Raw genomic sequence first — 56,895 nt, forward strand, 5'->3', positions numbered from 1 at the left:
GGTCCGACGATGATCACGACGATGCCGACCCACGTGGGGGTCACGGGGCCGACCTTCTCGGCGACGAGATCGCTCGCGATCGCCGTGGCCAGCCCCAGGACCAAGAACAGCACCAGTTGGCCGCCGCGATTGAGCCACCGCAACGGCGTCTTCGTTTGTCGCCCGGCCGCATTCACCCGCCAGATGATGGCACAACGACCGGGCCGTCCGCCGGTCGTCCGGTGGCCGTGCTGTCAGGATGACGGGGAGCGCGCTGACCGGTCTCGCACCTTCGCCGGGACCGTGTCACAACGCCAGGGAGCGCGTGACGAACTGCTGGAACTCCTCGGGTGTGGAGAACATCGGCATGTGATCGGCGGCCGGGATCACCGTGAGGTCGGCGTTCGGAGCCTGGGTGGCGAGGCGGCGGGCCCAGAGTTGGGAACCTTGGAAGTCGCGTTCGCCGATGAGGACGGAGATCGGGGTCTCGAGCTCGGCGAAGCGGGTCTTGACGGGCGGGTCGAGCTCGAGACCGTGGTAGACGTCCATGGTGCGGACTCGGGAGTTGGCGATCTGCAGACCGATCAGACGGCGCCGGTCGTTTGCGGGTGCGGCGGGACACCACGCGTCGACGTCGAGTGCGGAGACGGCCGGGATTCCGTCGGTCGCGCGAGGACCTTCTCGCACTCGGCGAAGTGGTTCCGCATCACCTCGCGGGCGGCGGATTCCTCGGGCGTCGGATCGGGGAACTCACCGAAGGACGCGGCGACGGCACCCACGCGCGTCACCCGCTCCGGGTACCGGTGCGCGAAGCCCAGCGCCCGCCGGCCGCCCTCGGACGAGCCGATCAGGACGGCCCGGGAGACGCCGGCGGCATCGAGCACCGCGGCCAGGTCGCCGATCTCGTCGTACGGCCCGTACGCCGGTGCCGAGAGGCCCGTGTCGCGGTAGTCCCACGTCGTCACCCGGGCCCGCTCGGCAAGCCACTCGACGGTCGCGTCCCACATCCGCAGATCGGCCATACCCCCGTTGAGCAGCACGACATCACGACCGTGTCCCCGCTGCTCGTAGTAGAGGTAGCCACCGGGAATGTCGACGAAGTCCTTCGCGTGATGAGACATGCCGGTAGTCTCTTGGCGCCTCGACGGTCAGCGAATCAGGATTTCTCCCTATTCGAGGCCGCGAGCGAGCCGCCGTACGGCGAGTTCGGCCAACAGCGCCGCGGCGTCGGGGAGGATGGAGTCGTCGAAGTCGGCCAGCGGGGAGTGGTTGTCCGCGGCCGCGTCGGGGTCGGCGGATCGGCAGGCGCTCAGGTTGAGGTAGACCCCGGGGACCTCGTTCAGGACGTAGGACATGTCCTCGGCGCCGCAGCGCGGATTGGCGCGTTCGCGGAACCGGTCGGCGCCGAAGAGGTCGACGATCGTGTCCCGCGCGAAGCTGTACTCCGCGGCGTTGTTCACCGTGACGGGGTAGCCGATCTGGTAGTCCACCTCCGCGATCAGCCCGTGAGCGGCCGCCATCGCCTCGACCAGCTGCGTCGACGTCCGCTGGACCTTGGTCCGAGTCGCCTCCGAGAACGTCCGCACGGTCGCGTCGAACACCGCGTCGTCAGGGATGATGTTCTCCTTCGTGCCACCCGCGATCCGCCCGACGGTGAGCACGACCGGGTCGAACACGTCGAACTGCCGGGTGATCATCGTCTGCAACGCGGTCACCATCTCGCAGGCCACCGGGATCGGGTCCTTGCCGCGGTACGGCGTCGAGCCGTGCGTACCGGCGCCGACGACGCGCACGTGCAACTGGTCGGCCGCGGCCATGAAGGAGCCGGGCTTGCTGCTCCACATCCCCAGCGGCTGACCGGCGGACCCGACGTGCAGACCGTAGGCCGCGTCCGCCCGGCGCCCGGCGGCGTCGAGCACGCCCTCGCGGATCATGATCGGCGCACCGCCGCTGGTCTCCTCGCCCGGCTGGAACATGAAGACGACGTCACCGGGCAACTCGGCCTGCAGCGCCGACAGCACCTTCGCCGCGCCGACCAGCCCGGCGACGTGCAGATCGTGGCCGCAGGCATGCATCATCCCGGGGTGCTGGGAGATGAACGGGACGTCGGTCCGCTCGGTTACCGGAAGCGCGTCCATGTCGCCACGCAGCAGTACGACGGGACCCGGGCCGCGACCGCCGCGCAGTACGGCGGTCACCGAGGACAGCTCCTTGCCGAGAGTGATCTCCAGCGGCAGACCCGCCAGCGCCTCGAGGACGAGCTGCTGGGTCTTGGGCAGCTCGAGGTCGAACTCAGGCACCTGGTGCAGCGCATGCCGGAGGGTGATGATCTCGTCGCCGAACTGCTTGGCCAGGTCCAGAGTCGTGCTCATGCCTTCGGTCCCAGCTTCAGCGCGGACATCACGCGCTGGGCGCTGCTGCCGAGCTCGAGCAGCTCGACCAGATCGAGCCAGCGCTCAGGGTCCTTGACCTCGTGTGGGATCTTCGCGTCGAACGAGCCGACGGGCGCGTCCTTGGCGACCGCGACCACCTTCGGGGCGACGTCGAGGTAGTCGCTCGCCTCCAGGATCTTCCGCTTCACCGACGCCGACATCGGCGTACTCGCGTCGGCCGCAGCGGCCCGGATCGCGTCCAGATCGCCGTACGCCGTGACGAGTGAGGCAGCGGTCTTCTCGCCGATGCCCTTCACCCCGGGCAGGCCGTCGGACGCGTCACCACGGAGCGTGGCGAAGTCGGCGTACCGGCTGGCGGGGACGTCGTACTTCGCCAGCAGCGCCTTCTCGTCGTACACCTCGGCTCGGCCGACGCCGCGGGCGGCGGTGTAGACGACCCGGATGCCACGGCTGTCGTCGATCAGCTGGAACAGGTCGCGGTCGCCGGTGACGACATCCACCGGCATCGTCGCCTGGTGCGACAGCGTGCCGATCACGTCGTCGGCCTCGTGGTCGGGCGCGCCGACGATCGCGATGCCGAGCGCCTCGAGGGTGGCGCGGATGTACGGCACCTGGACCTCGAGCCGGTCCGGCACGTCCTCGACCTGCTCACCCTTCGGCGTCACGAACTCGACCCGCTGCGCCTTGTACGACGGGATCAGCGCGATGCGCCAGGACGGACGCCAGTTGTCGTCCCAGCAGGCGACCAGGTGGGTCGGCCGGTGGTTCTCGGCCAGGCGGGCGATGAAGTCGAGCAGCCCGCGGATCGCGTTGGTCGGCGTACCGTCGGGGGCCTTCATCGTGTCCGGCACGCCGAAGAACGCGCGGAAGTAGAGCGACGCGGTGTCGAGCAGCATCAGCCGCTGTCCTGTCTCAGCCATGGGGCGATGCTTTCATGCCGGGGCGTCGCGGCAGTAGGGTCTCCAGGATGGAGGACCTGGACCGCAAGATCGTCGGGCTGCTCGCGTCCGACGGCAGGATGAGTTTCACCGACCTGGGCAAGGCGACCGGCCTGTCCACGTCGGCGGTGCATCAGCGGGTGAAGCGGCTCGAGCAGCGCGGCATCATCCAGGGATACTCGGCAACCATCGACCACACCGCGCTCGACCTGCCGCTGACCGCGCTGATCTCGATCCGCCCGATCGACCCGTCCCAGCCGGACGACTCGCCGGAGCGCCTCCGCGACGTCCGCGAGATCGAGTCCTGCTACTCGGTCGCCGGCGACTCCAGCTACATCCTCGTCGTCCGCGTCGCCTCTCCAGGCGCCCTCGAGAACCTCCTCGCCATCATCCGAGCCCGAGCCAACGTATCCACCACCACCACGATCGTCCTGAGCACGCCATACGAACGCCGCCCCCCGGCCCTCTGAAACGACACCGCCTTCGCGGCGGCAGTTCTTATGGCCGACTTCGCCGGCGGTTCGCGGACCGCTGACACGGGCCGACGTGGTCGGCGAGAGCGCCGGATGTGGTGTGACAGGCGGACATCCCGAAGACGGCGCACGGACACCGGGTGGCGTGCGAAGGACGCTGGGTGGGCGTGCGAAGGACACCGCCTTCGGCGGCGGCAGTCCTTCTGGCCGGCTTCGCCGGCGGTTCGCGGACCGCTGACACGGGCTGCGTGATCGGAGAGAGCGCCGGATGAGGTGTGACAGGTGTCTTAAGCGCACAGTCCGAAGATGGCGCACGGACAACGGGTGGCGCGCGAAGGACGCTGGGTGGGCGTGCGAAGGACACCGCCTTCGGCGGCGGCAGTTCTTCTGGCCGGCTTCGCCGGCGGTTCGCGGACCGCTGACACGGGCTGCGTGATCGGAGAGAGCGCCGCATGAGGTGTGACAGGTGCCTTAAGCGCACAGTCCGAAGACGGCACAGGGACACCTGATGGCGTGCGAAGGACGCTGGGTGGGCGCGCGAAGGAAACTGCCTGCGGCGACGCGTTTCGTCCTGCGCCAGGTCGCACACTGCACGCACGGGACGAGGTCGGTTAGCGAGGAGCGGGTGAACGGGTGGCGCAGCAGCGACCGCGACGCTGACCCGCTGCGGCGCGCGCCAGAAGGCCCGCGCACGCCGATCCCAATCCTGCTGTACGACCTCTGGGCCGAGGCCGGTTTCCGGACAGTAGGTGGCAGTGATGTTTAGGAGAGCGTGAGTACGGCCGGGATAGGGTCGGGGGGTGCGCAGAGCCCTTCTGAGTGATCTCTTCAGCACTCTGGTTCCTGGTGGTGAGGTCGAGCGTGATGTGGTCCACGAGCAGATGGCGCACGTGCTGGGTGTCGACCCGGTCGCCTTTGCTCGCGAGTTCGACGCGACCTCGCGGGAGCGGTTCACCGGCGCGTACGGCGACCTGCCGAACACGATCCGCGTGATCACCCGGCGCGCCGGCGGCGACCCGACGGACGAACAGGTGCACCAGGCAACGACCGTCCGTCAAGGCCTCTCCCGCCGCCTGGTGGACGCGGTACCGGCCGGCACGCTCGCCACCCTGGCCGAGCTGAGATCGGCCGGATGGCGGATCGGCCTGGTCAGCAACATCACCGCCCACACCGAGCTCCAGTGGCCGGCGAGCCCGCTGCCGCCGTACTTCGACGCCACGGCCTTTTCGACCCAGGTCGGCGCGGCCAAGCCGGATCCGGCGATCTACCTCGCTGCCTGCACCGCGCTCGACGTGCCGCCGGCCTCGTGTGTGTACGTCGGTGACGGACGAGACAACGAGCTACAGGCGGCCGCCGCACTCGGCATGTACGCGATCCGTACGACGGAGCACGCGGACAGCGACCCGACCTGGACCGGCCCGGCGATCTCGTCGTTCGCCGAACTCCCCGCGATGATTCACCTGGCCGGTCAGTAGCCGCCGGCGTCGATGAGCTGGGACTCGAAGGAGAGGACGGTGATCTTGCCCGCCCCCTTCGCCGGGACCAGGAGGACGGCGTCGTGCAGGGTGGTCCTGGTGAGGCCGCCTTGGTACTTGACCGTGGCGGGGCTGAAGCCGAGCGGGTCACCGCTGGACCAGTTGAAGCTGTAGCCCGCGCCGTTCTCGAGCTTGAAGTCCTCGGTGACGGTCGCGAAGACGAGCGCCGCTCCGGACTTGGTGACGAACGCGGTCGGTGGGGTGTCGATGCTGAAGTCTTCGGTCACGTTCTGGTAGATCTTCGGCTGCTTCGCCGCCGTCGACCGCCAGTCGGCTGCACTCGCGAGGACCTTCGTGACATTGGCGTTCGGCGCGAACGACGCCGCGCGCGGAGACTTCGCGCCGGCCGTCAGGTACTCGGCCAGCGCGGCCGCGGCCGCTTGTGGGGCGGCCGCCAGCCGCTTGGCGCCGGCGTTCGTGACCGTCCGCAGTCCGGTGATGTCCGGGACCTTGGCCGCGGCCGGGAGAGCGGCGGCGAAGGTCAACATCCACGGACTGCCCGCGGTGGCGCGTTCCCAGACGCCGAGGTAGCGGTAGGCCTTGGTGTCGGAGATGCCCGCGGACACGACGAAGTGCATCGGGTACGTGCCGTACTCCGGCGCCCCGACCACGGGCTTGGTGTAGGTGAACGGCTTGATCAGGTCCTTGCCGGCCTTGTCCAGCGTCCGGCTGATCGCGTAGCCGGCCTGGCTCTCCCGGACCACGGTCCCGCCCTCGATGGTCGCGATGAGCTTGTCGTCGCGGCCATGGTTGGCGGTGTTGTTGACCTCTTTGTAGTGCTTGACGACGGCCGCGGCGGTCTCGTTGCTGATCGCCGGACGAGTGAGACTCGCGACGGTGTCGCGCTCCGGGATCGCCGAGCAGCTACTCACCAGCGCGACCACCACGCCGACCGCCGCGACGCGGCGCATCGGCTGCTGCTGTTGCGCTGGCACGCCGGGTGCCGTGAAGACTTGCTGGGGAGCACTGGGACGCCGGCGGCGGACCAGGATCAGGAGGATGCCGACGGCAAGCAAGACCAGTCCGGCCAGCAGCACACCGAGGGCGGCGAGGAACGCGTGCGGGATCTCGATGCCGAGATTGACCTGGACGTCGGGCGCGGTCTTCCCGTCCGCGGTCATCACCACCACGTCGTACGGACCGTCGGTGATCGGCCAGGCGATCGACTGGGTGCCGGCGCCGTTCGCCTTGGCGACCCACCAGTCGAGGGTGTCCGGTGCCGCGAGCGGGCCTGCGGCACCCTTCTGCTCCTGGGTGGTGAGGGCGATCGGGTACTGCACCTGGACCAGTGAGGTGTGCGCGAAGCCCTTGAGGTAGCTCGCGACGTCGAAGTCCCGGGCCACGCCGACGAACACCGGCTTGCCGTTGGTGGAGTGCGCTTCGACGTGCAGCACCGGGCCGTGGCGATCCAGCAGTTCCGGTGAGCTGGCGATCGCGAGCCCCTTGCTGGTCAGGTGCTGATCACCCGACTTCACCGTGTCATCCGGGCCGATCAGCCAGAACGCCGCGGCGGCGCCGGCCAGGCCGACGAGTAGACCGATGAGGGCAAGCAGGACACCAACAACAGAGCGGACGACCCGCACACGGACTCCCGAGCTCGCGGCATGCCCCAGACATGCCGCACGATGGACGACGCCAGATGCTAGCGGTTGCCCAGGGCACCGTCAGGGGTGCGGGTCACGGAATGCCGAACGCCTTCGGTGCCACCCCCTGCATTGGTGGCACCGAAGGCTGATTGTGGTTAGTTGATCTCGAGGAGCTTCTGGGCCTCGGCGGCGTTGCGGGAGGCGGCGGCGCGCTTCTCGGCTTCGGCCAGCGAGGTGCCGGCGTGCTGGCGCCACCAGTCCTGGCCCTCGGCCGGGAGGGTGTCGATCGGGTCGTAGTACTCGTAGGTGCGGTTCAGCGCTTCCGGGTCCTGGTGCTCGATGCCGGTGCGGTAGTTCTTCTTCCAGTACGAGATGCCGCGGACCTCGTCGTACTCCGACAACTGGTGCACCCACCGTTTGCCGACGTACGGGACGTCGCAGACGATGCGCGGAGTCGCGAAGCCGGGGAGGTACCCGAGGATGCCGTGCTGCAGGTGCTGCGCGTCCTTCACGGACACCCGCCAGTGCTCGGAGAACGGGATCATGTCGCACATGTAGAAGTAGTACGGCGTGATCGTCGCGCCATCGAGCAGCGCGAAGCACAGGTCGAGCAACTCCGGGACCGAGTCGTTCACGCCACGCATCAACACGCCCTGGTTGCGGACGTCGCGGAGACCGGCCTCGAACATCGCCTTCGTTGCCTCGGCCACCAATGGCGTCACCGACTGGGCGGCGTTGACGTGAGTGTGCATCGCGATCATCACGCCGCGCTGCCGACCGAGCTGAGCAACGCGCTCGACGCCGGCGCGGACGTCGTCCGACAACCAGTGCTGCGGCATCCCCATCAGGGCTTTGGTGGCCAGCCGGATGTCGCGGATGTTCTCGATCTCCAGCAGGCTGGTCAGGAACGACTCGAGCCGCGGCCACGGCATGTTCGCCACGTCGCCGCCGGACACGACCACGTCCCGGACTCCCGGCGTACGGCGCAGGTAGTCGAGCATGTCGTCGAGCCGGGTCTGCGGCTTCGCGACGAACTTGAGCTTCTCGATCACCGGCGTCGAGTTCCCGACCAGGTCCATCCGCGTGCAGTGACCGCAGTACTGCGGGCACGTCGGCAGGATCTCCGCGAGGACCTTGGTCGGGTAGCGGTGGGTCAACCCCTCCGTGGCCCACATCTCGTGCTCGTGCAGCGAGTCGCGCGTCGCATGCGGGTGCGACGGCCAGTCACTCCGCCGGTCGGAGAAGACCGGCAGCATGTAGCGGCGGACGGGGTCCGCGTAGAACGCCTCGGTGTAGTCCGGGGCGCCGTTCGGCACGATGGTGTTGAGCATCTGCGGAGGGAGCAGCATCGACATCGTGGCTCGCTCGGCCTGGTCCCGGGCGAGGTCCTCGTACAACCGCTCCTCAAGCAGGTCGCCCATCACGTCACGCAACTGCTTGACATTCTTCACACAGTGCGACCGCTGCCACTGCACGGACCGCCACTCCTCGGCGGTGACGTCCTTCCAGCCGGGGATCCGGGTCCAATCAGGCTCCACCAGCTCGGCTCGTTGGTATGCGTACGGCTGGCCGGCGAGATCGTCGCGGGGCTCCGGTACGGCGCCACCCTCAAGCAGCTCAGCGGGGCTGATCAGGTCAGTCACGAGTCCTCCGGGGGCTTCAGGGGTGGTGCGGTCTCATGTGAGGATAGCGATAGAACTTCCCTCAGATCCAACAGTACGCCGCAAGAATTCTCGCCAGACTACCCTTTCAGTAGTATTTTGCCCGATCGCAACCGAGGAGGAGCCCGTGTCGTCCAGCCCTGTGGGACTGCACCGTGTACTCTCGCCCGCCGGCGTCCTGCCGCAGGCGGCGGAGCAGTTGGACGCCCGTCCGGAGATCTGGCCGGACGAGGTCCGGATCGCGGTCGAGCGGCTGAACCTGGACGCGGCGTCCTATCGCCAGCTTGCCGAGGCGCACGGCGGCGACGGTACGGCGATCCGCCGCGCGGTGCTCGAGATCGTCGCGACCCGCGGCAAGATGCAGAACCCGGTCACCGGCTCCGGCGGCATGCTCGTCGGAGTGGTCGACGAGGTCGGTCCCGAGTCGCCCCTCGGTGTGCAGAAGGGTGATCGCGTCGCCACGCTCGTCTCGCTCACGCTGACGCCGCTGCAGATCACCGATGAGCTCGCCGACTGGGACGGCAAGGGCGAGCAGGTCCCGGCGCAGGGTCACGCAATCCTGTTCGCCCGGTCGATCGTCGCCAAGCTGCCTGACGACCTGAAGCCCGAGCTGTCCCTGGCCGTGATGGACGTCTGTGGCGCACCCGCGCTGACCGCTCGCGTGGTCCGCCAGTATGTCGACAAAGGCACAAAGCCTGTCGTGTCAGTAATTGGCGGCGCAGGGAAATCGGGCTCGCTGTCACTGGCCGCCGCTCGCGCCGCCGGAGCCGCGCGCACGATCGGGATCGTGCCTGTCCAGCAGGAGCAGAACCGGCTCATCGACGCCGGGATCGCGGACGTCGTCACGCTCGCCGATGCCCGGGATCCGGTGGCGCTGGCGAAGGCGGTGGAGGACGCCGGGGGACCGTCGGACATCACCGTTGTCTGTGTCGACGTACCGGGTTGCGAGCACGGCGCTGTGCTGTCGACGGCCGCGGGTGGCACAGTGATCTTCTTCTCGATGGCCACGTCGTTCTCGGCCGCGGCCCTCGGTGCGGAAGGCCTTGCCGCCGACGTGACGATGCTGGTCGGCAACGGGTACGTGCCGGGCCACGCGGACTACGCGCTGGAGCTGTTGCGGGCCGAGCCGGGTGTCCGCGGACTGTTCGAGAGCAGGCTGGCGGAGGATTAGTTCGTGCGCACACTTCTGACGAACGGTTCCGTCTACTCACCCGCCGACCCGCATGCCACCGCGATCGCCTTCGACGACGGCGTGGTCACCTGGCTCGGTGACGACACCGGCGCGGGTTCGTACGCCGACGGCGCCGACGAGGTGATCGACCTCGAGGGCAAGCTGGTCACGCCGGCCTTCGTCGACGCCCACGTCCACACCGCGCAGTCCGGCGCGCTGCTGACCGGCCTCGACCTCGCCGGTACGACGTCGTTGGCCGAGGCGCTCGACCGTCTCGCGGCGTTCGCGCGGAGCCTGCCGGCGGGTGCGGTGATCGACGGCGCCGGTTGGGACGAGACGAAATGGCCGGAGGGTCGGCCCCCGACCGCGGCGGAGCTCGACCGCGCCGCAGACGGCCGCCGCGTGTACCTGTCCCGGATCGACGGTCACTCCGGTGTGATCTCGTCCGCGCTGGTTCCGGCTGCCCAAGGCGATGGCTACGACGCGAGCGGTCGGGTGGAGCGCGACGCGCATCACGCCGTCCGGGACGCGCTGAGCGAACTGATCGGGCCGGACCAGCGCCGTACGGACATCGAGGCCGCTCTGAAGGCGATGGCATCGAAGGGGATCGGCGCGTTCCACGAGATGGCGGCGCCGCACATCGGCCCGCTGCGGGAACTGCCGATCGTGCGGGAGGTGGCCGATCGACTCGGGTTGGCAGCGACTCTGTACTGGGGTGAGCCCGGCGTCTTCGAGCACATCGCGACGTATGACCTGGCCGGTCTTGCCGGCGATCTCAACGCCGACGGCGCGCTCGGCTCGCGGACGGCGGCCCTGCGGGAGGCGTACGCCGACCGCGCGGACCACCGCGGTCACGCCTATCTGACCCCCGAGCAGATCGCCGAGCACGTGATTGCCTGCACGGAGCGGAACGTCCAAGCCGGCTTCCACTGCATCGGCGACCAGGCGCTCGACAACATCGCCCGCGGCTTCGAGCTCGCGGCCGAGAAGGTCGGCGTCCAGGCGCTCGTCGCCGCACGGCACCGGCTGGAACATGTCGAGATGGTCGACGAGGCAACAATCGCGACGCTCGCCCGGTGCGGCGTCGTCGCCAGCGTCCAGCCGATGTTCGACGCCCTGTGGGGCGGCCCGGACGACATGTACGCCGAGCGCGTCGGCGACCGGTGGCAGGGCATGAACCCCTTCGGGTCGCTCGCCCGGGCAGGCGTCGTACTCGCGTTCGGCTCGGACTCGCCGGTCACCGCGCTCGGTGGTTGGGAGGCGGTCCGAGCGGCCGCCTTCCATCACGAGAAGTCCGAGCGGATCACGGTGCGAGCCGCGTTCCAGGCGCACACCCGCGGTGGCTGGCGAGCGGCCGGCATCGACGACGCCGGCGTACTCGCACCCGGTACGGCGGCGACGTACGTGATCTGGCGGAGCGACGCGGACCTCGTCGTCCAGACGCCGGACCAACGCGTCGCGGCTTGGTCGACGGATCCGCGCGCGGGAGTGCCGGTGCTGCCGGACCTGAGCGAGGGCACGCCGCTGCCCACTTGTCTGCGGACCGCTGTCGGCGGCCGCATCGTGTACGACGCCGAAGGATGGTCGCAATGACGCGCGCCAAGAAGAAGCTCGACCTCGACCCGGTCACCGTGCGGAAGGCGCGCAGCCTGGCCCGTAAGGCCGGGCGCCCGATCGTCAACCTGGCCCGGCAGCACACCACGGTGTCGGTCGAGCGAGCGGTACTGCGATTGGCCGGGCTGACCGGCGCGGACACCGAGGGCATTCCCTGGGTGAACCGGCTCGCGGACACCGTCCGTGCCGACATCGGGCTGGAGCACGGCCTCGCCCTGCCGGTGTGGGACGCGCTGGTGCGTGGTGAGGCGGAAGACCTCGGCGTCCTGGCGCAGAAGGCTGCGTCGGGGTCCGTGACGTTCCGGCTGCCGGACGGACGGGACGCCGTCCGCGCTCGGGCGGCGGCCCGGAAGGCCGCGACCGCCGGGATGAAGCGAATCGACGGTCGGCGACGGGAGCGGGACCGGCTGATCAAGCGGCACGGTGACCCGGAGCAGCGGCCGTGGATCTACCTGATCGTTGCCACCGGCGACATCTACGAGGACATCCCGCAGGCCCAGGCGGCGGCGCGCGCGGGCGCCGACATCATCGCCGTCATCCGCTCGACCGGGCAGTCGCTGCTGGACTACGTGCCCGAGGGCGCGACCCGGGAGGGCTTTGCCGGCACCTACGCGACGCAGGAGAACTTCCGGCTGATGCGGGCCGCGCTGGACGAGTCGTCGCGCGAGCTCGGCCGCTACATCCGGCTGACCAACTACGCCTCCGGGCTCTGCATGCCGGAGATCGCGACGCTGGCCGGGCTGCAGCGGCTCGACATGATGCTGAACGATTCCATGTACGGGATCCTGTTCCGCGACATCAACCCGATCCGGACCTTCGTCGACCAGCGGTTCAGCCGGCAGATCCACGCCCGGGCCGGGATCATCATCAACACCGGCGAGGACAACTACCTGACCACCGCGGATGCGGTCGAGGCCGCGCACACGGTGACGGTGTCGCAGCTGCTCAACGAGTACTTCGCCAAGGAGGCGGGTCTGGAGGACTGGCAGCTCGGGCTCGGGCACGCGTTCGAGATCAACCCAGACCTGCCGGACTCGTTCCGGCTCGAGCTGGCGCACGCGATGCTGGCCCGCCAGCTGTTCCCGGACGCGCCGCTGAAGTGGATGCCGCCGACCCGGCACATGACCGGCGACGTGTTCCGCGGCTTCCTGCTCGATGGGTTCTTCAACCTGGCCGGCGCGATGACAGGCCAGGGCATCCTGCTGGTCGGCATGATGACCGAGGCGGTCGTGACTCCGTGGATCTCTGACCGCGACCTGGCGCTGCAGAACGTCCGGTACGTGTTGGGGGCCGCGGGCAACCTGCACGAGGACTTCCATCCGGCGCCCGACGGCTTCATCGCCAACCGGGCCCGGCAGGTGCTGGCCGAGTCGGTCGACCTGCTGGACCGGATCGTCGACGACGGCCTGCTGAACGCGATCGGCGACGGCACGTTCGGCCTGATGAAGCGCCCGCAGGACGCCGGCCGTGGCCTGGACGGGGTCGCGCGCCGATCCTCCGAGTACTACAACCCCGCGATCGAGTTGCTCGAGGAGGGCCAGTGAGCATCATCCGGCCGTACGGCGACACCACCGGGGACGGCATGGTGCAGCTGTCGTTCACCCTGCCGGTCCCGCACGACAAGCGCGCCGAGGGTGCCGCGGTCCAGCTGGCCAACAAGATGGGTATGGATCCGGCGCTGGTCGTGCACTCTAAGGCGATGGGTCCGGACTTCACGTTCTTCGTGGTCTACGGGCCGGTCAACCACCTGGTCGACACCTCCAAGGTCGAGGTGATCGAGCGGGACTACCCGCTGCTGTCGCCGAAGGACGCGAACCTGGCGATCCGCAAGGGGCTGCGCCGCCGGCTCACCGTGGTCGGCGCCTGCATCGGCACCGACGCGCACACGGTCGGCATCGACGCGATCATGAACATCAAGGGGTTCGCGGGGGAGAAGGGCCTGGAGTACTACCGCGAGCTGAAGGTGGTGAACCTCGGCGCCCAGGTCGCCGTACCCGAACTGGTCCGCCGGGCCAAGGCGGAGAAGGCGGACGCGATCCTGGTGTCGCAGGTGGTCACCCAGCGGGAGGCGCACGTCCTGAACACCAAGGAGATGTCGGCCGCCTTCCGGGAGGCGTACTCCGAGGACACCCGTCCGGTGTTAGTTGCCGGCGGCCCCCGTTTTACCGAGCAGATGGCCGGTGAGCTCGGGGTGGACCGGGTGTTCGGCCGTGGCACAACACCTGGCGAGGTGGCCAGCTATCTGGTCGACGCGCTGGTGACCAAACGCAAACATGCCCCGAGCAAGAGGAGCGCATAGGTGTCAAAGGCAACTATCGGGCTGACCGCGACGCATCGGCGGTACGTGCCGTACAGCCACGCGCACTACGCCGGGAACCTGGTCGACGGTGCCTACGTCCTCGCGCTGTTCGGCGATGTGGCGACCGAGGTCTGCATCCAGGCCGACGGCGACGAGGGGTTGTTCGCGTCGTACTCGGATGTGCAGTTCCTGCAGCCGCTGCGGGCGGGTGACGTTGTGGAGGTCCAGGCAACGATCACCCGGGTCGGCAACCGCAGTCGCGACCTCGAGTTCAGCGCGTACGTCGTCTGCCGCGGGCGGCCGGATCAGTCCGAGTCGGCGGCCGAGGTCCTGGCCGAGCCGCTTGTGATCACGCGCGCACAAGGGACGGTCGTCGTACCGGTTGGGTGACGGTTAGTTGCCCTGGGTAACGATTACGTGGAGTGCCGAGACGGCTCTGTAACGTGACTTGGGTGAGGGAATCTCGTTTTCCTTTGCAGTGCGGGCGATCTTGTTACAACGGCCTCAAGGAGCCGCTGGAGAGGTTGACACCGTCGCCGTCAGCGAGCATCGTTTTGGGAGTCGTCATATCCCGTTCGATCCACGGTCACACGAAGTTCGGCCACCGGATGATCCCGCGACGCTGACCAGGCCAGTGCCAGGCTTGAGTCGACGGGGGCTGAGATCGCTGGTGGTGAGCCCCCCGCGGGGCAGAGGTGGAAGAGGTTCGGCGCCCAGTAGACAACAGCCGTTCGGTTCGCAGCCAGTGGATCGCCGGTTGGTCCGAAGGAGCGCCGAGCCTCTTTCCTCTTATCTGAGCCTCGTCCTCTTCCGGAGCGTCGTCACCCCATCACTTTCCGCGTTCGGTGCCGAATGGCTACCGACCGGATACATTTGCGTGTCCGGGACGTTGTACGGTCGTGCGACCGGCGTCCGCCGGGGCTTGTGAGGACAAGGGGTTACCGCGTGGACCGGTTGAAGGCTCTGGGGCGACTCCTGCCGAGGGTCGCCGTGGCGGTCGCCGCCGGCGCCCTGCTCGGGCTGGCCTTCGAACCCCACGACCACCCGTGGCTCACGGTGATCGCCGTACCTCTCTTCCTGGCCGCGCTGAACGGCGCCTCGGCCAAGGGCGGTTTCCTGATCGGTGCCGGCTTCGGCATCGCGTACTACGCGGTCCTGGTGCCCTGGCTCAGCGTCATCGGTGGCGACGCCGCGATCGCGCTGGCGGTGCTCGAAGGGCTGTTCTACGCCGTCTTCGGGTTGTTCGCGACGCAGGTGCTCAAGCTCAAGCTGTGGATGCTGTGGATCCCGTGTCTATGGGTGGCGACCGAGTTCGCGACCGCCGCGGTCCCGTTCGGCGGGTTCCCGTGGGGCAAGCTCGCGTGGGCGTTCTCCGACGCGTCGCTCGGCAAGCTGGCCGCGTTCGTCGGCATCCCGGGGCTGAGCTTCGTCGTCGCCTTCGTCGGCGTTCTGCTGTACGCCGTACTCCGGCCGACGAGCGGACTGCGGCTGCGGGCCGTCGCTCTCGTCGCCGGGGTGGCGATCGTGTTCGGCAGTTCGCTGATCAATCTGTCCACCCAGGGCGACGGCAAGACCGTGAAGGCCGCGATGGTGCAGGGGAACGTGCCCGGCAAGGGGCTGGAGTTCCTCGGCCGCGCGCGGACCGTCACCCGCAACCACCTGGCCGCCACCCTCGACCTGGAGAAGCGAGTCCAGGACGGCACCGAGATGAAGCCGGACGTGGTGATCTGGCCGGAGAACTCGACCGACATCGACCCGTACAAGGACGACGAGACGCGGGCCGACATCGAAGAGGCCGTGAAGGCTGTCAACGTACCGATCCTGGTCGGTGCCGTCACCGAAGGCCCCGGCCCGAACGAGCGGCAGACCACCGGCATCGTGTGGGATCCGGTCAGCGGCCCCGGCCAGCGGTACGCGAAGCGGCACCCGGTGCCCTTCGGTGAGTACATCCCGTTCCGTGACCAGCTGCTGCCGTACATCAAGCGGCTGGAGATGATCGGTGCGCAGACCGCCCCCGGCAAGGTCCCGGGCGTGATGCCGATCGGCGGTGTGACGTACGGCGACATCATCTGCTTCGAGCTCGTCTACGACAACGTGATCTCGGACCTGATCAAGGGTGGCGCCCAGGTCCTCGTCGTGCAGACCAACAACGCGACGTACGGCGGGACCGGGCAGCCCGAGCAGCAGTTCGCGATCACCCGGATGCGGGCGATCGAGACCGGCCGGACCGTGCTGATCGCGTCCACCAGCGGGATCTCCGGCGTGATCCGCCCCGACGGCACGGTCGAGCACAAGTCGGGCCAGTTCGTCTCCGATGTCTATGTCGCCACGGTTCCGGTGCGCGACGCCCGGACGCTGGCCAGCACCCTCGGCCCTTGGCCGCAGTGGATCCTGACCGGGCTGGGGCTGCTGGGCATCGTGCTGGCGCTGGTCGCGCGGCGCCGGCGGCGTACCGACGACGGCCCGCAGACTCCGCCGGCCGCCACTCCGAGTCGCGAGAAGGTCCCGGCCTGAACCAGGGTCCTCTCAGGGTTGGCCGTTCCCATCCGTTCCGTACGCTGGTGACTCAGGCAGGAAGGGGTAGGACATGCCGTGGCTCGTGGCGCTCGCGTTGCTGGTGGTGCCGATCGTGGAGATCTACGTGATCATCCAGATCGGTCAGGTGATCGGCGGCTGGCCGACGGTCGCGCTGCTGCTCGTCGAGAGCGCGCTCGGCGCCTGGATCATCAAGCGCGAGGGCCGGCGTGCCTGGAGGGCGCTGCAGAACTCGTTCCAGACCGGCAAGATGCCCGGGCGTGAACTGGCCGACGCCGCGCTCGTACTGGTGGGCGGGACGCTGCTGCTCACACCAGGCTTCGTCACCGACATCTTCGGCTTCTTCTTCGTCCTCCCCTTCACCCGGCCGCTCGCCCGCCGTGGCATGTCCGCCTTCTTCAACCGCAGGCTCGCCGGCCAACTGGGCGGCGCCGGTCTAGGTGGTTCCGGCCTGGGTGATTCGGGGCTAGGCGGCTTCATCCCCGGCACCGGCGGCCCCACCCGACCACCCCAGTCCTCAGGCGACGTCGTCCAGGGCGAGGTCATCGACCCGGATACGAAGTAGGTCTTCCTCACCGGCGTGCTCTTCGGCGGTCGGGGCCTCGGCGCGCACCGCGTGACCTGAACGATTGGGTGCAGCAGACTGGCACGATCGGGCTTCGGGGCTCAGCGAGTGAAGGTCGGGATAGGCGTGATGGTGCTGGGCGGACGCGTCGCGGCGTGGTTGCGGCGCGCGGATCCTGGGCTGGCCGCGACCCGACGGGCCGCCAGGACAGCGTTGGTGATGCCGGCGCTGTTCGCGTTCTGCGCCGAGGTGATCGACTCCCCGGTGGTGGCGACGTTCGCCGCGTTCGGCGCGTTCGCGATGTTGCTGCTGGTCGACTTCCCGGGGACCAGCGTGCAGCGCGTCCGGGCGCAGGTGCAGCTCGCGGTGGGGTGGCTCGTGCTCGTTTCTCTGGGCACACTCGCCGGGCAGTCCGCGTGGACGGCGACAGCGGCCACGGTCGTTGTGGGCTTCGCCGTACTGTTCTCCGGTGTCGTCAGCTCGGTGCTGGCAAGTGCCAGCACTTCTTTGCTGCTCGCGTTCATCCTCTCGGTAGCGACGCCCGCGCCGCTCTCGATGCTGCCGGACCGACTGGCCGGCGTAGCTCTTGCTGCCGCAGCCGCTGTGCTCGCCGTCTGGCTGCTCTGGCCGAGACCGGCGGTTGATCCCCTCGGGGCACCGGCCGCTCGAGTCTGCAGAGCCGCTGCGATGCAGCTTCGCGCCGAAGCCCGCGACACCGTCGAAGTATGCGCCATGAAGACGCAAGAGACGGCGACCCTCATCGACGACCTGCGGCGTACCTTCACCGCGACGCCTTACCGGCCGACAGGCCTGTCCATGGGGTCCAGGGCTCTGGTGCGCTTGGTCGACCAACTCACCTGGTTGAGTGCGATCCTTGGCGAGTTCAATCCCGCCAGCGCCCAGGGAGCGGCGAAGGATCCGGACTCGTCCGAAGTTCACTTCGCGGCAGCGACCGTACTGGATCTCAGTGCGGATCTCCTGGCGGATCCGAAGGTCGCCCCGGACCAACTAGCCACCGCGGTAGAGGCACTTCGCGATGCCGTCACGGCCCTCGAAGACGGCGCCGTGGCCCGCTTGCCATCGACGGACGGAGCGGCGCGGGAGCCAGGCGCGGCCGGGTTTCTCGGCAGTCTCAACGTGTCGTTCAGGGCGCAGGAGATTGCGTTCGGGGTCTTGCTGATCGCGCAGAACGTCGAGATCGCGCGGGCTGCGGACCAGCGAAGGTGGACGGACCGTCTGCTCGGTCGCGAGCCAAGGTCGCGCACAGGCCCCATCGTCAGCGCGGCAGAACGCGCCGCTGCGCACTTCGAGCCGCACTCGGTGTGGCTACACAACAGCATCCGCGGCGCGGCTGCGCTTGCGATCGCCGTAGCGGTCGCGAACGTGACCGGTGTCCAGCATGCCTTCTGGGTCGTTCTCGGAGCGTTGTCGGTACTTCGCTCCAACGCGCTCAACACCGGTCACAACGCCTACCGAGCTATCGGCGGTACGGTCGTCGGCTCGCTCGTGGGGGCCGGACTGCTGGCGCTGATCGGCGAGAACACCGCGGCGCTGTGGATTCTGCTGCCGATCGCGGTGCTGGTCGCCGGCATCGCCCCTGCTGCGGTCTCGTTCGCGACAGGGCAGGCGGCGTTCACGGTCACTCTGGTGATCCTCTTCAATATCGCTCAGCCAGAGGGCTGGTCGCTCATCCTGTTCCGCATCGAGGACATCGCGCTGGGCTGCGCGGTGAGCTTGCTCGTCGGCCTGTTGTTCTGGCCCCGTGGGGCGTCCGCCGCGGTCGGAAAGGCGCTGGCGGAGGCGTATGTGGACAGTGCGCACTACCTGGTCAGCGTCGTCGGGTACGCCGTGTCCTGCTGCGTTCCCGGGTCCCGCCCGACCACACCACAGGAAGGCCGCCGGACAGCGGCCGCAGCCCGCCGACTGGACGACGCCTTCCGCACCTACCTCGCCGAGCGCGGAGCGAAGCCGGTCCCGCTGAGCGAGATGACAGCCCTGGTCACCGGCGTCGTCGGGGTCCGCTTGGCGGCGGACGCAGTTGTGGAGCTTTGGGAGCGGTACGCCGGTGGTCAACCGCCCTCGGAGGACCGGAGCGCCGCACAGTCCGCTCTGCTCGCCTTGGCGGACCGGCTTCTCCAGTGGTACACCGCCCTTGCCGACGCCCTGGCCGACCACGGCCGGGTACCCGATCCGCTCCCGCACGACCACACGACCAAAGCTCAACTGATTGCGGCTGTACGCCGCGACCTGTATGACCCCGGCGGCCAAGCTACCCCGACAGCGATCCGCGTCCTGTGGACCAACGATCACCTGGACGTGGTGCGCCGCCTCCAGCCAAGCCTCGCCGCCGCAGCCAGCAGAACCACAACGGCCACCCGGTGGTCTGCAGATGTTCCTTGGCTCAGGCGAAGGGGCCTTTCGCGCTGAACAGGTGCTTGGCGAAACGGGTGGCCATCGCTCGGTGGGTCTCCCCGTCGGGGTGCAGGTCGTCGGGTAGGGGGCGGGCAGTGTTGTCTGGTTCGCCGTAGAGGGTGCGGCCGTCCAGGTAGTGGAGGTTGGGGTCGGCGGTGGCGCGTTGGGTGATGATCCGGGACAGCTCGGTGCGGATCACCGAGAGGGTGAGTTTGCCGGTGGCAACTTCCTCTCGGGTGCCGGTGGCGGTGAAGCGGAGGTGCCCTTCGGCGAGGGCGGACAGGTCCCAGCCGGTGGGGCCGGGGGTGTACTCGTGGATCGGGCAGAGGATGGGGGAGATGACCAGGAGCGGGGTGTCGGGGTGGCCGTCGCGGATGGTGTCCAGGAAGCCGTGGACGGCGGGGGTGAAGCTTCGGAGGCGGAGCGAGTCGGTGTTCACGATGTTGATACCGAGCTTCAGGCTGATCAAGTCCGCAGGCATGTCCCGGATCGTGCGGGCGACGAACGGCTGAAGGAACGAGCTGCCCGCGAAGGCGAGATTGACCAGCTCCACGCCAGCGTGAGCCGCGGCCAGTGCCGGCCAGATGGCTGTCGGGCTGCCGGCGTCCGAGCCATGACTGATCGAGCTGCCGTGATGCACCCACACCCGCCGGCCATCGGCGGAGACCGGCTCGATCGGTGCATCGGTGCGCAGGGCAACGAGTTCGGTGGTCTCGTTGTGCGGCAGCCAGAGCTCGACGGTCTTCGGTACGTCGCTCAGTCCGTCGAAGCGCAGCGTCCGTGACTCGCCGCGCCGGCTCTCGGTGGACCCGGTCATCAGGTCGATCGTGATGACATCGCCGCCGTCCACGGTGGCCTGAGCTGTCAGCTTCCCGTCGACGACCAGGTCGTACACGCCGGCCGGTCGCGGGAGAGCGCCGACATACTCCCGCTTGGTCGGCAGAGTCTCCAGCTCGACCGCCAACGCGGTCGAGGTCTGGTCCGCCTGCTCGGGCAAACCTACAAGCTTTAGGCAAACGGGTGCATGAAAAACGGACCCTCACCGCGCCGTTGCGGTGAGAGCCCGTCAGGGCCTTGATCAGGCGGTGCGCTTGGTCCGGTGCAGGTGGGCGGGGCCGATCTCGCCCTTGCGGAGCAACTCGACCCGCTCGGCCAGCAGCTCCTCCAGCTCGGAGATGCTGCGACGCTCGCGCAGCATGTCCCAGTGCGTACGGGCCGGCTTCTCCTGCTTCGGCTCCGGCTTCTCACCGGTGGACCGGGCGGCCTCGCTGCCGCAGTGCGGGCATTCCCAGACCGCGGGCACCTCGGCGTCGTGCGCCATGGTCACCTCGACCACGTGGCCGCGGGGGCAGTCATACGTGATCATCTGGCGCGGCGCGAACTCGACACCGCGGTCATCCTCGAAGCTGACCCCACCCAGCCCCGAACCACGCAGTACGCGATTAGACATGTCATACCTCCGAGATCGTCATCCGTGCCAACGGTCGGCCGGCCCGGATCATTCCCATTTTGGCATGCCCGAGCCCGAGGTACGCACCTGACAGCACCGTCGTAACGCCCTGTCATCGAGCGTTCACTCATCACGGTGTGTCGCCGTGCGTCCGACGTACGACGCATCGAACCGATGCACAGTTCACAGCCAGTTGCCAGGAATCGGGGATCAGTTCCTCAGCAAACGGCCCTAGCGTCTGCGTCCATGGTGCTACCCCGCCACAAGCTCCGTGGCCTCAGCTTCGTCAACGTGGCCCTGGTGGCCATCGTCCTGGCCATCGCCCTCACGGCGTACTTCCTGTTCTTCCGAAAGGACCAACCAGCTGCGAGTGCGACTCGCCCGACGGCGGCAGTGACCCGCGGTGACGTGACCGCCAGCGTCAGCTCCAGCGGCACCCTGCAGAGTTCCCAGACCGCGTCACCCCAGTTCGAGACCTCCGGCACGGTCACCCAGATCCTGGTGAAGGTCGGCCAGGTGGTCGCCAAGGGCGCGGCGGTCGCGAAGGTCGATCCGTCCGCCGCCGAGCGCCAGCTCCGGATCGCCGATCAGAACCAGATCGCGGCGGCCAACTCGGTGACGGCCGCGCAGGAGTCGCTCGACGACGCCCAGGACGCCGCCGACGCCGCGGCGGAGGCATCGGCCTCGCCGAGCCCGACGCCGACCAACGGCCAGCAGCAGTCGCAGTCCCAGAACCAGGGCCAGACCCAGAACCCGGAGGTTGCCGTCAGCAACGCCGAGGCGAGCCTGGCCCGGGCGAAGGCGGACAAGGAGCAGGCCGACCAGGACGTCGAAGGCGCCCAGGCCGCGGTCGACGCGACCACGCTGAAGGCACCGATCGCGGGCACGATCACCGCGATCAACGGCTCGGTCGGCTCGGTGACCGGCGGCTCGAGTACCGGTTCGGGGTCAGCCTCCGGCTCCGGTTCAGGCTCGACCTCAGGTCAAGGTTCAGGGTCGACCAGCGCTAGTACGACGACCACGTCGGGCTCCGGCTTCGTCGACATCTCGGACCTGAAGGCGCTCCAGGTGGTCGCGTCGTTCGCCGAGGCGGACGCGATCAAGATCAAGGCCGGCCAATCCGCCACCGTCACCCTGAACGCCGAGCCGGGTACGACGCTCACCGCAACGCTGGCGTCCGTATCGCCGACGCCGACCACGACGAACGGCGTCGTCTCGTACTCGGCCACCTTCTCGCTGGCCAAGCTGCCGGCCAACGCGCGGATTGGCCAGACCGCCAACGTCACCGTCCAGACCGCGAAGGCGACCAACGCTCTCTACGTCCCGAGCACGGCGATCGCCACCAGCGGTACGACGTACACCGTCACGATGGCCGACGGCGGCGGGACGCGGGAGGTGAAGGTCGGCGTCCGCGGCGACAGCTTCACCCAGATCACCTCCGGACTGAACGAGGGTGAGCGGATCGACCTGCTGCAGGGCACGATCGGTGGCACCACGAACCAGACCGGCCAGGGCCGCCAGTTCGGTCAGGGGCAGTTCCCCGCCGGTGGCGGCCAGTTCCCCGGCGTCGGCGCGGGCACGGGCGGCGGGGCCAACCGTGGCCGCTGACGCCCTGATCGAGATCCGGGACGTCACCAAGACGTACGGCAGCGGCGAGACCACCGTGCACGCGCTTCGCGGGGTGTCCCTGCGGGTCGAGGCCGGTGAGTACGTCGCGGTGATGGGCTCGTCCGGATCCGGCAAGTCGACGCTGATGAACATCCTCGGCTGCCTGGACGTCCCGAGCCGGGGCGAGTACTGGCTGGACGGGAGCAACGTGGCCCGGCTGACCGAGGACCAGCAGGCGCTCGTCCGCGGCCGCAAGATCGGGTTCATCTTCCAGTCGTTCAACCTGATCCCGCGCACCACCGCGCTCGCCAACGTCGAGCTCCCGCTCACCTACGCCCATCTGCGCCGCGCCGAGCGGCGCGAGCGTGCCGGTCGCGCGCTGGACCTGGTCGGGCTGTCCGACCGTGCCGATCACCGGCCGAACGAGCTGTCCGGCGGCCAGCAGCAGCGGGTCGCGATCGCCCGCGCGCTGGCGACCGGGCCGCGGATCCTGCTCGCCGACGAGCCGACCGGCAACCTGGACGCCCACTCAACCGACGAGGTGCTCGGCATGTTCGACCAGCTGAACGCCGACGGGCGCACAGTCGTCGTGATCACCCACGAGCACGACGTGGCGGCCCGCGCCCGGCGGCTGATCCAGGTCTCCGACGGCCGGATCGTCGCGGACGAGGTGACCCGCTGATGTCACCTCGCGATCTGATGGCGGCCGCCCTGCGCGGCCTCAATGCGAACAAGCTCCGCTCGCTGCTGACCATCCTCGGCGTCTCCATCGGCGTCGGCGCGGTCATCGTGCTGGTTGCTGTCGGCAACGGCTCGGGCAAGGCGGTCCAGGCCCGGCTGGAGGCGATGGGCACCAACCTGCTCACGGTCTCGACGACCGGCGGTGGCGGCGGCTTCCAGCGCGGCCAGGCCGGGCCGTCGGCCCAGCAGTACAGCCTGACCCTGGACGATGCGGCCGCCCTGGCCGACGAGCGGCTCGCCCCCGACGTGGCGGCGGTCGCGCCGGTGATGACGAGCAGCGGTACGACGGCGACCAACGGCGACACCAGCTACACGGTGAGCCAGGTGATCGGTACGACGCCGGCGTACCTGCCGGCCACCAACACGCCGGTCGGCACCGGAGCGTCGTTCACCCAGGAGGACGTCGACACCTCCCAGCGGGTCATCCTGCTCGGGCAGACGACCGCGACCGAGCTGTTCACCCGGCCCGCGAGCGCGGTCGGTCAGACGATCAAGCTCGGCGCCGTCGATTTCGTCGTCCGCGGAGTGCTGGCGAGCAAGGACAGCACCGGGTTCTCGGATCCGAACGCGACCGCGATCATGCCGATCAGCACCCTGCGCGCGACCCAGGCCGGGTACGGCGCACTGAACCAGATCGTGGTCCAGGCGGCGAACGAGGATCGGGTGGACACCGCGCAGGCCGAGGTCACGCAGTTGCTGACCGCGCGGCACCAGGTGCCGGCGAACCAGACCTCGCCGTTCCGGATCACGAACTCCGCGCAGATCCTGCAGACCAGCCAGGACACCGCCGCGACCTTCACCGCCCTGCTGGCGACGGTCGCCGCGATCAGCCTGGTCGTCGGCGGGATCGGGGTCACCAACATCATGCTGGTCACCGTCACCGAGCGGACCCGGGAGATCGGCATCCGCAAGGCGCTCGGCGCGCGGCGGCGGACGATCCTCGGCCAGTTCCTGATCGAGGCGACCCTGCTCAGCCTGATCGGCGGCGCCGTCGGGGTCGGCGTCGCGCTGATCGTCACCCGCTTCCAGCTCGCCGGTGTGCAGCCGGTGCTGGTGCCGTCGTCGATCGGACTCGCGCTCGGCGTGTCCGCGGCGGTCGGCCTGTTCTTCGGCAGCATGCCGGCGCACCGAGCCGCCGGTCTTCGTCCCATCGACGCTTTACGACACGAGTGAGAGGCCCATACCCGATGAGCAACCAGAACCCCGACGAGTTCGCCCAGATCGGGTCCGACGAGGAGGTCGACGCGGCGCTGACGCCGAAGAAGAGCCTCAACCTGCCACTGGCGACGGCGATCCTGGCCGGCATCGTGGTCCTGGCCATCGGCCTCGCCGGCGGCGCCGGCCTGCACGCGGCGTTCGCGTCGGACAGTACGACGACTCAGCCGCAGGCGAGCGGCCGCGGCTTCGGCGGCGGATACGGCGGCTTCCGCGGCCAGAACGGCAACGGGCAGGCACCGGGCGCGGGCGCTGGCCAAGGTGGTCCGGGCGGCGCGGCGATCGGCACGGTCGTGTCGGCGACGGGGACCGAGCTCGTGGTGAAGACCCAGAACGGCAACGTCACGGTCAAGCTGACCGGCGACACGACGTACGAGATCACCGCCAAGGGCACCGCGGCCGACCTCAAGCAGGGCGAACAGGTCGTCGTCAGCGGCCAGAACGCCAACGGCACGATCACGGCGAACACCGTCCGCCAGGGAAGCTTCGGCGGCGGCTTCCGCAACCCGAGCGCCACGCCGTCGCGGTAACCCCGAACCGTGCGCCCGGCTCGTACCCCGGCCGGGCGCACGTCAGTTCCTGGTGGCGATGAGGGCGACGGCGGTGGAGTCGATGGTGAAGCTGCCACCCACGGCCGCCCACATGCTGTTCGCGGATCGGACCGGCATCCGGCCGAGTGCAGCAAGTGCGGAAGCTTGTCGCCTCCGTCGTCCCCGGCTAGACGATCGAGGGCTGGGCGTTGCCGGCTTCGGTGATGCCTCGGCGCATGTCGACGCGGGTGAGCAGGATCAGGCCGATCAGGAAGAAGAAGCCGAGGGCAACGATTGCGGGGCGGTAGGAGCCGGTGAGCTGGTGGACCAGCCCGAAGACGAGGGTGCCGAGCCAGGAGGTGCCGCGCTCGCCGGCCTGGTAGAGGGAGAAGTACTCGGCCTCCCGGCCCTTCGGGATCAGCTGGCTGAAGGCGGACCGCGACAGCGCCTGGGTGCCGCCGAGGACGATGCCGATCGCGATGCCCATCACCAGGAACGGCACGATCTGGTGCGCGGGCAGCAGGAAGCCGGCGACCACGATCAGCATCCAGACCACCAGACCCCCGGTGATCGTCCGGTGCGCGCCGTACCGCTGGGCGAACCGGCCGAACGCCAGCGCCCCGAAGAACGCCACGAACTGCACCAGCAGGATCGTCGCGATCAGCACCTGGGTTGCGAAACCGAGCTGTTTCTCGCCGTACGTCGACGACACCGAGATGACCGTCTGGATCCCGTCGTTGAAGAACAGGTACGCGACCAGGAACAGCAGCGTCATCGGATAGCTCCGTAGGTGCTTGAGCGTCGCCGCCAACTGCCCGAAGCTCTGGCGCACCAGGCCCCTGCTGCGCACCGGTTCGACGCTCGTCGGAGGCCGGTTCCGCAATCGCACGTACGGGATGAACGTGAACGCCCCCCACCACAGCCCGGCACTGAGCAGGCTGAGGCGGACGGCCGTCCCCTGGCTCATCCCGAGCGCGTCGTGCGCGGTGACCACGGCGAGGTTGATGAGCAGCAGGATGAACCCGCCGGCATACCCGAACGCCCACGCGCGGGACGAGACGGTGTCGCGCTGGTCCGGCGGCGCGATGTCGATCAAGATCGAGTCGTAGACGACCAGCGACGAGCCCAGGCACAGGTTGCCGATGAACAGCAGCAGAGCGCCGAGCAACCAGCGACCGCCGCCCACGAACACCATGGAGCAGGCCGCCAGTGCGCCGACCCAGGCGAACCCGCACATCAGCACCTTCTTGCGGGACATCCGGTCCGCAATCGCTCCCACCACCGGCAGGAACAGGGCCGACACCAGCGTCGCCACCGTGACGACGTAGAAGGCGAGCGAACCAGGGGAGATGCCCAGCCCCAGGACATCGAGGTTGGTGTTGCACGGCCTGTCCGTCGTACCGGCGTACCCGCAGGCCGCGGTCTCGGCGACCGACGTCAGGTACGGCGCGAACAGCACCGTGCCGACCGTGGTGACATAGCCGGAGTTCGCCCAGTCGTAGAGGCTGAACCCCCAGTACTCGCGCTTGTCCACCGCAGCCGGGGCGGAGAGAAGTCCCATGCGCGGAAGTGTGTCAGGTCCCGGCGACGATGCGGCGTCCCGGCGGATAACACTTCAATCCCACTGGCCCCGCTCGACCAGGACGTCGCGGAGAAGATCGGTGCGATCGGTGATCAGGCCGTCCGCGCCGGCGTCCAGCATCCGCCGCATCGTGGCCGGGTCGTCCACGGTCCAGACGTGCACTTGCTTGCCCCGGGCATGCGCTCGTTTGATCAACCCGGGCGTGAGCACCCGCAGCGGCCCGTATCCCTCGGGGATCTGCAGACACGCCCCGCCGGACTTGAGCGCGAAGGGCAGGAACCGGATCAGCACGATCTCGAACTCGCCGTACCCGGTGCACAGTCGCGGACCGAGGTCCTTGCGGATCCGCCGTACCCGGGACTGGGAGAACGACGAGACGCAGACCCGGTCGATCGCGTTCGCGGCCCGCAGGACGCCGGCCGCCGGCTTCAGCCCGTTCTCGGCCTTGATGTCGAGGTTGAACCGGACGTCCGGGAAGTGCTCGAGCAGCTCGTCGAGGCGGGGGATGGGCTCGTGGCCGTTGATCCTGGCCTTGCTGACCTCGGCCCAGGGCAGCTCCGCGACGACCCCGGTCCGGTCGGTGACCCGGTCCAGCTTGCTGTCGTGGAACGCGATCACGACCCCGTCACTGGTGGCGTGCAGGTCGGTCTCGAGGTAGCGGTACCCGAGGTCCACCGCGTTCTGGAACGCGTGCAGCGAGTTCTCGTAGCCGATGTTGTCGGGGTGCAGCGCGCCGCCCCGATGGGCCATCGCGATCGGCCCGTCGTGGTCGAGGTAGGGATACACGACAGGAAGTATGTACCGTTTGGCTGGTGACGCTACTCAGCCCCCGCCCCGACCTGTGGACCCTCGACCCCGAGGTCCTGCACCTCAACCATGGTTCGTACGGCGCGGTGCCGCGGCGGACCCAAGAGGTGCTGGCCGCCCTCCGCACCGAGGCCGACGCGAACCCGATGGCCTGGTTCCGCTCGGTCGCGGCGCGACTGACCGCGAGCCGCCTCGAGTTGGCGTCGTTCCTGCGGACCGATCCCGCCGGCTTCGCCCTGGTCCCGAACGCGAGCGCCGGCGTGACCGCCGCACTGGCCACGCTGCCGATCCGGGCGGGCAGCCGGATCGTGCTGACCAACCACGCGTACGGCGCGGTCCGGTACGCCGCCGAGCGGTTCGCCCGGCTGCACCAGGCCCAGGTGGTCATCGTCGACGTACCCCTGGAGGCCGACGACGAGAGTGTGGTCGCGCTGATCGCGCCCCACCTGGACAACGCCGCCGCCCTCATCGTGGATCAGATCAGCTCGGCGACCGCGATGGTCTTCCCGATCGCGGCGCTGGTCGAGGTATGCCATGACCGCGGTGTCCCGGTCGTGGTCGACGGCGCGCACGCTCCAGGACTGATCGACGCCCCGGCGGCCGACGGCGCCGACTTCTGGACGGGCAACTTCCACAAGTGGCCGGCCGCACCGCGCGCGACGGCCGGTCTCGTGGTGGCGGAGCGCTGGCGGTCGGCGACGCTCCCGCTGATCGTGTCCTGGTCGGAGTACGACGAACGGCTGCCGGAGCGGTTCGACATGCAGGGCACGTACGACTACGCGCCGTGGATCGCGGCACCGGAGTCGCTCCGCGTGCTCGACGAGCTGGAATGGCCGGTACGGCGTACGCAGCTGAGCGCGACGATCGACGAGGGGGCGAAGATCGTGGCGAAGGCGCTCGGGACCGGGATCGCGCAGATCGCCCGGCAAACGCCGACGATGCGCCTCGTCGAGCTCCCGTCCACCGTCGACCTCACCGCCGGCGAGGCAATCAAGGAGCGCGTCTCCCGCGACCTGAAGGCCGAGATCACCTTGACCGGCTTCGACAACCGCGGCTTCATCCGGCTGTCCATCCACGCCTACAACTCGCTGCAGGACTATCAGTCGCTCGCCGACCGGTTGCCCGCGTTGCTCTGAAGGGTCCGCCGTCACCCCTTGACTGCGCCTGACGTCAGGCCGGCGACGATCTGGCGGTTGAAGAACAGGAACATGATCAGGGGCGGGATCGTGATCAGGAGGATGTTCATGAAGAGAAGGTTGTACTGGGTGGTGAACTGACTGGAGAAGTTGTAGAGGGTCAGCTGGACGGTGGCGTTCTTGTCGCCGGGCAGGAAGTACAACGGGTTCACGAAGTCGTTGAACACGTTGACCGACTGCACCACGACGACGGTCACGATGACGGATCTCAGCAACGGGAAGATCACCCCGAAGAACAACCGGAGTGGGCCCGCGCCGTCGATGATCGCCGCCTCGTCCAGCTCCCGCGGGATGGTTGCGACGAACGCCCGGAACAACAGGATGCAGAACGACAACCCGAACGCGATCTCGATCAGGATCAGTCCTGGCATGGTCTTGAACAGGCCGAGCTTCTGCAGCACCCAGATCGTCGGTACGACGGCCGGCGGGATGATCAACCCGGACAGCACCAGGAAGTTGATGAAGCCGTTCCACCTGCTCTTGCGCCGCTGCAGCACGAATCCGGCCATGGCCGCGAGCACCACCATCCCGGTGACGCTGGCCACGGTCAGGATCGTGCTGTTGATGAAGGCGATCACCAGCATGTAGTCGCGGGCCTTGACCACCTCGACGAAGTTCTGCACGATCCGGAACTGGTGCGGCCAGGAGAAGCTCAGATCCGCGGACTGCTGCCGGTCCTTCACCGCGGTCAGGACGATGAACGCGAAGGGGATCACGAACACCACGATCGAAGCCACGATCGCGACGGCGCTGAGCAGGTAGTTCCGGCCTGGTTTGTGGTTGACGAGTTCGGCGGTGCTCACAGGTCCACCTCCTTGCGGTTCAGGAACCATGACAGCGGCAGGATGATCGCTGTGACCACCACGAACAGCACGACGTTGCCGGCCGTCGACAGGCCGTAGAACCCGGCCTGGTACTGCTTGTAGATCACCGACGCGATCACGTCCGAGGTGAACCCGGGCCCGCCGCGCGTCATCGCCCAGATCAGCTCGAACGACCGCAGGCCGCCGATCAGCGACAGGATGATTACGGTGACGGTGGCCGGCTTGCACAGCGGCAGCACGATCCGGCGGAACGTCTCCCACGCCCCGGCTCCGTCGACGCGAGCGGCTTCCATGTATTCGCGCGGGATCGACACGATGCCGGCGATGTAGATGAGGGTCGCGAGCCCGACGCCCTTCCACACGTCGACGGCGGCGATCGACATCAACGCCCATTTCGGGTCGGTGAGCCACCCGGGTCCGTTGATCCCGATCACCCCCAGCGCGCCGTTGATCAGGCCGCGCTCGGGGTTCATCAGCACCGTGAAGGTGAGACCGACGCCGATCGTGCTGACCAGCACCGGGAAGAAGACGACCGAGCGGAGGTACGCGCGGCCGACGATCCTGGACGTGAGCAGTACGGCGAGCAGCAGGCCGAGCACGACCTTCGACCCCGACGTCACCACCGCGTAGATCAGCGTGTTGGTGAAGCCTTTGACCAGAGCCGGCTCCTGGAAGAACAGCTTGAAGTTGTCGAACCCGATGAACTTCGACTCGAACAGGCTCCACCGGGTCAGGCTGTAGTAGAACGAGGCAAAGGTCGGAACGAGGAACAGGACGGTGTAGATCACCGCGGTGGGCAGGTAGAACCAGAACGAGTACGGCGAGTAGACCTTCCCCCCGGCCGCCGCTGCGGCCGGGGTCGCGTCACTGCGCGAGTGCGGGCGTGTGGAGGTGACGGTCATGGGGCCTCCCGCCCTGGACTGAGGAGCGGAGGGAGCGAAGCGACTGGAGCGACGAGGGAAGGGCGGGAGTCAAAGCCCCATGACCCGCCGCGCCGGAGGCGTGGCATCGATATGGTCACAGGACCTCACCAGCCCGCCAGTCCGAGTTGCTGGGCCTGCTTCTTGACGTCCTCGTCGTACCTGGCCGCGCCGTCCTTCGCCTTGCGGATGCCGGAGCCCACCTCGACGGTGATCTGCTCGAGCGACGGCCCCTTGACCGGGGAGAGGAACTCCAGCGCCAGGCTGGACGCCCCAGGCTTGTCGAGGTACGGCTGCATGTCCTTGATGGACTGCGGCACGTCATCCCCCAGCGTGCAGCCCTTGACCGCGTACGGACCGGTCGGTGCGCCGGCCGTGTTCTGCGACGCGCAGCCGTCCGGGCTGGCGACGAAGGCCTGGAACTTCTTGGCCGCGTCCAGCTTGTCACCCGTGGTGGACTTCGGGATGTAGAGACCACCCGGTGTCCACAACGTCAGGCCGTTCTTGCTCGCGTCGTCACCAGGGAGAGCGAACAGACCGACGGTCTTGGCCGCGTCGGGGTAGGTGGCGACCATGTTGGCGACCACGCCGGACAGGATCGGGTAGTGCGCACCCTTGCCGGTGGCAAGCATCTTGAGACCGTCGGGGAGCTTGGCCGAGGCGAAGTCCTTGTTCTCGTACCCGGCGTCGTGGACGGCCTCGGTGTGCTCGAATCCCTTGAGCGCGGCCGGCGAGGTCGCGTACTTCGCCTGGTTCTGGGTGTACTTGTCGGCGAAGTCCGGCTCGGCCGCGGACACGTTGTGGAAGTCGCCCAGGACGAACAGCTGCGAGGTCCAGGTCTCGCCGTAGGTCTGGATCACCGGCGCGACGCCGCCGCCGGACGCCTTGATCTTGGCGTTGTTGGCCATGAACTCGGCCCAGGTCGTCGGCACCTTCAGCCCGAGCTTGGTGTAGACCGGGATGCTGTAGAGGACCGCACCGCCCTGGAAGCCGCCGACGGGTGCGCCGTACACCTGGCCGTCGGCGGTCACGGTCTTCTTGAAGTTGTCGTCCAGATCGGCGACCCACGGCTCGTCGTTGACCGAGAGCAGGTTCTTCTGCGGTGCGATCGCATTGAACAGCGACCCGGTGTTGTAGTTGAACACATCGACCATGTCGCCGGTGGACAGCCGGGTCTTGATCAGGTTGTCGCCTTCGGTGCCACCCGGCCGGGTCTCCACCTTCACGGTGATGCTCGGGTTCTTCGCGTGGAAGTCCTTGGCCAGTTGCTCGGCCTCCTTCACGTCCTGGTCCTGGTTGGTGGTCAGGTACGTGATCTCGACCGAGCCACCGCCGGCGTCGTCGCTGGAACCGAGACTGCCCGCACTGCACGCGGTCAGGGCGAGCGAGGAGACGGCCAGAACAGTGCTGACGGCCAGTCCTCTCCTGCCTGGGCGGAATGTCATCTTGACCTCCAAGGGGATGTTTCTTCAGGGCATCGGCAGCGGGGCGGTGGTCGGTGGGACAGGGTCAGTTGTCGAGCAGGGCGTCGAGTTTCGCCTGCAGGGCTTGGGCGGCGGGGGAGAAGTCGCGCCGGCTGATCGCCTCGACCAGCTGGCTCGCCGGCAGGTCGAGGTACCGCTCCAGCCGGGCGGCCAGGTCGCCGTCGTCGGCGACGACCTCGGTCTCGACGGCCGCGGCGACGAAGGTGTCCCAGCTGGACTCGTGGTCGATGAGTTGCCGGACCGTCGGCTCCGCGGGCAGCGCCGGCGTCTCGGCGTACGACGCGGTCCACTCGTGCGTGCCGTGGCCGACCTCGACCGGCTCGCTCTCACCAGGTACGGCGACCTGCGCGCGCGACCCGACCGGCACGGTCACGCTGAGCCGGATCTCGCCGTCGGACCGCGTCCACGCCACCGCGGCCTCGCCGTACGGCGTGATGTGTTTGGCCGATGCGGCGGTGAGGTGCGAGGTGAAGAGCGGCCGTACGACGATCGTGCGGTAGCCGGGGTCGCCGGCCGCGAGGCCCGCCACCCGCCGGTGCATCCAGTCGGCGACAGCGCCGAGCGCGTAGTGGTTGAACGACGTCATCTGGCCGGGGTTGATGCTGCCGTCGGGCAGCATGCTGTCGTAGCGTTCCCAGACCGTCGTCGCGCCCATCGTCACTGAGTACAGCCAAGAGGGGCAGGCTGTCTGTAGCAGAAGGCGGTACGCGAGGTCAGGATGTCCGGAATCGGCCAACGCGTCGGCGATCAGCGGCGTACCGACGAATCCGGTGCTGATCCGGAACCCCGCTGTCCGGACCAGATCCGCAAGGCGCTTGCCGGCGCGCTCCCGCTGGCTCTCCGTCGGCAGCAGGGCCCACTGGAGCGCGAGAGCGTAGTTGGTGGTCGCATCGCTCAGTACGCGTCCACCCTCGGTGGTGTACTCCGCTGCGAACGCCTGCCGGACACGAGCGGCCAGGTCGGTGTACTCGCGGGCCAGGTCGGTGTCGCCGACGACCTCCGCGGCCTTGGCAACGACCTCGGCCGAGCGGGCCAGGTGAGCGGTCGCGAGGACGTCCGGGTCCGCCTTCGCGCGGAAGGGGTTCTCCGGCGGAGCGGTCGGGTCGAGCCAGTCACCGAACTGGAACCCACCGGACCAGAGCAGGTCGTCTCCGGCCAGGTCGGCCATCTTGTCCACCCAGGCGCGCATGCTCGGCAGTTGACGCGCGAGCAGACCGGCGTCGCCGGTGCGCTCGTAGATCACCCAGGGGACGATCGTTGCCGCGTCACCCCAAGCGGCCGTGGCCGGTGCCGAGTTCCTGAGCACATCCGGTACGACGAACGGAACCGAGCCGTCCTTCTGCTGCTCGGCCGAGAGGTCGGCCAGCCAGTTGGTCAGGAAGCCGGCGGTGTCGAACAGGAAGCTCGCAGTCGGCGAGAAGACCTGGATGTCGCCGGTCCAGCCGAGCCGCTCGTCGCGCTGCGGACAGTCGGTCGGCACGTCCACGAAGTTGCCGCGCATACCCCAGACCACGTTCTCGTGGAACCGGTTGAGCAGTGCGTGCGAGGAGTCGAACCACCCGGTGCGCGGCAGATCGCTGCCGACCACGATCGCCTCGAGGTCTTCCGTCCGGAGATCGCTGACACCCGTCACCTCGGCGTACCGGAAGCCGTGGAAGGTGAGCGGCGAGTCGAGGGTGACCTCGTCGGAACCGGCCAGGATGTAGGAGTCGGTGGCCTTGGCGGTCCGGAGCGGGCGGACACCGAGTTCGCCGTGCTCCAGGACCTCCGCATGCCGCACGACGACCTCGTCGCCCGCTGCGCCGCCACGGACCGTCAGCCGGACCCGGCCGACCAGGTTCTGGCCGAAGTCGATCAGGGTCTCGCCGGAGGGCGAAGTACTGATCTCGACCGCGGGCAGCACGTCGGTGATGCGGACCGGCGGGCCGTCGGGCGCGACGAGCAGGCTGAGGTCGGCGTCGAGAACGTCGACCGGTGTGGGCACTCCCGGGGTACGGCGAAGATCCGTGCTCTGGCCGTTGTACAGGTCGTCGGCGATGACCGCGCTCTCACGGGCGGTCCAGGTGTCGTCGCTGCCGAAAGTGTGGACCTGGCCGTCGGCGGTGGTGACCTCGAGCTGGGCGAGGACCGCGAGTCGGGTGCCGTACACCTCCTTCTGGTCCTGGAAGCCGAGCCGGCCGCGGTACCAGCCGTTGCCGAGGAGGAACTCGAGCCTGTTCTCACCAGGTCGCACCAGGCTCGTCACGTCGTACGTCTGATAGCGCAGCCGATACTGGTACGCCGTCCAGCCGGGCGCGAGCTCTTCGTCGCCGACCCGTTCGCCGTTGAGCTCGGGGAGATAGACGCCGTGCGCGGTCGCGTACAGGCGGGCCTTGACGATGCCGTCCGGCAGGTCGGCGACGCCGGCGAGCAGGGGAGCGGGGGAGCCGTAGCTGTTGTCGCGCGGGCTCACGAAGTGCGCGGTCCAGTCGTCCGAGCCGAGCAGCCCGACCTCGACGGTCGCGGGCCGGCTCCAGTCACTCCAGTCGCCGTTGCCGCGGACGCGCACCCGGACCTGCGCCGACTCTCGGGAGGCGAGCGGGCCACCCGGCCACGGAACCAGGACCTGCTCGGGGGACTCGACCGTGTAGACCTGCGCTGTCCCGGTGGTGATCTCGACCTCGTACGCCGTCTGCGCGTAGTCGGCGTCCGCGGCCGCGACCTGCCACGACAACCGTGGGGTCGCGGTGCCGAGGCCCAGGACGGGGGCGGCCCGGTGTTCGAAGCGGAGCGAGGTGGGTGCGGCGAGGTTCGACATGAGTCTCCAACCGACGTCGAGTGAAACGATTCATTGGGTGTTCCGGCGAAGCGCCTCGTGCTGTTGCGGATTGATGGCTGCGACGTATCAGGGACGTTTCGCCTGTTCCCCGATCCTGCGGCTGGTAGTCGCCGGGGACTAGCCCGGAGTGCACTCGTGGTAGCACAAAATGCACCTTGGCCCGTATCGTGAGGCATGGCCGACGAGCCGGTGACGACCCGCGGGACCGTGCTGCACTTCGTCGAAGGGACGCTGGTGCACGCCGGTCCGCACGTGCACGAGGACTCGCATCCGCTGCACACGCACAGCTTCTTCGAGCTCGCCCTGGTGATCGGCGGCGAGGGCGTTCATCACAGCCTGGCCGGCCGGCAGCGCCTCCAGGTCGGGGACGCGATCCTGCTCCGTCCAGGCGTCTGGCACGAATACCAAGAGTGCAGCTCGCTCGAGGTCTACAACTGCTGTTTCGCGGCCGACCTGGTCCGCCGCGAGCTCGCCTGGGCGCGCGAGGATCCCTTACTGGGTTACCTGTTGTGGACTGGTCCTTTCTCGGCCCAGCGCCGCGGGATGCTCACCACGCATCTCGATCCGGACACGCTTCAGGAGGGCATCGGGCACCTCGACGGATTGCGGCAGTTGCGCAACCAGCCGCTGAGCCGGCATCGCGGTGAGGTGATCGGCTGGCTGTCGCTGTACCTGAGTTGTGTGGCGCGGACGGTCGCCGAGCGGGACGACCGCGGTGAGCAGACGCATCCCGCCGTACTGGATGCGATGCGGATGATGGAGGCGGACCCGGCCCGGCAATGGATGCTGACCGACCTGGCGAACGCCTTGCATCTGGCGCCGGGGTATCTGGTCCGGTTGTTCAAGTCGGTGACCGGGATGCCGCCGATGGCCTACCTGTCCCGGCATCGCGTCGAGCTCGCGGCCGACCAGTTGCTGCACACGGACCTGCCGATCAGCCGGATCGGCGAGTCGGTCGGCTGGCCGGATCAGAACTACTTCGCCCGCCGATTCAAGTCCCACTACGGGCTGAGTGCGTCGACCTATCGGCAACGTTTCAATACCGTCAAGCACAGCCCCGCCGGGCGCTGATCAGCTGCTCGAGGCCGTCCAGGATGCGGTGGAGGCCGAACTCGAGGCCCTGGTTCTCACTGCCGTCCGCGGTGCGGAGGGCCGCTGCGAGGTTGGGGAAACGCCCGGACTCGGTGCTGAGGATCTCGGCCAGTGACTGGGTCACGTCCTCCTCGGTGAGACCGACGCTGTGACCGGGGAAGGTCGTGGACTGCTGGGCGATGTTCCGGACGTGGCTGGTGATGACCAGGATCGAGTCGAGCTGCTCGCCGCCGCGCAGGCCCGAGTCGCCGAGGGCTGCAAGACCCTGCTCGATCCAGGCGAGTTCGTTCGGCCCGAGCAGGCGGCGGCCGATGGTCGACTGCAGTAGCCAGGTGTGACGGGTGAAGCCCGCGTAGAGGTCCATCGCCCACGTCTGCAGTGCTTCGCGCCACGGCAGGCCGGGGCGCTCCGGCGGTGCACCCATCGCCAAGTCGCTCATCACGGCGAGGAGCTCGGTCTTGCCGGGCACGTAGCGGTAGAGCGCCATCTTGGTGACCGGCAGCTCGCCGGCGATGCGCTGCATCGAGACTGCGTCGAGTCCTTCCGCGTCGGCGATCCGGATCGCGGCCTCGGCGATCCCGGTCAGGGTGATCGCCGGTTTCGGGCCGCGGCTCGGCGCCGGCTGCCTACCCCAGAGCAGTTCGGTCATCGGTGCTCCCTTCCGGATGCGCTTGAACTGTGTCTACCATACACATTACTGTGTCCGACGGACACAATTACTTAGGAGGCGGAGATGAAGGTTCTGGTATCGGGTGCGAGTGTCGCGGGCCCGTCGGCGGCGCTCTGGCTGGGACGAGCCGGCCACGACGTGACCGTGGTCGAGATCGCGCCGGCGTTGCGGCAGGGCGGGTACGCCGTGGACTTCCGGGGCGAGGTGAACAAGGCGGTGCTCGGCCGGATGGGCGTGCTGGAGGACCTCCGGGCGCTCCAGACCGGTGGCACCGCGATGCGGTTCGTGGACGAGTCCGGGCGACGGCTGATGCGGTTGCCCGCCGAGTTCGCGGGCGGTGAGCTCGAGGTCCTGCGGGCGGACTTGTCCCGGGTGTTGTACGAGCACAGTCGCGAGCGGGCGGCGTACCGGTTCGGTGACTCGATCGCAGGCATGCGTGAGCATGTGGGCGGGGTGGATGTTCGGTTCGAGAGCGGGCTGGAGGAGACGTACGACCTGGTCATCGGCGCGGACGGGATGCATTCGGTGGTACGCCGGCTGGCCTGGCCGGCGGAGCGGGTGACCGAGCGTCATCTCGGGTACTACGTCGCCGGCTGGGAGGTGCCGAACACGATGGGCATCAGCGGGGACGGGCTGCACTACAACGTGCCGGGGAGGCTGGCGAGTGTCGGTGCGGACCGGCGCGACCCGGCGCTGGCGCAGACGCTGTTCGTGTTCAGGTCACCGGAACTGCGGTACAACCGGCGCGACCAGGACGAGCAGAAGGCCATCGTGCGTGAGCATTTCGCGGACCTCGGCTGGCACGTGCCGGCGTTGCTCGATGGGTTGCCGGCGGCAACTGAGTTGTACTTCGACTCGATCAGCCGGGTGCATGTGGATCGCTGGTCGAACGGCCGGCTCGTCCTGCTCGGCGACGCCGGGTACGGCGCGACCTTCGGGGCGCTCGGCACGGGTACGGCGGTCGTGGGGGCATACGTCCTGGCGGGAGAGCTGGCGCAGGCGGGCGGCGACTACCAGGCCGCGTTCGAGCGCTACGAGGCACGGCTGCGCAAGGCGGTCTCGACCACGCAGGACGGCAGCCAGGCCGGCCGGTTCCTCGCGCCGGCCACCAGCCTCGGCATCACGGCGCGGAACCGAATCCTGGACAACCGGTTCTTCCTCAACCAGATGCTCAAGATGGCCCAGAAGATGAGCAACCTGATCGAGCTGCCCGCCTATTCAATCGAACACAGCTCAGTGCAGCAGGGGGAGCTTGTGGAGGAATGACTCCCAGGGGTCCGGGAACCATCCCGGGACCCCGAGGACGGCGAGGTAGAGCCAGATCGCGACGATTACACAGAGGAAGAGGGCGAGCGTACCGAGTGCCTTCAGCCAGGCGGGCTGCTTGCCGGTCCAGGCAGTGAGTGCCTTCACCAGGTCACGGACCCGGTAGAGCAGGCGCTGCGCCCACTCGAACTCGCTGGAGAGTACGGCGAGGCCGGCGATGAACAACGGGATGCCGCCCGGTCCGGGCAGCCAGCCGGTCAGTGGCGCGGCGATGATCAGCAACCCACCGACCACCCCGACGCCGATGCGGTAGAACAGGAGCTTCCTCGGATTCGCCCGGATCCGCCGCCGCCACTCCCACCGGTCGTCCTGAGCGTCCAGCGTGATGTTGTGATCAGTGCGGTCGGGACTGTTCTGCTCGGCCACGATGCAAGCCTACGCGCTGGGCGGCTTCCCGAACTCCCAATGCCACGGCTCTTCGCGGCTGCCGCCCTGATCGGCCCACTGGGGGTGGACCCAGCCGAAGGCGGGCGCGTGGGCCTTCATCCACTGGTACTCCGCGGTGCCGTACTTCTCGATGCCGCCGCAGAGATCGACCGCGACCCCCCAGCCGTGGTTCGACGTGCCCGGGAGCGCGGCCAGTGACGGCTTGCGCGCGTACAGGTCGACCTGGGAGGCGTAGGAGCGGTACGAGTCGGTGATGCAGAGCCTGCTGCCGAAGTGGGCGCGGTAGGCGGTGGCCAGTTGCTGGTACGCCGCCGCCGCGTCGCAGCGGAGCATGTGGCCGGACGCGATCCCGCACAGCTTGCTCGCCGGGATCATGCCGTTGCTGTAGCCACCCCAGCCCATGCTCGCGGAGCCGGTGGCCAGGAACGGCATCGGGTTGACCGGCTCGCCGCCGAGGTGGACCTCGAAGTGCAGGTGCGGGCCGGTCGAGTTGCCTTCGGTGCCGACGGCGCCGATCCGTTGGCCGGCGGTCACCTGCTGCCCGTCGGCGACGTCGATCTTGCTGAGGTGGGCGTAGAGCGTCTCCAGGCCGTTGCCGTGGTCGATGCGCACAAGGTTCCCGGCCCAGGCCGGGTGCTCCACCCGGACGACACCGGCCGTCACCGCGCGCACCGGCGTACCGACGGCGGCCGGGAAGTCCTGGCCGGTGTGGAATCCGGTCGCCCACATCGGGCCGGCCTGACCGAACGGCGTACCGATGTCGAACGTCCCGTCGGCCAGCGGCCAGGTCCAGGCGCCCGAACCGATGTTGTAGGACGTCGCGGTGTTGCCGCAGCGGAAGTCGACGGCGTCCGAGGTCGCGGCGGGCGCGACCTGCGGCTTGACCGGAGCGCCGAGCGTCGGGCGCAGGGCGGCGTACAGGTTGTCCGGGACAGAGGTGACGACGACCGAACCCTTCGCCTCGTCGGCGGCGATCATCTCGCCGCTGTCGAGGGCGACGCCGATGTGGACGAGTCCGAGCGATTTGCTGCCCATCACGAGCAGGTCGCCGGGCTCGATCTGGGTCGTGGGCACGGCCTGGTAGTCCGGATAGACCTTGCCGACCAGGTTGGGGAGCGTCGTGTAGGGCTGCCATGCGACCCGCGCCGCGCCGAGGCAGCCGTACTTGTCCGGGCCGGTCGCGGCCACGCCGTACGGCTTGCCGAGCAGGCTGAAGGCCTGGTTCACCGCGCGGATCGTCTCGGCGGACAGCACCCGGACGGTGCGGCCGGCGGCGGCCATGGTCGCGACGCCGGCGACGGGTGCACCCCGCCGGGTGAGCGGCTTCAGCCCGGCCGGGAGCTTCGCCGGGTTCTTCAGTACGGCGGCCGCCGGAGGAGTGACCTTCGCGGTCGACAGCTCGGTCAGGTAGGTCTGCCAGCGCGTGAGCGCCTGCTGATTGCGCGCGAGTTGCAGCTGCTTGGACAGCTCGGACGCCCCGTCGAGGTCGGCTGCCTGGCCTTCCATCGCCGACGCGGCAAAGGCAGCCTTCTGCTGGACCTGCAGGCTGAGCTCCTTCGCCTTGGCGGCGGCCTCGTTCGCGGCGGCCCGCTTGGTGGTGGCGGTCGCCGTGAGCCGGTCGGCCTCGTTCGCGGCGGCCATCGCGGTCCGGTACTGCGCGACCTGGGTGCTGCCGAGCTGGGTGATCGCGGTCTGCCGGTCGGCGATCTCCTGCAGGTTCTCCGCGATCGGGGCGAGCGACCACAGCATCGACTCGGTGCCCATCACGGTCGGGATCCCCATTTGATAGGCCTGCGCGGTCAGCAGACCGAGCTGGTGACGCTCGGTCTCTGCCTTGTTCTTGGAGACGGTCGCGCTGGCCTCCGCCTTCTTGGCGGTGGCCTCCGCGGTCTGCGCGGCCTTGAGCGCGTTCGTGTAGGCGATGGTCGCCTTGGCGAAGTCGGCCTGGACGGCGGCGGCCTCGGCCTGCAGCTCCTCGAGCGAGCGGTTCACGTCGGTGACGGAGGCCGGTGGTGGCGGCGTGGGGTCGTCCGCGTACGCCGGCAGTGCGACCACTGCCAGCACTGTGCCGAGTGCTGCGAACCACAGCCCTCGGCGGCTCCCCAGAACCATCGGGCCCCCATCGTTGTCTCGCCTCACGCACGCGGAGGGAGACGGCCCCCGCGTGGGCCCCAGCGTAGGCGGCGAACGGGCCTGACGGAACCCAGATGGACGGACTGTAATCGTAGTGCGTACGGGTCGGCCGACGTACGACGGACAAGACTGCCCGATCGGGCCATCGCAGTGACCCGGGTCACGGCCGCCGCAGGGCGTCGTACCAGTGGTCCGGAGGGCTGGTGCGACCCACTAAAGTTCACTGCATGGCCTCGCACTTTGACGTTGTTGTCCTCGGCGCGGGTCCGGGTGGGTACGTCGCGGCGATCCGCGCTGCCCAGCTCGGGCTCAAGACCGCCATCATCGAGAAGAAGTACTGGGGCGGTGTCTGCCTGAACGTGGGCTGTATCCCGTCCAAGGCGCTGCTGCGCAACGCCGAGCTGGCGCACATCTTCCAGAAGGAGGCGAAGACCTTCGGCATCAGCGGCGAGGTCAGCTTCGACTTCCCGACCGCGGTGCAGCGCAGCCGGAAGGTGGCCGACGGCCGGGTCAAGGGCGTCCACTTCCTGATGAAGAAGAACAACATCACCGAGTTCGACGGCTGGGGCTCGTTCACCGACGCCAATACGCTCGACGTGACGCTGAACGACGGCTCCTCCGAGACCGTCACGTTCGACAACTGCATCCTGGCCACCGGCGCGACCACCAAGCTGCTGCCGGGCACGCAGCTGAGCGAGCGCGTCGTGACGTACGAGGAGCAGATCCTCACCGAGGAGCTGCCGGGCTCGATCGTGATCGCCGGCGCCGGCGCGATCGGCGTCGAGTTCGCCTACGTGCTGGCGAACTACGGCGTGAAGGTCACCATCGTCGAGTTCCTGGACCGGGTGGTGCCGCTGGAGGACATCGAGGTCTCCAAGGAGCTCGCCAAGGCGTACAAGAAGCTCGGTGTCGACATGCTGACCGGCACCCGGGTGGACTCGATCGACGACTCCGGCGACAAGGTGAAGGTCACTGTGACCGGCAAGGACGGCGCCCAGCAGACGCTGGAGGCCGACAAGGTCCTGCAGGCGATCGGCTTCCAGCCGCGCGTCGACGGCTACGGCCTGGACAAGATCGGCGTCCAGCTGACCGAGCGCGGCGCGATCGGCATCGACGGCTTCTGCCGGACCAACGTGCCGAACATCTTCGCCATCGGCGACGTGACCGCGAAGCTGATGCTCGCGCACGCGGCCGAGGCGATGGGAGTGATCGCGGCCGAGACCATCGCCGGGCACGAGACGATGGAGCTCGACTACAAGATGATCCCGCGGGCGACCTTCTGCCAGCCGCAGATCGCCAGCTTCGGGTGGACCGAGGAAGAGGCCCGGCTGGAGGGCTTCGACGTCAAGATCGCGAAGTTCCCGTTCACCGCGAACGGCAAGGCGCACGGCCTCGGCGACCCGACCGGTTTCGTCAAGGTGATCAGCGACGCCAAGTACGGCGAACTCCTCGGTGCGCACCTGATCGGCCCGGAGGTCACCGAGCTGCTGCCCGAGCTGACCCTGGCGCAGAAGTGGGACCTGACCACCAAGGAACTGGCCCGCAACGTGCACGCCCACCCGACCCTGAGCGAGGCACTCCAAGAGGCCTTCCACGGCCTCGAAGGCCACATGATCAACTTCTGATCGCTGTCGCAGCGAGGCCCCGGACCACGTGGTCCGGGGCCTTCGTCGTTCGGGACCGAGGTCCCGGGGATCCGGGACTTTCGGCCGCAGTGGCGGGGCGGTGTCAGGTGATGAGCTTTGGTCGCAGGATTTCTCGCTGAAGGCAGGCCGGATGACATCGTGCGACCAGTACGAACCAGATACCACTCACGAGCTGCACGCGGATGTGGAGACCTACCACCAGGGCGGCATGTGGTACACGCGGCGTTGTGACAGCACGGAGCCGTTCGCCTCCGGGGCGAGCCGGCTGCGGCTGATCGCGATCGGCGTCGAGGTCGCCCGCTGGAACGGGCTGCGGCACCTGATCCGCGACACCGACGGGACGATCGCGGAGGTCAACACCTACCTCACCGGGCCCTATCCGGCCCGGTCACCGATCAAGCACCAACGCATCCGGACGTGAGCGCGGCGGTTCAGCGGTCGGTGATGTCGCCCAGGACGGGCTTGACGTCGACGATGGGGGTGCCGTCGAGAGCTTCGAGGTTGTTCACCTGAATCCGCGGGCCGTCGGTGGCGAGGACCGTGACGCGATGCAGGCCGAGGGGATTCGGCCGGTCGGGGGAGCGGGTGCTGAAGACGCCGGTGGGCGGTCGGGTCCGGTCGCCGCGCGGATGCACCGTGAGTATGTCGCGATCGGCGCGGTCGAACCAGGTGATGAGGATGATCTCGTCACCGGCCGCTATCTCGGCGAGTGCCGCCCGGACCGACTCGTCGAAGACCACCCATGCGTCGGGCGCACCCTCGTCGCCTTGGCGTGGCGCGTCGGCTCGCGCGATCAGAGGGGACTCGACGCGGCCGATGACCCGGAGAGTGAGGTCGGTCATCGCGCCGGGTAGCGGTAGAGGGTCTGCAGGGGCTCGCCGTCCACGTGGATATGTAGTGCGAAGCCGGGATGGGCCGTGGGGTCCACCAACGTGCCTGCAGGGGTAGCGGGCTCGAAGGGGAGCGGGACCGTGGACCGGATGCCAGGGGCGACGCGGAGCGGGATGCCGGCGAAGGTCGCGGCGATGGCGTTGTGGACGTGGCCGGCGAACAGGGCGGTGACCGGTTTGCCTTCGAGGACGGCCGCGAACGGCTCACGCGTCTGGAGCATCCACTGATCCATCGTCGGGTGATGGAGGTTGAACGGCGGCTGGTGGAAGGCGACGAACAACGGTCCGTCGAACGGTTCCCGCAGTACGCCGTCGAGCCAGGCCAGCGAATCCGCCGGCAGCAGTCCGTGGTTCTCACCCGGGACTGTCGTGTCGAGCAGGACGAACCGCGCCGCACCGACATCGCGGACCTGATGGACCGGATGGCCTTCGCCGGGGGAGTCGACGAGCGACGAGAGCGCCGCTCGCAGCGGGGAGCTCACATCGTGGTTGCCGGGCAGCACGAGCACCGGCAGGTCCAGCTTGAGCTCCGCGGCCAGCTCGGCGTACTCCGCCTCCAGCCCGTGATCGGCGAGATCGCCGGTGACAAGGATGACGTCCACCGGCCGCCGGAAGTCCTTCAGGTACGCCGTGATCCGCCGCAAGCGGTCACGCGCCTCGTCCGAGCCGTCGAGATGCGGGTCACTCAGATGCGCGATCACGTACATGCCTGCACCTTAACCGCAGAAGCCGGCCGGCAGATCTCCACACGGAACGAGACCACTGCGCTCGAGCACCGGCCGGGCCTGGGTCGAGCGGAGGTAGTCCAGGAAGGCCGCGGTCAGCGACCCCGCGACCCGGGTCAGCAGCTCCTCCGTCGTACCGACCTCGCAGCGGTGGTACGTCGCCACCGGGTCGTCGTCCTGGCGGCAGTCGTCGGACGAGATGCCCAGCTCCTGATCACCGCCGAGGACCTTCTCCCGGAACACCCGCCGCGAACCGGAGTCCGGGCCGACCCGGCTCACCATCCGGATCGGCAGGTCCCGGCCGCCGACCTGCTTCCAGTTCGTCAGCTTCCCGCTGTAGATCTCGCGGAGCTGACTCGTGGTCAGCGCGCTCACGTCGGCCGAGCGGTTGATCACCACGGCGAAGACGACCACCGCCATCGGCTCGCCGCGAAGGTCGGGGGAGTCCTCGGCAGGTCCGTCCGACATCGCGATCAGCTTGCCCGCCGCGCCCGCGTCCTTCGCGCCCGTCTCGTCCAGGGTCCGGACGCCGCTGCGGCTGCCGTTCGCCGCGATGGTGATGTCGGCACGCGTGCAGTCGGCCGCGTAGGCGGTCCGCAGTTCGCGCATGGTCGGCTCCACCGCCGTCGAGCCGATCACCCGCAACTGGCCCGACACGCAGGTGTCCGGCGGCTGCAGCACGTCGACCAGGAAGAACGCGACCAGCGCACCGACCAGGACCAGCGACAACGCCCCGAACATCAACGTACGGCGACCCGGACCGCGCGGCCGCGGTTCGTGATAGACCCCGCCGCCGGTCGATCCACCGGCCAGATAGCCGGAGTGGCTGACTCCCTTGCCCGTCCCGGACAGCACGAGCAGGAACTTGAAGTGGTCGCCGCGGTTGATCGCGATCCGGGGCAGCACCAGCTTGCTGGTGTCGACGTAGTTGGCCGGGACCATCCGCCGCTGGAGCATCTCGCCCAGCGACTTCGGTTGCGCCTCGGTGACCCGCAGGCCGACGATCTTGCGGTCCGGGAACGCGAACGAGACCTTCTCGTGCATGTCGTGCGGATCGATGTCCATCCCGCCGGCGTTGTCCAGCCGGAGCAGCACGATGCTCGGGTCCTGCACCACCGCGCCCTGGTGCCGCACCTCGACGTCGACCATCCGCTGGGTCTTGTCCTCGCCCGGGAAGACCCCGATCTGCGCGTCGACCTGGCCCCGGTAGACGAGCCGCTTGCGGCGCAGGATGTACCGGTCGACGAGCCAGGCGGCAGCCGTGCTGACCAGGGCGATGGCGGCGATGACGGTTTCGAGGTTGATGGTGCCGAAACCCGAGAAATCGAACAACGTGTCGGTCCCCACTTCTACGAGCCCCGAACGTACTGTCCCGCGGTGAACGGATGCTTACCGACCGATGACACGCAGGCTCGAGACTTGGCCGGTCCGCGCCGGTCTGCGAGATTGGGCGGCATGGCTGAGAACGTGGATGTGGTCGTGGTCGGAGTCGGCGTCGGCGGCGAGGAGACGACCGGCCGGCTGGCGCAGGCGGGGCTGCGGGTGGTGGGGATCGAGTCCCGCCTGGTCGGCGGTGAATGCCCGTACTACGGCTGCATCCCGAGCAAGATGATGATCCGGGCCGCGAACCTGATCGCCGAGACCCGCCGCGTCGACGGCATGGCCGGTACGGCGACCGTCGAGCCGGACTGGGCTCCGGTGGCCAAGCGCATCCGCGAGGAGGCCACCGACACCTGGAACGACCAGGTCGCGGTGGACCGGCTGGTGAACAAGGGCGCCACCGTCATCAAGGACCGCGCCACGATCACCGGACCCAGCACGGTCCGGGCCGGGGACCGCGAGTACGAGGTGTCCCGCGGGATCGTGATCGCGACCGGCACGCTCCCGGCGGTCCCGCCGATCGACGGTCTCGCGGGGACGCCGTACTGGACGAACCGGGAGGCGATCGAGGCGGAGACGCTACCGGCCACGATCCTGGTGCTCGGCGGCGGAGCGATCGGGATGGAGTTGGCCCAGGTGTTCGCCCGGTTCGGTGTGCGGGTGACCGTGATCGAGGGCGCGGCCGACGTGTTGTCGATGGAGGAGCCGGAGTCCGGCGTACTGGCCCGGGAGGCGCTGGAGCGCGACGGCGTCACCTTCCGGACCGGGGTGCACGCCAAGCAGGTCGGGTACGCCGGTGACACGTTCACCGTCACGCTCGACGACGGATCCTCGGTCAGTGGCGAGAAGTTGCTGGTAGCAACGGGCCGGCGGATCGCCACCGACGACCTCGGCCTGGACAAGCTCGGGCTCGACCCGAAGGCGCGCCGGATCGAGGTGGACGAGCACGTCCGGGCCGGCGACAAGGTCTGGGCGATCGGCGATGTCACCGGGGTCGGCGTGTTCACCCACAACGCGATGTACCAGGCCGACATCGCGGTCCGCGACATCCTGCAGGAGCCGGACGCGCCGACCGCGAGCTACCACGCGATGCCGCGGGTGACGTTCACCGATCCCGAGATCGGTGCGGTCGGGATGACCGAGAAGCAGGCGCGCGACGCCGGGCTGAACGTGCGGACCGGGTCGACCCCGATCCCGGCCTCGACCCGCGGCTGGATCCACAAGGCCGGCAACGAGGGCTTCATCAAGGTGGTCGCGGACGCCGATCGCGGTGTCCTGGTCGGTGCGACGAGTGCCGGCCCGACCGGCGGCGAGGTGCTCAGCGCTCTCGCGCTTGCAGTGCACGCGGCCGTTCCCGTTCACACTCTGCGACAGATGATCTACGCATACCCAACCTTCCACCGGGCGATCGGGGAGGCCCTGAAGCCGTTGTGAGACGGCTTCTTGCGAATGCGTCGCAACTAGTTCAAGAATGTGGCCGTGCATGTTCCTGACGGCTTCTTCGACGCGCCGACCTCCGTCGCCACCGGGCTGATCGCGGCCGGCGCGGTCGGGTTCAGCCTGCGGCGGGCGAATCGGGAGATCCGCGAGACCGGTCCGGCGCTGGCCGGGCTGACCGCCGCCTTCGTGTTCGCGGTGCAGATGGTGAACTTCCCGGTCGGCGCGGGGACCAGCGGACACCTGCTCGGTGGTGCCCTGGCCGCCGCGCTGGTCGGCCCGTGGACCGCCGTACTCGTGATGTCGACGGTGCTCCTGGTCCAGGGGCTGTTGTTCGCGGACGGTGGACTGACCGCTCTCGGGACGAACATCACGCTGATGGGGCTGATCACGGTGCTCGTCGGGTACATCCTGATCCGGGTGGTGCTGCGGGTTCTGCCGCGGCGGGCCGGCAGCGTCGTACCGGCGGCGACGCTCGGGGCGCTGGTGTCGGTGCCGGTCGCGGCGCTGGCGTTCACCGGGCTGTACGCGATCGGCGGCGCGGTCGACATCCCGATCGGCAAGCTCGCGACCGCGATGGTCGGCTGGCACATCCTGGTCGGGATCGGCGAGGCGGTCATCACCGCCGCCGTACTGAGCGCGGTCGTGGCGACCCGGCCGGATCTCGTGTACGCCGCCCGCCACCTGCATCAGGACCTGATCCTGGTCGATGCCGACGGCAACACGTCCACGGTGTCGCCGGACAGGCCGATCGCGGCCAAGCCGGCCGGTCGGTCGCTCGGCGTCGGGATCGCGCTCACGCTGATGGTGGCCGGTGGGCTGAGCCTGTTCGCGAGCGCGCATCCGGACGGGCTCGAGTTCGTCGGCGCCAAGCTCGGCTTCGAGAGCGCGGCCAAGGGCTCGGCGGTCGCGAGTAGTCCGCTGGCCGACTACGGCGTCAGCGGGATCGGCAACTCCCAGGTCTCCGGTGCGCTCGCCGGCATCATCGGCGTACTGGTCACGATCGTGGTCGGCCTGGCGATCGCCAAGCTGGCGTCGCTGCGTGCCGGCAAAGCGTCGTGAGCGGAGACGGTCTTCTCGTCGCGGTGGACAGCCGGATCCACCGGATCCCGGCGCAGGTGAAACTGGTCGCCCTGTTCGTCTTCGTGCTCGCCGTCGTCTCCACCCCGGCGGCCGCCTTCTGGGCCTTCGGCGCGTACGCCGTGATGCTCGTGGCCGCCGTGGTCGTCGCGAAGCTGCCGGCCACGGTCGTGTCACGGCGGCTGGCCGTGGAGACGCCGTTCATCGTGTTCGCGTTGCTGCTGCCCTTCGTGGCGACCGGGCCGACCGTCGCGGTGCTGGGTGTGGAGTTGTCGGAGTCCGGCGTACTCGGGGCGTGGAACGTGCTGGCCAAGGGCACGCTCGGGGTGGTCGCGGCGATTCTGCTGTCGGCGACCACTGGACCGCGTGACGTGCTGGCGGGCCTCGAGCGGCTGCGGCTGCCGTCGACGCTGGTCGCGATTCTGTCTTTCATGGTCCGGTACCTGAGCGTGGTGTCGGACGACCTGCACCGGATGCGGATCGCGCGGGAGTCGCGCGGCTATGCCGGCGGGCGGGTTGGTCATCTGAGGGCGGTCGCCGGGGGAGTGGGGGCATTGTTCGTGCGCAGCTTCGAGCGAGGTGAGCGGGTGCACCTGGCCATGCGGTCACGCGGCTATACGGGCCGGATGCCGCTGCTGAGCGTCGCGGGTGCGACGCGTGAACAATGGCTGCAGGGGATGACGATGTCCCTGGCGGCCGTGCTGATCGCGGTCGCGGCCAGGGTGGTCGGCCTGTGAGCGGTCCCGCGATCCATGTCGAGCGTCTTGTCTTCGCCTATCCCGATGGCCGGCAGGCGTTGTTCGGTGTCGATTTCACGGTCCAGCGTGGCGAGCGGGTCGCGCTGCTCGGGCCGAACGGCGCCGGCAAGACAACGCTCGTCCTGCATCTGAACGGGATCCTCGGCTCGGTGGCTGGCGGCACCGGCAGCGGCCGGATCGAGATCGGCGGGACCGGTTTGCACCGCGAGCATCTGTCCGTGGTCCGCCGGAAGGTCGGGCTGGTGTTCCAGGACCCGGACGACCAGCTGTTCATGCCGACGGTGCGCGACGACGTGGCCTTCGGTCCGGCGAACCTCGGACTGCGCGGCTCCGAGCTGGACGATCGGGTGCACGAGGCGCTGGTGCAGGTCGGGATGCAGGACCACGCCGACCTGGCGCCGCATCACCTGTCGTTCGGTCAGCGGCGGCGGGTCGCGGTGGCGACGGTCCTGGCGATGCGGCCCGAGGTGCTCGTGCTCGACGAGCCGTCGAGCAACCTGGACCCGGCCGCGCGGCGGGAGCTCGCCGACATCCTGGCCGGCCTGGACGTGACGCTGCTGATGATCACGCACGACCTGCCGTACGCACTGCAGTTGTGTGAGCGGAGCCTGCTGATGGACGACGGCCGGATCGTTGCCGACGGCAAGACCCGCGATCTCCTCGGCGACGCCGACCTGATGAGCGCGCACCGCCTGGAGCTCCCGTACGGCTTCGACCCCCTCTCCGTCCCCGGCCCCGAACGCTGACGCCGCCGACCCTGCGCTCGTGCGGGGTCAGGGCGTGGCGTCGTGGGTTGCCTCGGGTTGTCCGGCGGCGGCCGGTGTGATGGTCGCGACGGCCGGCTCGGGGGCTGCTTCGAAGGCTGACCTGAGGCGACCGCGGGAGGCGGTCAGGTGGGCGTGCATCGCCCGGTCCGCGGCCTCGGTGTCGCGCTGCCGGATCGCGGTGACGATCAGGTCGTGCTCCTCGAGCGCCTCCTCGGTCACCCGGGAGTCACGCAGCAGCCGGAACAGTTGCAGGTGGCAGTGCAGCTTGGCGAAGATCTCGCCGAAGTAGCTGTTGCCAGTAGCTCCGATGATGGCCTGGTGGAACTCGGCGTCCTTGCGGGCGAAGGCGCCGTACGACATCGTGCCGGCCAGGTAGCGGGCGCGCAGGTCGGCGGCGATGCCGGCGATCTGCTCGACCTCGACCCGCTGGTGGCGGCCGGCCGCCAGGCCGGAGCAGTACGGCTCGATCAGGAACCGCGCCTCGAAGAGGTCCTCGAACCGCTCCGGCGTCAACTTGGGACTCGCGGAATATCCGATCAGATGCGTTTTGGTGACCAGATCTTCGGCCTCGAGCCGGTTCAGTGACTCCCGGACCGGGGTCTGGGAGACGCCGAGCTGCCGGCTGATCACATCGACCCGGATCCGCTCACCGGGCTGGATCACGCCGTCCAGCAGGAGCGTCTGCAGCTGCTCGTAGACCACATCGCTCATCCTGGTGCGTTCAGGACGCTCCGTAGCGCGCTCGCTCATATGCCTGCCCTGTCCGGTCGGAGCCTGGTCGGCCTTAGTTGTGAATTCGTATCCACAGACCATTGCAAATCATATCTGATCTGATCTAGCCTGCCAAAAATCGACAAAGTCCACCCCTGGGATGGTCGACGTGCACATAGACCTCGCAACAGCGCAGTCCCTGGCCGAACGTCTGCTCATCACCGCGGGTGTGCCCGGCCCGGCGGCCACTCAGCAGGCCGAGCTCCTCCTGATCGCCGAGGCGAAAGGGGTGCCGTCGCACGGCCTGCTCCGGCTGCCGCGGCTGCTCCGCAGACTGGCGAACGGTACGGCGAGCCCGACGAACACCGGCAAACACGAATGGCTCAGCCCGTGCTACCTGTCCGTCGACGGTGAGCAGGGCCTCGGCCCGGTGGTCGCGCTGCGTGCGCTGGAGGCCGTCGTTCCGGCGGCTCGACGGCACGGCGTCGCGGTCTGCTCGATCACGAACAACAACCACCTCGGCATGCTCGGCTTCTACGCCGGCCGGATCGCCGAGCGCGGTCTGGTCTGCCTCGGCATGACGACGAGCGAGGCGCTGGTCCATCCGTGGGGCGGCACCGAGGCGATCCTCGGGACCAATCCACTGGCGCTCGGCGTCCCCGCGCAGCCGCATCCGCTGGTGCTCGACATGGCGACGTCGCAGATCTCGATGGGAAAGGTGCATGACCACGCGCTCCGCGGCGTACCGCTCGAGCCCGGCTGGGCACTCGATGCCGACGGCAACGCGACGATCGATCCCGAGGCGGCCAAGTCCGGATCCATCGCGCCGTTCGGGGGACCGAAGGGCTACGGGCTCGGGCTGGGCCTGGGCGCGATGGTCACCTTCCTGACCGGCGCCGCCTACGGCACGGCGGTCGGCGGGACGTTGGACGACGACCGCCTCAGCAACAAGGGTGACCTGTTCATCCTGCTGAGCGGTGGCGCGTACTCCGCCTCGGAGTACCTCGATCAGGTCCGTGGCAGTCGGCGCGCCGACCCGGCGACGCCGGTCGCGGTTCCCGGCGACGGCGCCCGGGACCGCTATCGCACATCAGTGGCCGACGGCATCGATGTCGCCGACGACCTGTGGCGCGAGCTGACCGCTCCAGAGGCAGCCCGGCCCGAAGCAGTGCTGGCCGAATGACCCCGCCCCGACCAGACAAGGACCACTCACGATGACGATCACCACCCCCTCCTTCGGCGTGCAACGAGCTCCGCGAACCGTCGTCTTCGGCGCCGGCCAGCGCGCGCTGCTCGGCAGCCTGGCCGCGGAGTACGGGCGCAAGGCACTCGTCTGCACCGATCAGCGGCTGGCCGATTCGGCGGAGTTCACCGAGCTGATCGCGGATCTGAAGGATCACGGCCTCGAGGTGAGCGTGTGGTCGGACACCGCCGCCGAACTGCCGACCTCCGACATCGACGCCTGCTACGGCGCGATGAAGGATGCCGGGATCGAGGTGGTGATCGGGATCGGCGGCGGCAGCTGTCTCGACCTCGGCAAGGCACTGGCGCTGCTGCTCAGCCATGGCGGCCCGATCGATCGGTACTACGGGGAGAACGCCGTACCGGGACCCGTCCTGCCGATCGTCGCCGTTCCCACGACCGGCGGCACCGGGTCCGAGGTGACGCCGGTCTGCGTGCTCAGTGACAGCCGGCGCGAGCTGAAGGCCGGTATCTCCTCGCCCTACCTGATTCCCTCGGTCGCGATCTGCGACCCGGAGTTGACCTACAGCTGTCCGCCCGGATTGACCGCCAGCGCGGGCGCCGACGCGGTCTCGCATCTGGTCGAGTCGTTCACCGCGATCCAGCGGCCGTCGACGGCGGTCGGCGAAGGCCGGGTCTTCATCGGTAAGAACGTGATCAGCGACTCCTACGCGCGCTGGGGTCTCGGGCTGCTGGCCAAGGCTCTGCCCGAGGCCTTCGAGCATCCGGACGATCGGCAGGCACGCTCCGACGTGATGCTCGCCGCGAACGCCGGCGGCTATGCGCTCGGAGTCGCGGGAACGGCCGCCGCGCACGCCTTGCAGTATCCGCTCGGCGCCCTGACACACACCGCGCACGGTGTCGGAGTCGGCGTCCTTCTCCCGTACGTCATGCGTTACAACGCGCCGGCCCGGGTTCAGGAATTCGCCGAGATCGCGACCATCTTCGGCGTACCGGTGACCGGTGGCGGTGAGGCGCAGGCGCTGGCCGGCATCGAAGCCGTCGAGGGTCTGCTGGAGCGGATCGGCATCCCGTCCACGTTGAAGGAGCTCGGCCTCGCCGAGGACCAACTGTCGTACGTCGCGTCGATGGGGCTGAAGTCGGCCCGGCTGGTCGACAACAACCCCCGCCCGCTGGACGCCGACGCGCTGTACGAGATCGCTCGTGCCGCGTACGCCGGCGACCGTAGCCAACCGTTCTGACCAGGCATATGGAGCACACCCAGATGATCTCTCCGCACGATCTGTTCATCGATGGTCAGTGGCGGCCGGCCGCTGACGGCCGGCGGTTCCCGGTGCACGATCCGGCCGACGGCTCCGAACTGGCGCAGTTCGCAGCCGCCACCGAGGCGGACTGTCTGGCTGCGGTGGATGCCGCGGCGGACGCACTGGCCGGCTGGGCTGCGACCCCTCCCCGGCAACGATCGGAGATCCTCCGCGAGTGTTTCGACATCCTGACCGCCGAGCGCGAGCAGTTCGCCGAGATCATCGTCGCCGAGAACGGCAAGGCGTACGCCGACGCACTCGGCGAGGCCGCCTACGCAGCCGAGTTCTTCCGCTGGTTCGCCGAGGAGGCGGTCCGGATCGGCGGGGACTTCCGGCTCTCCCCGTCGGGCGACAAGACGATCGTGGTCCGGCGCGATCCGATCGGGGTCTCGATCCTGGTCACTCCGTGGAACTTCCCGGCGGCGATGGCGACCCGCAAGATCGCCCCCGCGCTGGCGGCCGGGTGCTCGGTGGTGTTGAAGCCCGCCAGCCAGACACCACTGACCGCCGCCTATGTCGTCGAGGTACTGCGTCGGGCCGGTGTGCCGGCGGGTGTCGTCAACTTGGTGACGCCGGTGCCGGCCGGTCCGGCGGTGAGCGCGATGCTGCACCACCCCGCCGTACGCAAGCTGTCCTTCACCGGCTCGACCGAGGTCGGGCGGGTGCTGCTGCGGGAGGCCGCCGATCAGGTGGTCAGCTCGTCGATGGAGCTCGGCGGCAACGCGCCGTTCGTCGTCCTGCCCGGTGCCGACCTGGACGCCGCGGTCGAGGGCGCGATGGTCGCGAAGCTGCGCAACGGCGGATCGGCCTGTACGGCGGCGAACCGGTTCTACGTGCACGACTCGCTCGTCGAGGAGTTCGCCGTCCGGATCACTGCGGCCATGAAGGGCGTCACGATGGGCCCGGGGGCCGATCGGTCGAACGAGCTCGGCGCCCTGGTGTCGCCGGAAGAGCGCGACAAGGTGGCCCGGCTCGTCGACCAGGCCGTGGCGGACGGCGCCACGCTGACGCTGGGCGGCGAGATCCCGGAGGTCGGCGCCTTCTACCCGCCGACGGTGCTCACCGATGTCCGGCACGGCAGCGAGATCAACCAGATCGAGATCTTCGGACCCGTCACCGCGATCGTCTCCTTCAGCGACGTCGACGAGGCGATCGCGATGGCCAACGACACCATCTACGGCCTGATCGCCTACGTGTACGGCGATCCCGCGCAGGCGCTCGCGGTCGCGCAGAAGATCGACGCCGGCATGGTCGCGGTCAACCGCGGCGTGCTCAGCGACCCGGCGGCGCCGTTCGGCGGGACGAAGCAGTCCGGACTCGGCCGCGAAGGCAGCTCCGAAGGCATCCTCGAATTCCTCGAGGAGAAGTACATCGGGATCGAGGTGTGACGGATGGCCAACGCAGTCCTCCTGAAACCCCCGGACGTCGACGGCGGTCCACCGACCCGCAAACGGGTGAAGGTCAAACCGAAGCGGCAGAACCTGGCCGGCTGGTTGTTCGTCGGACCGGTGATCGCCGGCGTGCTGTTCTTCCAGCTGGCACCGGTCGCGGCGTCCCTGGTGGTGTCGCTGACCAACTGGTCCGGGCTGAACGCACCGAAGTTCCTCGGCCTGGAGAACTACAAGGAGCTGTTCACCGCCGACGACACGTTCTGGCCGTCACTGAAGAACACGGTGATCTTCACGGTGGTCGTCGTCGTGCTGACCATCTTCATCGGGCTCGGTCTCGCCGTCCTGTGCAACCAGAAGATCAAGGGCATCGGCATCTTCCGGACGCTGTACTACTCGCCCGCGGTCACCAACGTCGTCGCGATCGGCTTCGTCTGGTTCTGGCTGTACAACCCGGACAACGGCCTGTTCAACTCCACCTTGAAGACGATCGGCATCGACGGTCCGGCCTGGCTGTCCGACACCAGGACGGCGCTGATCGCGGTGATCATCGTCGCGCTCTGGCAGGGCGTCGGCTATCCGATGGTGATCCTGCTGGCCGGGTTGCAGAGCATCGACCAGTCGCTGATCGAGGCGGCGACGGTGGACGGAGCGTCGGCCTGGCGGCGGTTCTGGTCGGTGGTGTTCCCGCTGCTGACGCCGAGCCTGTTCTTCCTCACCATCACGCAGTTCATCACCTCGTTCCAGGTGTTCGGGATCATCTACGTGATGACGTCCGGCGGGCCGAACAACGCCACCTCGGTGTTCATCTTCCAGATCTACGAGGCGGCCTTCGGGCACGGCCGGCTGGGCTACGCGTCCGCGATGGGCTGGGTGCTGTTCGTCATCGTCGGTGTCGTCACCGCGATCCAGTGGAAGATGGAGAAACGGTGGGTGCACTATGACAGCTGAGGCCCTCCGGATCCCGGTGAACCGGCCACCGAGGCACATCCCACGCCGCGTCGTGCTGATCGTCGTACTGCTGTTCTTCGCCGTGGTGTTCGCGATGCCGCTGCTCTGGATGATCAGCGCATCGCTCAAGCCGGAGAACGAAGTACTGCAGTCGCCGCCGACGTTCATCCCGTCCACATTCCAGTGGGCCAACTACTCCCAGGCCGGTGACGGGCTGCTGCCGTTCTTCCTGAACAGCTGCAAGCTGGCCGCACTGAACGTCGGTTTCCTGCTGCTGTTCGCGTCGCTGGCCGGCTATGGTTTCGCCCGGCTGAACTTCGCCTTCAAGAACCTGGCCTTCGCGCTGTTGTTGTCGACGGCAATGATCCCGGGCATCGTCTACCTCGTCCCGCAGTACATGCTGTTCCGCGAGATGGGCTGGATCGACACCCACTACCCACTCTGGGTGCCGAACGTGCTGACGCCGGTGTTCGGGACGTTCCTGCTCCGGCAGGCGTTCCGCGGCGTGCCGATGGAGCTGGAGGAGGCCGCCAAGCTCGACGGCGCGTCCACCTTCGGCACCTTCTGGCGGATCATGCTGCCGCAGGTGAAACCGGCCCTGGCCGCGGTCGGCGCGCTCACCTTCATGGGCTCGTGGAACGACCTGTTCGGGCCGTTGATCTTCCTCAACTCGACGCGGTTGCAGACGATGCCGATCGCGCTCGCGCTGTTCAAGGGTGAGTACTTCACCCAGACCAATCTGATGATGGCGGCCGCGACGCTGACGATCCTGCCGCCGCTGCTGCTGTTCCTGATCGCCCAGAAGTACTTCGTCCAGGGCATCACGATGTCCGGCCTGAAAGGTTGACCATGCGGATCACCCGGATCGAATCGATCATCCTGCTCGACAAGCTGCACATCCTGAAGATCCACACCGACGAGGGCCTGGTGGGCGTCGGCGAGGTCAGCCCGATGAACGCCCACGTCACCCACAGCGTCGTGGAGCAGGCGCTCGCGCCGCTGCTGGTCGGCGAGGAGGCGACCGACATCGAGCGGCTGTGGCGCCGGCTGTACACCAAGCCCTACAAGCTCGGGCCCGGCGGCGCCCAGCTGAACGCCATCGCCGGGATCGACATCGCCCTGTGGGACCTGCTCGGCAAGGCGGCCGGGCTGCCCACCTACCAGTTGCTCGGCGGGAAGTACCGCCAGAGCGCCAAGGTCTACGCGAGCTCCATGGCACGGGGGATGAGCCCGCAGCAGGAGGCCGAACGCGCGCAGTCCTTCCAGGAGAAGGGCTTCCACGGGTACAAGATCCACTCGTCGACGCCGTGGATGCACGACGACGGCTTCGACCAGACCATCGCGACCGTGACGGCGGTCCGGAAGCTGGTCGGGGACGACTTCCCGATCCTGGTCGACGTCAACAACGCGTACTACGAACACACCGCCATCAAGCTGGCTCACGCGCTGGAGGACCTCGGCGTGTGGCACTTCGAGGAACCACTCGCCGCCCACGACTATGCGGCGTACGGACGGCTGGCCGACGCGGTCGACATCCCGATCGCGGTCGGGGAGCAGGAGTACACCACCTGGCAGTTCCGTGACCTGATCCTGACCGGGCGGGTCGACATCCTGCAGCCCGACGTCATCAAGTGCGGCGGGATCACCGAGTTCAAGAAGATCGCGGTCCTCGCCGACACCTTCACCAAGCCGATCACGGTGCACAACACCCAGCAGACGATCGGTACGTCGGCGCACGCCCACCTCTGGGTCAGTACGCCGTCCTGCGTGTACCCGCAGGAGTACAACATCGAGCACAACCCGATCCTCGACGACGTGCCGATCTGGCAGAACCCGCTCGTCCCCGTGAACGGCGAGATCACGCCGTGGGAGCTGCCCGGTCTGGGCATCGAGCTGGACGACGACGCGGTCGCGAAACTGCGCACCAACTAACCCCCTGACAGAACAGGAAAGACCATGACCGCATCACAGTTTTCCCGACGGTCGGTGCTCAAAGCCTTCGGCGTCACCGGTGGAGCCATCGCTGTCGGGTTGCCGCTCGCCGCGTGCGGTGGCAACAGCAGCGGAGGAGGCGGGGGCGGCAACGCCTCCTTCCTCACCTGGGACACCAACAGCGGCACCCCGCTCTACACGGTCGCCGAGAACTGGGCCAAGGGCGCCGGCAAGACGCTCGACATCCAGTCCGTACCGGGCGACGACTACGACACCAAGCTGCGCACGGTGCTGTCGTCGGGGGCAGCTCCGACGGCGATCCGGATCAACGACGACTACGTCAAGGGGTACTACGCCGAGGGATCCCTGCTCGACCTGAAGCCGTACCTCGAGAAGGACGGCATCAAGCCCGAGGACTACTTCCCGGTGGCGTTCAACTTCCCGAAGCAGGAGGACGGCGCGCACGCCGCCTGGCCGATCATGACGAACCCCGGCGTCATCTACTGCAACACTGACGCGTTCGCCGAAGCCGGCGTCGAACTGCCGCCGAAGGACTGGGCGAAGAGCGGCTGGACCTGGGACGACTTTCTCAACGCGGCGAAGAAGCTCACCAAGCCCAACGGCGAACGCTGGGGAGCACTGGTCTTCCCGGACACCTCATTGGAGACCGTCTGGCCGGTCAGCAACGGCGGCGACGGGATCTACTCCAAGGACGCCACCCGCTTCACGCTGGCCGAGCCGCAGGGCGCCGAGGCGATCCAGTGGGTCGCAGACCTCGC

General features: G+C 68.7%; 52 protein-coding genes (2 of these 52 cut by a window edge). 30 read left to right on the top strand and 22 right to left on the bottom strand.

Translation table 11 applies throughout. The annotated features are described in order from the left end of the window. The 5 genes from OG876_RS33665 to OG876_RS33685 form a co-directional block, all read right to left on the bottom strand. Positions 1-143 carry the start of a hypothetical protein gene (locus OG876_RS33665; protein WP_328520719.1) on the bottom strand. It extends 187 nt beyond the left edge of the window, so only the first 143 of its 330 coding nucleotides appear in the window; the start codon lies at positions 141-143; its stop codon lies off the left edge, out of view. 142 nt (positions 144-285) lie between these two features. Continuing rightward, entirely contained in the window at positions 286-666 is a 381-nt protein-coding gene (locus OG876_RS33670) for an alpha/beta fold hydrolase (RefSeq protein ID WP_328520720.1), read from the bottom strand. Further along, positions 564-1,100 carry an alpha/beta fold hydrolase gene (locus OG876_RS33675; protein ID WP_328520721.1) on the bottom strand — a complete coding sequence of 179 codons (537 nt, stop codon included), beginning with the start codon at positions 1,098-1,100 and terminating at the stop codon, positions 564-566. The genes OG876_RS33670 and OG876_RS33675 overlap by 103 nt, the downstream gene beginning before the upstream one ends. Positions 1,101-1,148: 48 nt before the next feature. After that, positions 1,149-2,351 (bottom strand): M20 metallopeptidase family protein, encoded by a 1,203-nt coding sequence (locus OG876_RS33680; RefSeq protein WP_328520722.1) that lies wholly within the window; start codon positions 2,349-2,351, stop codon positions 1,149-1,151. After that, positions 2,348-3,268 (bottom strand): 5'-3' exonuclease, encoded by a 921-nt coding sequence (locus OG876_RS33685; protein ID WP_442914199.1) that lies wholly within the window; start codon positions 3,266-3,268, stop codon positions 2,348-2,350. Before OG876_RS33685 ends, OG876_RS33680 begins: the two co-directional genes overlap by 4 nt. A 71-nt stretch (positions 3,269-3,339) precedes the next feature. On the opposite strand from OG876_RS33685, the gene OG876_RS33690 reads away from it, so the two are divergent. Continuing rightward, positions 3,340-3,780 (top strand): Lrp/AsnC family transcriptional regulator, encoded by a 441-nt coding sequence (locus OG876_RS33690; protein WP_328520724.1) that lies wholly within the window; start codon positions 3,340-3,342, stop codon positions 3,778-3,780. A gap of 803 nt (positions 3,781-4,583) precedes the next feature. Next, positions 4,584-5,258, top strand: a complete 675-nt coding sequence (locus tag OG876_RS33695) for an HAD family hydrolase (protein WP_328520725.1) — start codon at positions 4,584-4,586, stop codon at positions 5,256-5,258. Here OG876_RS33695 and OG876_RS33700 read toward each other — a convergent pair. Both OG876_RS33700 and OG876_RS33705 read right to left on the bottom strand, forming a co-directional pair. Beyond that, on the bottom strand, positions 5,252-6,901 hold the full coding sequence (locus tag OG876_RS33700; RefSeq protein WP_328520726.1) for a hypothetical protein: 1,650 nt from the start codon (positions 6,899-6,901) through the stop codon (positions 5,252-5,254). The two genes, OG876_RS33695 and OG876_RS33700, sit on opposite strands and share 7 nt — an antisense overlap. Before the next feature lie 158 nt (positions 6,902-7,059). Continuing rightward, on the bottom strand, positions 7,060-8,547 hold the full coding sequence (locus OG876_RS33705; RefSeq protein WP_442914046.1) for a KamA family radical SAM protein: 1,488 nt from the start codon (positions 8,545-8,547) through the stop codon (positions 7,060-7,062). Between the two features lie 145 nt (positions 8,548-8,692). Here OG876_RS33705 and OG876_RS33710 point away from each other — a divergent pair, with 145 nt between their 5' ends. The 8 genes from OG876_RS33710 (at position 8,693) to OG876_RS33745 (ending at position 19,176) form a co-directional block, all read left to right on the top strand. Continuing rightward, positions 8,693-9,736 carry an L-erythro-3,5-diaminohexanoate dehydrogenase gene (locus tag OG876_RS33710; protein WP_328520727.1) on the top strand — a complete coding sequence of 348 codons (1,044 nt, stop codon included), beginning with the start codon at positions 8,693-8,695 and terminating at the stop codon, positions 9,734-9,736. A 3-nt stretch (positions 9,737-9,739) separates the two neighbouring features. Then, a complete protein-coding gene (locus tag OG876_RS33715; protein ID WP_328520728.1) occupies positions 9,740-11,329 on the top strand; it encodes an amidohydrolase in 1,590 nt (529 codons plus the stop codon). Continuing rightward, complete coding sequence (locus OG876_RS33720; protein ID WP_328520729.1) at positions 11,326-12,894, top strand: lysine 5,6-aminomutase subunit alpha; 1,569 nt, start codon at positions 11,326-11,328, stop codon at positions 12,892-12,894. Before OG876_RS33715 ends, OG876_RS33720 begins: the two co-directional genes overlap by 4 nt. After that, on the top strand, positions 12,891-13,649 hold the full coding sequence (locus OG876_RS33725; RefSeq protein WP_328520730.1) for an OAM dimerization domain-containing protein: 759 nt from the start codon (positions 12,891-12,893) through the stop codon (positions 13,647-13,649). Before OG876_RS33720 ends, OG876_RS33725 begins: the two co-directional genes overlap by 4 nt. Continuing rightward, on the top strand, positions 13,650-14,039 hold the full coding sequence (locus OG876_RS33730; RefSeq protein ID WP_328520731.1) for a hotdog domain-containing protein: 390 nt from the start codon (positions 13,650-13,652) through the stop codon (positions 14,037-14,039). A 555-nt stretch (positions 14,040-14,594) separates the two neighbouring features. Beyond that, positions 14,595-16,163: an apolipoprotein N-acyltransferase gene (gene lnt, locus OG876_RS33735; RefSeq protein WP_328520732.1), complete on the top strand. Its 1,569-nt coding sequence runs from the start codon at positions 14,595-14,597 to the stop codon at positions 16,161-16,163. 73 nt (positions 16,164-16,236) lie between these two features. Next, the gene (locus OG876_RS33740; protein WP_328520733.1) at positions 16,237-16,749 is read left to right on the top strand and encodes an FxsA family protein; all 513 of its coding nucleotides are present in this window, start codon (positions 16,237-16,239) and stop codon (positions 16,747-16,749) included. Between the two features lie 108 nt (positions 16,750-16,857). Next, positions 16,858-19,176: an FUSC family protein gene (locus tag OG876_RS33745; protein WP_328520734.1), complete on the top strand. Its 2,319-nt coding sequence runs from the start codon at positions 16,858-16,860 to the stop codon at positions 19,174-19,176. On the opposite strand, the gene OG876_RS33750 is transcribed toward OG876_RS33745, so the two are convergent. Next, positions 19,151-20,158, bottom strand: coding sequence for a GDSL-type esterase/lipase family protein (locus OG876_RS33750; RefSeq protein ID WP_328520735.1), 1,008 nt, complete (start codon positions 20,156-20,158; stop codon positions 19,151-19,153). The two genes, OG876_RS33745 and OG876_RS33750, sit on opposite strands and share 26 nt — an antisense overlap. 81 nt (positions 20,159-20,239) lie before the next feature. Then, the gene (locus OG876_RS33755) at positions 20,240-20,611 is read right to left on the bottom strand and encodes an RNA polymerase-binding protein RbpA (protein WP_130448290.1); all 372 of its coding nucleotides are present in this window, start codon (positions 20,609-20,611) and stop codon (positions 20,240-20,242) included. Positions 20,612-20,857: 246 nt separating this feature from the next. Here OG876_RS33755 and OG876_RS33760 point away from each other — a divergent pair, with 246 nt between their 5' ends. From OG876_RS33760 to OG876_RS33775, 4 genes are read left to right on the top strand one after another with little or no spacing between them, the layout of a single operon-like run. Beyond that, positions 20,858-22,219, top strand: a complete 1,362-nt coding sequence (locus OG876_RS33760; protein ID WP_328520736.1) for an efflux RND transporter periplasmic adaptor subunit — start codon at positions 20,858-20,860, stop codon at positions 22,217-22,219. Continuing rightward, positions 22,209-22,901, top strand: a complete 693-nt coding sequence (locus OG876_RS33765; RefSeq protein ID WP_328520737.1) for an ABC transporter ATP-binding protein — start codon at positions 22,209-22,211, stop codon at positions 22,899-22,901. The genes OG876_RS33760 and OG876_RS33765 overlap by 11 nt, the downstream gene beginning before the upstream one ends. Further along, a complete protein-coding gene (locus OG876_RS33770; protein WP_328520738.1) occupies positions 22,901-24,133 on the top strand; it encodes an ABC transporter permease in 1,233 nt (410 codons plus the stop codon). The genes OG876_RS33765 and OG876_RS33770 overlap by 1 nt, the downstream gene beginning before the upstream one ends. 14 nt (positions 24,134-24,147) lie before the next feature. Beyond that, a complete protein-coding gene (locus tag OG876_RS33775) occupies positions 24,148-24,705 on the top strand; it encodes a hypothetical protein (protein WP_328520739.1) in 558 nt (185 codons plus the stop codon). Between the two features lie 187 nt (positions 24,706-24,892). Here OG876_RS33775 and OG876_RS33780 read toward each other — a convergent pair whose 3' ends face one another. Next, positions 24,893-26,266, bottom strand: a complete 1,374-nt coding sequence (locus OG876_RS33780) for an MFS transporter (protein WP_328520740.1) — start codon at positions 26,264-26,266, stop codon at positions 24,893-24,895. A 54-nt stretch (positions 26,267-26,320) separates the two neighbouring features. Further along, positions 26,321-27,073, bottom strand: coding sequence for a glycerophosphodiester phosphodiesterase (locus tag OG876_RS33785; RefSeq protein WP_328520741.1), 753 nt, complete (start codon positions 27,071-27,073; stop codon positions 26,321-26,323). A gap of 26 nt (positions 27,074-27,099) precedes the next feature. Here OG876_RS33785 and OG876_RS33790 point away from each other — a divergent pair, with 26 nt between their 5' ends. Continuing rightward, on the top strand, positions 27,100-28,230 hold the full coding sequence (locus tag OG876_RS33790) for an aminotransferase class V-fold PLP-dependent enzyme (RefSeq protein ID WP_328520742.1): 1,131 nt from the start codon (positions 27,100-27,102) through the stop codon (positions 28,228-28,230). Between the two features lie 11 nt (positions 28,231-28,241). Here OG876_RS33790 and OG876_RS33795 read toward each other — a convergent pair whose 3' ends face one another. From OG876_RS33795 to OG876_RS33810, 4 genes are all read right to left on the bottom strand, one after another. Further along, a complete protein-coding gene (locus tag OG876_RS33795; protein WP_328520743.1) occupies positions 28,242-29,093 on the bottom strand; it encodes a carbohydrate ABC transporter permease in 852 nt (283 codons plus the stop codon). Beyond that, positions 29,090-30,016 carry a carbohydrate ABC transporter permease gene (locus tag OG876_RS33800; RefSeq protein WP_328520744.1) on the bottom strand — a complete coding sequence of 309 codons (927 nt, stop codon included), beginning with the start codon at positions 30,014-30,016 and terminating at the stop codon, positions 29,090-29,092. Before OG876_RS33800 ends, OG876_RS33795 begins: the two co-directional genes overlap by 4 nt. Positions 30,017-30,141: 125 nt before the next feature. Continuing rightward, complete coding sequence (locus tag OG876_RS33805) at positions 30,142-31,479, bottom strand: ABC transporter substrate-binding protein (protein ID WP_328520745.1); 1,338 nt, start codon at positions 31,477-31,479, stop codon at positions 30,142-30,144. 64 nt (positions 31,480-31,543) lie between these two features. Beyond that, positions 31,544-34,315, bottom strand: coding sequence for a family 78 glycoside hydrolase catalytic domain (locus tag OG876_RS33810; protein ID WP_328520746.1), 2,772 nt, complete (start codon positions 34,313-34,315; stop codon positions 31,544-31,546). 195 nt (positions 34,316-34,510) lie between these two features. On the opposite strand from OG876_RS33810, the gene OG876_RS33815 reads away from it, so the two are divergent. After that, entirely contained in the window at positions 34,511-35,407 is an 897-nt protein-coding gene (locus OG876_RS33815) for a helix-turn-helix transcriptional regulator (protein WP_328520747.1), read from the top strand. On the opposite strand, the gene OG876_RS33820 is transcribed toward OG876_RS33815, so the two are convergent. Beyond that, complete coding sequence (locus OG876_RS33820; protein ID WP_328520748.1) at positions 35,382-36,077, bottom strand: TetR/AcrR family transcriptional regulator; 696 nt, start codon at positions 36,075-36,077, stop codon at positions 35,382-35,384. The two genes, OG876_RS33815 and OG876_RS33820, sit on opposite strands and share 26 nt — an antisense overlap. An 84-nt stretch (positions 36,078-36,161) precedes the next feature. Between OG876_RS33820 and OG876_RS33825 the strand changes: the two genes are divergently transcribed. Then, positions 36,162-37,364, top strand: a complete 1,203-nt coding sequence (locus tag OG876_RS33825; protein ID WP_328520749.1) for an FAD-dependent monooxygenase — start codon at positions 36,162-36,164, stop codon at positions 37,362-37,364. On the opposite strand, the gene OG876_RS33830 is transcribed toward OG876_RS33825, so the two are convergent. Continuing rightward, positions 37,332-37,790, bottom strand: a complete 459-nt coding sequence (locus OG876_RS33830) for a PGPGW domain-containing protein (RefSeq protein ID WP_328520750.1) — start codon at positions 37,788-37,790, stop codon at positions 37,332-37,334. The genes OG876_RS33825 and OG876_RS33830 overlap by 33 nt on opposite strands. 9 nt (positions 37,791-37,799) lie before the next feature. Next, complete coding sequence (locus tag OG876_RS33835) at positions 37,800-39,923, bottom strand: peptidoglycan DD-metalloendopeptidase family protein (RefSeq protein WP_328520751.1); 2,124 nt, start codon at positions 39,921-39,923, stop codon at positions 37,800-37,802. A 248-nt stretch (positions 39,924-40,171) separates the two neighbouring features. Here OG876_RS33835 and lpdA point away from each other — a divergent pair, with 248 nt between their 5' ends. Together lpdA and OG876_RS33845 are read left to right on the top strand one after the other, a co-directional pair. Next, entirely contained in the window at positions 40,172-41,569 is a 1,398-nt protein-coding gene (gene lpdA, locus OG876_RS33840) for a dihydrolipoyl dehydrogenase (protein WP_328520752.1), read from the top strand. Positions 41,570-41,720: 151 nt separating this feature from the next. Then, entirely contained in the window at positions 41,721-42,011 is a 291-nt protein-coding gene (locus OG876_RS33845; protein ID WP_328520753.1) for a hypothetical protein, read from the top strand. Between the two features lie 10 nt (positions 42,012-42,021). Here the strand turns inward: OG876_RS33845 and tsaA are convergent, their stop codons facing one another. Genes tsaA through OG876_RS33860 form a run of 3 tightly spaced genes read right to left on the bottom strand, consistent with a single transcriptional unit; the run spans position 42,022 to position 44,537 of the window. Next, positions 42,022-42,432: a tRNA (N6-threonylcarbamoyladenosine(37)-N6)-methyltransferase TrmO gene (gene tsaA / locus OG876_RS33850; RefSeq protein WP_328520754.1), complete on the bottom strand. Its 411-nt coding sequence runs from the start codon at positions 42,430-42,432 to the stop codon at positions 42,022-42,024. Continuing rightward, positions 42,429-43,187, bottom strand: a complete 759-nt coding sequence (locus OG876_RS33855) for a metallophosphoesterase (protein ID WP_328520755.1) — start codon at positions 43,185-43,187, stop codon at positions 42,429-42,431. The genes tsaA and OG876_RS33855 overlap by 4 nt, the downstream gene beginning before the upstream one ends. Positions 43,188-43,196: 9 nt before the next feature. Then, the gene (locus tag OG876_RS33860) at positions 43,197-44,537 is read right to left on the bottom strand and encodes a PstS family phosphate ABC transporter substrate-binding protein (RefSeq protein WP_328520756.1); all 1,341 of its coding nucleotides are present in this window, start codon (positions 44,535-44,537) and stop codon (positions 43,197-43,199) included. Positions 44,538-44,660: 123 nt separating this feature from the next. Between OG876_RS33860 and OG876_RS33865 the strand changes: the two genes are divergently transcribed. From OG876_RS33865 to OG876_RS33880, 4 genes are read left to right on the top strand one after another with little or no spacing between them, the layout of a single operon-like run. Next, positions 44,661-46,019 carry a dihydrolipoyl dehydrogenase family protein gene (locus tag OG876_RS33865; RefSeq protein WP_328520757.1) on the top strand — a complete coding sequence of 453 codons (1,359 nt, stop codon included), beginning with the start codon at positions 44,661-44,663 and terminating at the stop codon, positions 46,017-46,019. A gap of 45 nt (positions 46,020-46,064) precedes the next feature. Further along, on the top strand, positions 46,065-47,084 hold the full coding sequence (locus OG876_RS33870) for an energy-coupling factor ABC transporter permease (RefSeq protein ID WP_328520758.1): 1,020 nt from the start codon (positions 46,065-46,067) through the stop codon (positions 47,082-47,084). Next, positions 47,081-47,839 carry a cobalt ECF transporter T component CbiQ gene (gene cbiQ, locus OG876_RS33875; RefSeq protein WP_328520759.1) on the top strand — a complete coding sequence of 253 codons (759 nt, stop codon included), beginning with the start codon at positions 47,081-47,083 and terminating at the stop codon, positions 47,837-47,839. Before OG876_RS33870 ends, cbiQ begins: the two co-directional genes overlap by 4 nt. Continuing rightward, positions 47,836-48,606, top strand: a complete 771-nt coding sequence (locus OG876_RS33880; RefSeq protein WP_328520760.1) for an energy-coupling factor ABC transporter ATP-binding protein — start codon at positions 47,836-47,838, stop codon at positions 48,604-48,606. Before cbiQ ends, OG876_RS33880 begins: the two co-directional genes overlap by 4 nt. Before the next feature lie 27 nt (positions 48,607-48,633). Here OG876_RS33880 and OG876_RS33885 read toward each other — a convergent pair whose 3' ends face one another. After that, positions 48,634-49,338, bottom strand: coding sequence for a GntR family transcriptional regulator (locus tag OG876_RS33885; RefSeq protein ID WP_328520761.1), 705 nt, complete (start codon positions 49,336-49,338; stop codon positions 48,634-48,636). 169 nt (positions 49,339-49,507) lie between these two features. On the opposite strand from OG876_RS33885, the gene OG876_RS33890 reads away from it, so the two are divergent. The 7 genes in view from OG876_RS33890 to OG876_RS33920 are tightly spaced (at most 31 nt apart) and all read left to right on the top strand, a layout consistent with a single transcriptional unit that may run on beyond the window. Beyond that, positions 49,508-50,521 (top strand): Ldh family oxidoreductase, encoded by a 1,014-nt coding sequence (locus tag OG876_RS33890; RefSeq protein ID WP_328520762.1) that lies wholly within the window; start codon positions 49,508-49,510, stop codon positions 50,519-50,521. Between the two features lie 31 nt (positions 50,522-50,552). After that, positions 50,553-51,782, top strand: a complete 1,230-nt coding sequence (locus OG876_RS33895; RefSeq protein WP_328520763.1) for an iron-containing alcohol dehydrogenase — start codon at positions 50,553-50,555, stop codon at positions 51,780-51,782. A gap of 23 nt (positions 51,783-51,805) precedes the next feature. Further along, positions 51,806-53,233, top strand: a complete 1,428-nt coding sequence (locus tag OG876_RS33900) for an NAD-dependent succinate-semialdehyde dehydrogenase (RefSeq protein WP_328520764.1) — start codon at positions 51,806-51,808, stop codon at positions 53,231-53,233. Positions 53,234-53,236: 3 nt separating this feature from the next. Further along, the gene (locus OG876_RS33905) at positions 53,237-54,184 is read left to right on the top strand and encodes a carbohydrate ABC transporter permease (protein ID WP_328520765.1); all 948 of its coding nucleotides are present in this window, start codon (positions 53,237-53,239) and stop codon (positions 54,182-54,184) included. Beyond that, a complete protein-coding gene (locus OG876_RS33910) occupies positions 54,174-55,031 on the top strand; it encodes a carbohydrate ABC transporter permease (RefSeq protein WP_328520766.1) in 858 nt (285 codons plus the stop codon). The genes OG876_RS33905 and OG876_RS33910 overlap by 11 nt, the downstream gene beginning before the upstream one ends. 2 nt (positions 55,032-55,033) lie before the next feature. Next, a complete protein-coding gene (locus OG876_RS33915; RefSeq protein ID WP_328520767.1) occupies positions 55,034-56,116 on the top strand; it encodes a mandelate racemase/muconate lactonizing enzyme family protein in 1,083 nt (360 codons plus the stop codon). 24 nt (positions 56,117-56,140) lie between these two features. Further along, positions 56,141-56,895 carry the 5' portion of an extracellular solute-binding protein gene (locus tag OG876_RS33920; protein WP_328520768.1) on the top strand. It continues 562 nt past the right edge of the window, so the window shows 755 of its 1,317 coding nt (coding positions 1-755); it begins with the start codon at positions 56,141-56,143; its stop codon lies off the right edge, out of view.

This window comes from Kribbella sp. NBC_00359 (assembly GCF_036097425.1).
Classification (GTDB): domain Bacteria; phylum Actinomycetota; class Actinomycetes; order Propionibacteriales; family Kribbellaceae; genus Kribbella.

What these genes read in the sequence shown, in the direction of transcription:
- OG876_RS33675 (WP_328520721.1), bottom strand. Translation starts at nt 1,100, where the DNA reads ATGTCTCATCACGCGAAGGACTTCGTCGACATTCCCGGTGGCTACCTC.
- OG876_RS33815 (WP_328520747.1), top strand. Translation starts at nt 34,511, where the DNA reads ATGGCCGACGAGCCGGTGACGACCCGCGGGACCGTGCTGCACTTCGTC.
- OG876_RS33720 (WP_328520729.1), top strand. Translation starts at nt 11,326, where the DNA reads ATGACGCGCGCCAAGAAGAAGCTCGACCTCGACCCGGTCACCGTGCGG.
- OG876_RS33780 (WP_328520740.1), bottom strand. Translation starts at nt 26,266, where the DNA reads ATGGGACTTCTCTCCGCCCCGGCTGCGGTGGACAAGCGCGAGTACTGG.
- OG876_RS33770 (WP_328520738.1), top strand. Translation starts at nt 22,901, where the DNA reads ATGTCACCTCGCGATCTGATGGCGGCCGCCCTGCGCGGCCTCAATGCG.
- OG876_RS33885 (WP_328520761.1), bottom strand. Translation starts at nt 49,338, where the DNA reads ATGAGCGATGTGGTCTACGAGCAGCTGCAGACGCTCCTGCTGGACGGC.
- OG876_RS33805 (WP_328520745.1), bottom strand. Translation starts at nt 31,479, where the DNA reads ATGACATTCCGCCCAGGCAGGAGAGGACTGGCCGTCAGCACTGTTCTG.
- OG876_RS33685 (WP_442914199.1), bottom strand. Translation starts at nt 3,268, where the DNA reads ATGCTGCTCGACACCGCGTCGCTCTACTTCCGCGCGTTCTTCGGCGTG.
- OG876_RS33910 (WP_328520766.1), top strand. Translation starts at nt 54,174, where the DNA reads ATGACAGCTGAGGCCCTCCGGATCCCGGTGAACCGGCCACCGAGGCAC.
- tsaA (WP_328520754.1), bottom strand. Translation starts at nt 42,432, where the DNA reads ATGACCGACCTCACTCTCCGGGTCATCGGCCGCGTCGAGTCCCCTCTG.
- OG876_RS33690 (WP_328520724.1), top strand. Translation starts at nt 3,340, where the DNA reads ATGGAGGACCTGGACCGCAAGATCGTCGGGCTGCTCGCGTCCGACGGC.
- OG876_RS33845 (WP_328520753.1), top strand. Translation starts at nt 41,721, where the DNA reads ATGACATCGTGCGACCAGTACGAACCAGATACCACTCACGAGCTGCAC.
- OG876_RS33680 (WP_328520722.1), bottom strand. Translation starts at nt 2,351, where the DNA reads ATGAGCACGACTCTGGACCTGGCCAAGCAGTTCGGCGACGAGATCATC.
- OG876_RS33775 (WP_328520739.1), top strand. Translation starts at nt 24,148, where the DNA reads ATGAGCAACCAGAACCCCGACGAGTTCGCCCAGATCGGGTCCGACGAG.
- OG876_RS33835 (WP_328520751.1), bottom strand. Translation starts at nt 39,923, where the DNA reads ATGGTTCTGGGGAGCCGCCGAGGGCTGTGGTTCGCAGCACTCGGCACA.
- OG876_RS33900 (WP_328520764.1), top strand. Translation starts at nt 51,806, where the DNA reads ATGATCTCTCCGCACGATCTGTTCATCGATGGTCAGTGGCGGCCGGCC.
- OG876_RS33915 (WP_328520767.1), top strand. Translation starts at nt 55,034, where the DNA reads ATGCGGATCACCCGGATCGAATCGATCATCCTGCTCGACAAGCTGCAC.
- OG876_RS33855 (WP_328520755.1), bottom strand. Translation starts at nt 43,187, where the DNA reads ATGTACGTGATCGCGCATCTGAGTGACCCGCATCTCGACGGCTCGGAC.
- lpdA (WP_328520752.1), top strand. Translation starts at nt 40,172, where the DNA reads ATGGCCTCGCACTTTGACGTTGTTGTCCTCGGCGCGGGTCCGGGTGGG.
- OG876_RS33865 (WP_328520757.1), top strand. Translation starts at nt 44,661, where the DNA reads ATGGCTGAGAACGTGGATGTGGTCGTGGTCGGAGTCGGCGTCGGCGGC.
- OG876_RS33905 (WP_328520765.1), top strand. Translation starts at nt 53,237, where the DNA reads ATGGCCAACGCAGTCCTCCTGAAACCCCCGGACGTCGACGGCGGTCCA.
- OG876_RS33755 (WP_130448290.1), bottom strand. Translation starts at nt 20,611, where the DNA reads ATGTCTAATCGCGTACTGCGTGGTTCGGGGCTGGGTGGGGTCAGCTTC.
- OG876_RS33895 (WP_328520763.1), top strand. Translation starts at nt 50,553, where the DNA reads ATGACGATCACCACCCCCTCCTTCGGCGTGCAACGAGCTCCGCGAACC.
- OG876_RS33760 (WP_328520736.1), top strand. Translation starts at nt 20,858, where the DNA reads ATGGTGCTACCCCGCCACAAGCTCCGTGGCCTCAGCTTCGTCAACGTG.
- OG876_RS33740 (WP_328520733.1), top strand. Translation starts at nt 16,237, where the DNA reads ATGCCGTGGCTCGTGGCGCTCGCGTTGCTGGTGGTGCCGATCGTGGAG.
- OG876_RS33810 (WP_328520746.1), bottom strand. Translation starts at nt 34,315, where the DNA reads ATGTCGAACCTCGCCGCACCCACCTCGCTCCGCTTCGAACACCGGGCC.
- OG876_RS33800 (WP_328520744.1), bottom strand. Translation starts at nt 30,016, where the DNA reads ATGACCGTCACCTCCACACGCCCGCACTCGCGCAGTGACGCGACCCCG.
- OG876_RS33825 (WP_328520749.1), top strand. Translation starts at nt 36,162, where the DNA reads ATGAAGGTTCTGGTATCGGGTGCGAGTGTCGCGGGCCCGTCGGCGGCG.
- OG876_RS33820 (WP_328520748.1), bottom strand. Translation starts at nt 36,077, where the DNA reads ATGACCGAACTGCTCTGGGGTAGGCAGCCGGCGCCGAGCCGCGGCCCG.